Raw genomic sequence first — 55,035 nt, 5'->3', positions numbered from 1 at the left:
GCTCCTCGGCGGGCTGCTGGACCGGCGCGCGCTCGCGGTTGCGCTCGACCAGGACGAAGCCGACGACCTGGAACTGCACGGCCCGTACAACCTCGGCCGCGCGGGCGCCCCGCAGCCCCGTGGCGTGCACCTCATGCACCAGGGCCCGCTGCGCGGGCAGGAACATCCGCTCGGTCAGGCCGCGTTCGTGCACCATCGCGACGAGGTGCGGGTGGTCGCGCAGCTGTCGGCGCAGGGCGCGGGCCACCGACACGATGCGCTGCGCCGGCGTGCGCCCGGTGGGTCGGATCACGCCGAGGTCCGCGACGGTCCGCTCCACGAGTGCGTCGAGCAACGACTCGCGATTGCCGACATGCCAGTAGATCGAGGTCACCGCGGTGCCCAGCTCGGCGGCGAGCTTGCGCATCGTCAGGGCGTCCGGGCCGTGCTGCTTCACGAGCCCGGCGGCGGTCTCCAGGATCTCGTCGCGCGTGAGTGCCGGTCTTCCCATGGTGCTCCCAAGTCCGTGTCCGCACGCGTATTTACCCTTCGCGGAGTCTGCTGTAACTGTGTTACAGGCGCCAGTGACGGACCATCAGGAACCTTCGATGCCTTCGGTGAAGGGCGGTACGACATGGCACGAGTGAGGTACGGAGCACGGACCGAGGCGGAGATCGCCGCCGCACGCACCGCGAGCTCCAAGCTCCCCGACATCTGGTCCACCGGCGTGGTGGCCGTCTGGGAGAGCGATCCGGACGCGGTCGCGGCGGTCCTGCCGCCCCCGCTGAAACCCACCGGGCGGCCCCTGGTACGGGTGAACATCAGCAAGGTCGACCTGCCCGGATACCCGCTGGGCGCGGGCTCGTTCGCCGTCGCCGCCGCGCACGACGGCGTCGAGGGCTGGTACCCGCTCGTCATGCCGATGACCCACGAGCGGGCCCTCATCGGCGGCCGCGAGGTCTTCGGGGAGCCCAAGAAGCTCGGCGAGGTGACGGTCGAGCGCGACGGCCTCGTCGTCCGCGCTGCGCTCGCCCGGCACGGCATCGCGTTCGTCGAGGTGCGCGGCGCGGTCAGCGGTGACCTGCCGCTGCCCGAGCCCGCCCAGAAGACCGACTTCTACTTCAAATTCCTTCCCGCGGTGGACGGTTCGGGCTTCGACGCCGAGCCCGTCCTCGTGCACTGCCTGCGCAACGAGAAGGTGCGCAGGCTGGAGCGCGTCACCGGGGACGTCGTCCTGCGCGAGTCGATGTACGACCCGGTCGCCGATCTCGCCGTACGCGAACTCGTCGAGATCACCATCGGCGAGAAGACCACCGACCAGAAGGGCAAGGTCGTCGAACGGGTCAGTGCCCAGGCCCTGCTGCCGTACATCCACCAGCGCTACGACGATCCGCAGCAGATCCTCGACGGCCCGCCGGAGGGAAGCGTCTGATGGAGCTCGGAGAAGGACAGGTCGCCGTCGTCACCGGCGCGGCGAGCGGGATCGGGCTCGCGATGGCACGGCGGTTCGCGGCGGACGGTCTGAAGGTCGTCCTCGCGGACGTCGAGGAGGCCGCCCTGGAGAAGGCCGCCGCCGAGCTGCGGGAGGACGGCGCCGACGTGCACGCGCGCGTGGTGGACGTCGGGGAGCGCCCGGAGGTCGTCGCGCTCGCCGAGGACGCCTACGAGAAGTACGGCGCGGTGCACGTGCTGTGCAACAACGCCGGGGTCGGATCCGGAGCCGAGGGCCGCATGTGGGAGCACGACCCGAACGACTGGAAGTGGGCGTTCGCCGTCAACGTCTGGGGCGTCTTCCACGGCGTCCAGGCGTTCGTCCCGCGGATGATCGCCCAGGGCGAGCCGGGCCACGTCGTCAACACCTCCTCCGGCGACGGCGGGATCGCCCCGCTGCCCACCGCCTCCGTGTACGCCGTCACCAAGGCGGCCGTCGTGACCATGACCGAATCGCTGTACGCCCACCTGAAGGCGGAGCACGCGCGCGTGGGCGCGTCCGTGCTCTTCCCGGGGCCCCACATGCTCCGTACGGGCCTGTGGGAGTCGCACCGCAACCGGCCGACGCGGTACGCGAAGCGGCGGCCCAGGAAAACCCCGTACCGCAGCCTCGACCAGTGGGAGGCCGCGATGAAGGAGGCGGGCCACGAGGTGCGCTTCACGCCCGTCGAGGAGGTCGCCGACCTCGTCGCCGAAGGGATCCGACAGGACCGCTTCTGGCTGCTGCCCGAGAGCGAGCACAGCGACCGGCAGATCCGGGCGCGGTCGCAGTCGATGCTCGACCGCTCCGAACCGTCGTACCTAGAGAATTTCATTCTGGACTGAGGAGGCAGGCGATGGCCGGCCAGGACCCCTACCTGATCATCTCCTCCGACTGCCACGCCGGACTCCCCACCGAGGAGTACCGGCCCTATCTGGACCCCCGTTTCCACCGCGAATTCGACGAGTTCCTCGCGGGCCGCGACCGGCGCCGCGAGGAGATGACGCGGCTCGGGATCCGGAACGAGGCGTTCGCGAACAAGTGGTTCCAGGACAATGAGGAAGGCCTGCGCGGCGGCTGGGACACCGCGCAGCGCCTCAAGGAGCTGGACGGCGACGGCGTGGCCGCGGAGGTGGTCTTCCCGGACGCGGACGCCGTGGACAGCCAGACGGCCGCCCCCTTCGGTGTCGGCCTCGGCCTCTCCGGGGACCAGGACCCCGAACTCGGCATGGCGGGCGCGCAGGCGCACAACCGCTGGCTGGCGGACTTCGTGTCCGAGAACCCGGAACGGCACTGCGGAGTCGCCCTGTTGCCCATCACGGCGGAGGTGTCGCGCGTGGTGGAGGAGGTGTACCGCGCGAAGGAGTCGGGGCTCGGCGCCCTGATGATTCCCTCCATGTGGGTCGACAAGGAGCCGTACCACGACCGCCGTTACGACCCCGTGTGGGCGGCCGCCGCCGAGTGCGGGATGCCGGTGGTGACCCACTCCGGGGCGGCGCCGCGCCACGAGTACGGCGACCACCTCGGCATTTATGTCAGCGAGGTGACCTGGTGGCCCGCCCGCCCCCTCTGGTTCCTGCTGTGGTCGGGAGTCTTCGAGCGGTACCCGGGCCTCAAGTTCGGGGTCGCGGAGTCGGGTTGCTGGTGGCTGCCGAACCTCCTCTGGTTCATGGACCGCCTCTACCTGGGCGCGCACGGCGGCAAGAAGCTGTCGCCCTTCGCGGAGCTGAAGCGGCCCCCGCACGAGTACCTGGACCGGCAGCTCTTCATCTGCGCGACGAACACCAAGCGCCGCGAACTGGCCCAGCGGTACGAGATCGGCGTCGACAACATCCTCTGGGGTAGCGACTTCCCGCACCCCGAGGGCACCTGGCCCGACACGCGCGCGTGGCTGGCGAAAACCTTCCACGACATCCCGGTCGAGGAGACGCGCCGCATGCTCGGACTGGCGGCCGCGGACGTCTTCGGCTTCGACGTCGAGAAGCTGACGCCGCTCGCCCGGCGTATCGGCCCTACCCCCGCCGACCTCGGCCAGAGCGACGACCAGACGGCCGTGGAGGCGTCCTGGGCGCGCTCGCGCGAGGTGGGCCGCCACTGGCTGACCGACCACGACTTCCCGGTCCTGGGAGCCACGTCATGAGCGATCGGTACACGGTGATCTCCGCGGACTGTCACGCGGGCGCCGACCTTCTCGACTACAAGCCGTACTTGGCGAGGCGGCACCACGAGGCGTTCGACGCGTGGGCGGCCACGTACGTCAATCCGTACGAGGACCTGCTCGCCGACACGGCCGACAAGAACTGGAACTCCGAGCGGCGCCTCTCGGAGCTGGAGGACGACGGGATCGTCGCGGAGGTCGTCTTCCCCAACACCATCCCGCCGTTCTTCCCGTCGGCCTCCCTGATGGCGCCGGCCCCGACGGCGGAGGAGTTCGAGCAGCGGTGGGCCGGGCTGCGCGCCCACAACCGCTGGCTCGCGGACTTCTGCGCGGCCGCGCCGGGCCGTCGGGCGGGCGTGTTCCAGATCCTTCTGAACGACGTGGACGAGGCGGTGAAGGAGATCCGCTGGGCCGCGGGTGCGGGCCTCAGGGGCGGCCTCCTGCTGCCCGGCACACCGCCGGGTTCGGGCTTGCCCGAGCTGTACTCCGCGGCGTACGACCCGATCTGGGCGGTCTGCGCGGAACTGGGCGTGCCGGTGAACCACCACGCGGGCTCGGCGTCGCCGCCGCTGGGCGACGAACCTGCCGCCCGGGCGGTGTTCATGGTCGAGACGACCTGGTTCTCGCACCGCGCGCTGTGGCACCTGATCTTCGGCGGCGCGTTCCGTCGCCACCCGGACCTGAAGCTGGTGCTGACCGAGCAGGGCTCGGGGTGGATCCCCGGGGTGCTCGACATGCTGGACTACTACCACGGGCGGCTGGTGGCGGCCGCCACCAAGGCGTCCACGGCCGAGTCGAAGTTCGGCGCGGGACTGGCCGCGGCGATGGGCAGGGGCCCTTCGGAGGTCTGGCGGGACAACTGCTTCGTCGGCGCCAGCTTCATGCGCCCGCACGAGGTGCCGCTGCGCGACCGCATCGGCCTCGACAAGATCATGTGGGGCAGCGACTACCCGCACGACGAGGGCACCCACCCCTACTCCCGGGAGGGCCTGCGCATCTCCTACGCGGGCCTGCCCCGGGAGGAGATCGCGGCGATGGTCGGCGGCAACGCGGCCCGTGTCTACGGCTTCGACCTGGCCTACCTGGACGGGATCGCGGCGAAGGCCGGCCCGACGGTGGACGAAATCGCCGAGCCGCTGGGCACCCCGCCCGCGGACGCGACGAGCCCGGTGTTCGCGAGGGGAGGGTCGGTACGGGTGTGGTGACGGCCCCACAGGTCGGTGCGGGTGTGTAAGGGCCCCACAAGGCCGGTGCGGGTGTGGTGAGCGCCGGACGGGTCCGTGCGGGTGTGGTGAGCGTCGGACGGGTCCGTGCGGGTGTGGTGAGCGTCGGACGGGTCCGTGCGGGTGTGGTGAGCGCCGGACGGGTCCGTGCGGGTGTGGTGACGGCCCGACGGGTCGGTGCGTGGCTGGGGCGCCCGCAGTGCGATCCTCCCCGTGTGACGCAACCTTCGCACGACGAGGCCCACGGGGGCGCGCTCGGTTCGCGGCTGAACTGGCTGCGGGCCGCGGTCCTGGGCGCCAATGACGGCATCGTCTCCACCGCGGGCCTCGTCGTCGGCGTCGCGGGCGCCACGAGCGACCGCGCCGCGCTGCTCACGGCGGGGCTCGCGGGACTGCTGGCCGGGTCCATGTCGATGGCGGCGGGCGAGTACGTGTCCGTCTCCACCCAACGGGACTCGGAGTTGGCCGCCCTGGCGGAGGAGAAACGGGAGCTCAAGGAGCAGCCGGAGGCAGAGCTCCAGGAGCTGACGGAGCTGCTCGAGGAGCGGGGTCTGTCACAGGACGTGGCCCGGGAGGCTGCGGTCCAGCTGACCGAGCGGGACGCGTTGAAGGCCCACGCGCGCGTGGAACTCGGCATCGACCCCGAGAACCTCACCAACCCCTGGCACGCGGCGTGGGCGAGCTTCCTGTCGTTCACCGTGGGCGCGTTGCTGCCGCTGCTGGCGATCGTGCTCCCACCTGCGGACTGGCGGCTGGGGGTCACGGTCGTGTCCGTGCTGGCCGCGCTCGTCCTGACCGGCTGGAGCAGCGCGCGGCTGGGGTCGGCGGACGCGGGGCGAGCGGTGCTGCGGAACGCGGCCGGGGGCGCGCTGGCGATGGCCGTGACATACGCGGCGGGGGCGCTGTTGGGGGCGGTCGGCGTGTGAACGCATTGTCCGGTGCCGCACGACCATTGGCGGAGATCACCAAGAAGCAAGCGCGTACCGCCGGTAATACTTGTGGGTAACAACCCCTAGCCGCAGCGGACCAGCGGTTCTACGGTGCACCCATGCCGAACCTGCCCGATGTCGTGCTGTGGTCCATACCCGCCTTTGTGCTGCTCACCGTGATCGAGATGGTGAGCGTCCGGATCCATCCGGACGAGGACGCCGCGGGATACGAGGCGAAGGACGCCGCGACGAGTGTCGGCATGGGGCTCGGAAGCCTCGTCTTCGACTTCGTCTGGAAGATCCCGATCGTCGCGATCTACACGGCGATCTACGAGCTCACACCCCTCCGCGTGCCCGTCCTGTGGTGGACCGTGCCGCTGATGCTGCTGGCCCAGGACTTCTTCTACTACTGGTCCCACCGCGGGCATCACGTCATCCGCATCCTCTGGGCCTGCCACGTCGTCCACCACTCCAGCCGGAAGTTCAACCTCAGCACCGCCCTGCGCCAGCCATGGACCTCCCTCACCGTGTGGCCCTTCTACGTCCCGCTGATCGCCCTGGGCGTGCACCCGGCGGCGCTCGCGTTCTGCTCTTCGGCGAACCTCGTCTACCAGTTCTGGATCCACACCGAGCGCATCGACAAGCTGCCCCGCCCCTTCGAGTTCGTGTTCAACACGCCCTCCCACCACCGCGTCCACCACGCCTCCCAAGGCGGCTACCTGGACCGCAACTTCGGCGGGATCCTCATCGTGTGGGACCGGCTCTTCGGATCCTTCGTCGCCGAAACCGAGCGGCCCGTCTACGGGCTCACCAAGAACATCGCGACGTACAACCCCTTGCGCGTGGCCACGCATGAGTACGCCGCAATCGCCAGGGACCTGAAGGCGGCCGCGAGTTGGCGCGAGGGGGCGGGGCGGGTCTTCCGCGGGCCCGGCTGGCAGCCGGCCGGAGCGGTCACTCCGAAGAAGCCGGTCACGGAGCCCGTCGCGTGAACCCACGCCTCGCGCGCGTGCTGCTCGTCGCCTTCGTTCTCGCGGTGGTCGTCGACCTCGTCTCCCTGGCCGCCGGGTACGACCTCGGGCACACGATCGCCAAGCCGCTCCTGATGCCGCTGCTCGCCGCCCACGCGGGCGTACGCGGCGGCCCGCGGCTCCTGGTCGCCGCCCTGCTCTGCGGCTGGGGCGGCGACGTACTGCTGCTGTCCGACGCCGACCCGGCCTTCCTCGTGGGGATGGCCTCCTTCGCGGCGGGACACGTGTGTTACCTCGTCCTCTTCAAGCCTCATTTCGGAAAAGGCGCTCCACGCGCGCGTGGAGCCTGGCTCGCAGGGGGATACGCGGTCGCTCTCGTCGTCACCGTCACCCTCCTGTGGCCCGACCTGCCCGCCGGTCTCCGCATCCCCGTCGCGGGCTACAGCCTGCTGCTGACCGCGATGGCGTACGGGGCCGGCAGGCTCGGGCTCGTGGCGGGTCTCGGCGGCGCTCTCTTCATGCTCTCGGACACGCTCATCGCCACCGGAGTCGCCGACTGGCCGCAGCTCCCGAGGCCGGACTTCTGGATCATGCTCACGTACGCCGCTGGACAGTATCTGCTGGTCCGCGGGGTGCTGGGCACCCTCGGCGCGCGCCCCGCGCCGACGGCGGCGTACGGTGAGATGCGCTCAACCACCCCCTGAGCGCATCCACCGACGCCCCGCACGAGAAGGATCCTCGCCATGCGCGCCACCACCATCCATGCCCCGTACGACATGCGTGTGGAGGACGTGCCCGAGCCCATTGTTCAGCTGCCCACCGACGCGGTCGTTCGGGTGCTGCGCGCCTGCATCTGCGGCAGCGACCTGTGGGCGTACCGCGGCGAGGCGGCCCGGCAGCCGGGGCAGCGGATCGGGCACGAGTTCCTCGGCATCGTGGAGGAGACCGGCTCCGAGGTGACCGGCCTCCGGCGCGGTGACCTGGTCGTCGCGCCCTTCATGTGGTCCGACGGCGTGTGCGACTACTGCCGCGAGGGGCTCACCACGTCGTGCGAGCACGGCGGCTTCTGGGGTTCCGTGGGGTACGACGGCGGGCAGGGCGAGGCCGTGCGCGTGCCGTTCGCCGACGGCACCCTCGTACAGCTGCCCAAGGACGCGGCCTCCGACGACCACCTGCTGTCGGCCCTGCTGACGCTGTCCGACGTCATGGGCACCGGCCATCACGCGGCCCTCGGCGCCGGGGCCCGGAAGGGCGCCACCGTCGCCGTCGTCGGCGACGGGGCCGTCGGGCTGTGCGCCGTGCTGGCCGCCAAGCGGCTCGGTGCCGAGCGGATCATCGCGCTCGGACGCCACCAGGTGCGTACGGACATCGCGCGCCGCTTCGGTGCCACGGACGTCGTCGCCGAGCGCGGCGACGCGGCGGTCGAGGCCGTGCGGGAGCTGACCAGGGGCCAGGGCGCGCACTGTGTCGTCGAGGCGGTCGGCACCGAGCAGTCCATGAAGACGGCCGTGAACATCACCCGCGACGGCGGCGCCATCGGCTTCGTCGGCGTTCCGCACGGCAGCGGTACGGGCCTCGACCTGGGCGTCATGTTCGACCGGAACATCGCCCTGCGCGGTGGTGTCGCGCCCGTGCGCGCCTACATTCCGGAGCTGCTGCCCGACGTCCTCGACGGGACCGTCGATCCGTCGCCCGTCTTCGACATGACCGTCGGCATGGAGGGCGTGCCCGACGGCTACAAGGCGATGGACGAGCGGACCGCCCTCAAGGTGCTCGTGACCAACTGACGGTCACCACCTGATCGGCAGCGGCAGCGCCGTCAGCACGCCCGAGACGGCGACGACCGCGCCCAGTGCCAGGACCTCCGCACGCGCGGGGGAGCAGGCGCTGAGCGGGTCCGCCGCCCGGCGCAGCCGCAGTCGCGCCCATACGGCCAGGACGGCGACGGCCGTCACGACGAGCACCTTGGCGAGCAGGGTGTGGCCGTACGCCGTCGACGTCAGCTGGTCCAGGACCGTGCCGGACGGCATGCGGCGCAGCGCGCTCCAGATGCCCGTCGCGGTGATCGCCGCGAACAGGACGGCCGCTACGCGCGCGTAGCGGCCGAGCAGCGCGGCGCCTGCCTCCGGAGCCGTGACACGCCACTTCCGCAGCATCCGCAGGACGTGCAGCAGACCGCCCGCCCACAGCGCGGCGCACGTGACATGAATGAGTGTCAGACAGGAGCCGACCAGCGGACTGTGCTCCGGTGCGGGGTGGGCGCGCAGCGCCTCGGCGACCACCAGCGCGGCCAGCGGCCACACTTGGCTACCCGGTCGGCGCGAGCGGGCGCACAGCCATGCGCCCGCGAATGCGTTGACCTCCAGCAGCGCCAGCTTGCCGTCCCGGGTCCGGTAGAGCCCGCCGACGTCCATGTCGGAGAGGTGGTGCGGCAGCAGATTGCCGGTCGCCACGACGGAGGCGAGCCCCAACGCGGCGACGAATCCGGCGGCAGCGGTGTAGGGCGCCCAGCTGCGGGGCGCGTCCTCCAGGGGCGCCCCGGGCAGGCGGCGGGCCAGCCGGGCCGCGAACAGTTCGCCCGCGGGGACGCTCAGCGCCGCGAACAGCACCGTACGCAGCACGGCTATGCCGCCGACACCGGGCGCCGCGGCCTCGCCCGTACCGTGCAGTGCGGTACGCGGGCCGAGCAGCGGGATCAGGGCCGCGGCGGCCACCAGGGCGAGCACGGCGACGGCCCGGCCGGTGGCCCGGCGCCGCGCCGGCTCGCTCGCGTCCGCCGCGTCGGCTGATGGCCTTGTCAACGTCACCTCACGATCTTCAACAGTCGTTACAGATCAGGGCAAGTGGACGGAAAGAACTGGTGGAACGGCATTCCGCCCATAGGTACGTTTCTGATCGAGCGACGGCTCAGGTGTTCTCAGGCTGTGCGGCGTTCGAGGACGAGGCCGTTCGGGCCGATCGGGGGTCTGGGGGCGGAGCTCCCAGAGACCGGAAGGGCAGGGGGCGGCGGGGGCGAATCAAACACTCCACGACCCCACCGTGCCCGGCTCAGCCCCATCGCGCCGGATCCGTCCCCCAAGTCCCCGGCGGCCGGGCCCAGTCGACGGGCCCGCCCGCGAACGAGACCGGCGGCAGGGCGTACCGGAGCCGCCCTATGCCGCTCTCCCGCTCGGCGAGCCAGGCGTCCGGCCGGTCGTACGCCTCCTCCGCCGCGGAGTCTTCTGTCGCACCCGGCGCCTCACCCCGCTCGATCCCGTCCGTCAGCCACGCCGCGGTCCGCGCCAGCGCCAGCCGTACGACGCGGCCGTACCCATGCTCCGACTGTTCGGTCAGCGCGCGCAGCACGGCCGCCGCCAGCAGGTAGCCCGTCCCGTGGTCGAGTGCCTGCGCGGGCAGCGCACCCGGCTGCTCCGGTGAGCCCTCCGTCGCGGCGATCCCGGTGGCCACCTGCACCAGGCTGTCGAAACCCCGCCGCTCACCCCACGGCCCGTACGCTCCCCACGCCGACAACTGCGCCACGATCAGGCCGGGTTTGCGCTCGGCCAGTGCCTCGGGGGAGAGCCCGAACCGGTCCAGCGCGCCGGGCCGGTACCCGGTGACGACGACGTCCGCCGAAGCGAGCAGCTCCTCGAACGTGCTCCGGTCGGTCGACAGGTCCAGCGTCGTCGACCGCTTCCCGAAGCCGGTGTCCGCGTGCGCGTCGGGGTCTTCGGGAAGCCGCGGCGCGTCCACGCGCAGCACGTCCGCGCCCAGCAGGGCGAGAGTGCGGGTGGCGACCGGGCCCGCGATGACCCGGGTCAGGTCCAGGACGCGCACCCCGGCGGCGGGCAGCAGCGGATCGCCGTCGAGCGGGGAGAGCACACGCGCGCGTGCGGTGTCCACGCGTTCGTGCTCGATCAACGGCCGCCCGGCCACCGCGATCCCCTGCTCGTGCGCGGCCCACTCCTTGGCGCTGCGCAGTGCGACGGCGAGGCCCCCGGCGCCGTACACCGTCTCCTCCACCTCCGCCGCGGACCGCTCGGCGAGCAGGCCGGCGACGTCCGTCACCGTCGCGTCCTCCGCCAGCCCCAACGCGCCCAGCAGCCTTGCCCGGTGATGCGGATAGTTCGCGTGCGTCCGCACCCACCCGTCCGCCGTCCGCCAGAACCGCGACAACGGGGCGAAGTTGACCGGCGGCCGCCCGTCGATCAGCAGATGCCGCTCGCTGACGAACGCCGTGGCGACAGCCCCGTCGTCCACCCGTACCCGGGGCACCTCCGCGAGCCCGGCCCGCCGCGCCGCCAACTCGGCGGCCGCCAGCGCACACGCCCCCACACACCCCCGCCCCAACTCCCGCACGGGCAGCCGGGCCTCCAGCGCGCCCTCGCGCACAACGGTCGAAACCCGGGGAAGCAGCGCGGGATCTCCGCCCAGCCCCTCCCACACAGCAACCATCGGTGAATGAGTCATACAAGCACTATGCAGGGTGGACTCGATCAACATCAGAGGCGGCCGCCCACCACAGGCGCACCTCCTTGCGTACGTCCGTCGGGCGCAGCTCCCATCCCTGGGCGAGGGCGACCTCGGCGACGTAACTCCCGCCGACGCCCCGGTAGATGTGCAGCGGTATCTCACACTCGACCGGCGGCTTCGCCTTCTTCGGCTTGCGTGGCGCAGAGGCCGCCGCGGTCCACTCGGCGACCTCCTTGTCGACCCTCGCCCTGTAGTACTCGGTGTCGCCCTCGTGCCGCACCTCAGGCCACCACACGCACCAGTAGGCCAGGTCACCGAGCCGGTCCAGCGTCCGATCCATGAACTCTCCGAAGTCGTGCTCGGCGCGCTCACTGAACGCGGCGATCACCTCCACCAGGAGACCGATCGTGATGAAGGCGAGCGCCGTCGCCACCCACACCACACCCAGCACCGGGGCGTACACCACGGACGCGATGAAACGGAGCACCAACTGCCACCTGGGCCGGACCGGTTCAGGAGTCCAGTTCGCGGGATCTTCGTACACATGCATGCCCGAGATCCTGCCGTGCGAGAGGGCCGGGCCGGACGGATCGTCCGCCCGGCCCGAACCATCTGCACAAGAGCCCTACTTCGTCACCGCGTCCAGTGCGTCCGCCGTGCCCCAGCCGTAGAAGCCGTTGTAGTTCTTCGGCCCCTCGCACACCGCGTCGACCTTGCCGTCGCTGTCGATGTCGTACGGGTCGGTGCACGGCGTGGCGTCGGCCTCGGCGTACAGCAGGGCCTTCACCAGTGCGGCGGGGGCGTGCGGGTGCGTCGACTTGATGAGGGCGGCCACGCCCGCGACATGCGGGGTCGCCATCGACGTACCGGCCATGTAGCCCCACTTTCCGCCGGGCAGCGGCCCCAGGATCAGACCGCTCGTGGCGGGCGGGGCCGGCGTCTGGAAGCGCGTCGAGTCGCCGCCGGGTGCGGCGATGTCGATGACGCCCAGGCCGTAGTTGGAGAAGGACGACTTGATGCCCTTCGCGCCGGTCGCCGCGACCGTGACGACGCCCGGCAACTGGGTGGGAATGTCATAGCACTTGGACGGGTCGATCACCCGGTCCGACGGGGTCCCGTCGTTCGGGGAGACCGGGTCGGTGATCGAGTCGGCGGCCAGGTCGTAGCTCTCGTTGCCCGCCGCCGCGACGTTGACCGCGCCCTTCTTCTCCGCGTACCGCGAGGCACGGGTGATCGCGTCGACCAGGGCCTTCTGGTCCGGGTCGTCCTTGCAGTTGAAGTACCAGGGGTCGGTGTAATAGCTGTTGTTGGTGACGTCGACACCGTGCTCGGCCGCCCACACGAAGCCGCAGACCACGGCCTCCGTGTAGAAGTAGCCGGCGGTGGTGGCCACCTTGATGCCGGCGACCTTGACCCCCGGAGCGACACCGGTGATGCCGACGCCGTTCTTGGCACCCGCGATCTCACCCGCCACGTGCGTGCCGTGCGGGCTCTCCGCGGCGGTGGGCCGCCAGGCCCCGTCGGCCGTGTCCGGCTTGCCCGACACGCAGTTGACGGACGCGTCGCGGTCGAAGTTCGGCGCGATGTCGGGGTGCGTGTCGTCGACGCCGGTGTCGATCACGGCGACGGTGACCTTGCTGCTGCCGAGCGTCTTCTCGTGCGCCTTGTCCGCCTTGATGGCGGGCAGGTCCCACTGCAGCGGTTCCAACGGGTCCTGCCCGTCCACCGCTTCGGCGCTCGCGACCTGCTCCTGCTGGGCGGTGAGCGCCTTCGGCGTGCCCTCGTCGGTGGTCGACTGGGCCGGCAGCGGCGCGTTGCGCGTGTTCCCGGCCGATTCCACGCCGCGTACGCCACGGATCGTCTTGGCGAAGTCGGCGTTCGACGAGTGCACGACGATGACACCGATCTGGTCGTACGACGTCACGATGGTGCCGCCCGCCTCGGCGATGGCCTTCTCCACGGAGGCGGAAATGCCGTGTCCGGGGCGGACGTTGACGACATAGCTGAGCGAGGTCGCGTCGGCGGCGGCAACCTGCTGGGGTGCCTCCTGTGCCGACGCGGTGGCGTTCGGCAGGAAGGCGAGGGCCGTCGCCGTGGCCATCCCGAGCGGGATCGCTATGGCGCGACGGGAGCGCTTGTAGGGCGCTGTCATGGAGTCTCCAGTTCGATTCGCGGACGAGCTGTACGAGCCGTGAGCCGTGCGGAAGCTCAACCGGCGGTCGTTGGCGGTTACTTGATCCAACGATCGGCAACGGATTACTTGACGGCTCGCAGCGCGTTCACGATCCCGAATCCATAGAAGCCGTTCACGCGCTTGCCGCCCGCGCAGGTGGCGTCCACGACGCCGTCGCCGTTCCCGTCGTACGGGTCGGTCGGGCAACCCGGGTTGTCCGCCTCGGCCTTGAGGAGGGCCTGGAGCTGAGCCGGAGAGGCCCAGGGGTACTTGGACTTCAGCAGTGCCGCGACACCGGCCACGTGCGGCGTCGCCATTGACGTGCCCTGCAGGAAGCCGTATTGGTTGTTCGGCATGGTGGAGAGGATGCGGCCGTTCTGCGACGGCGTGTCGGGGATCTGGTATTTGTCGCCGCCCGGCGCCGCGACGTCGATGACGCCGTCGCCGTAGCTGGAGAAGTACGACTTGGCGCCCTTGACGCCGGTCGAGCTGACGGTGACGACGCCCGGCAGCTGGGTCGGCACGTCGAAGCACTCGTGCGGGTCGATCGTGCGGGTGACCGGCGTCGAGTCGTCGGGGCTGGAGTCGTCGACGATCGCGTCCGAGTCGAGGTCGTCGTTGGAGTTGCCCGCCGCGGCGACGTTGAGGGTGCCCTTCTTCTGGGCGTACAGCTGGGCCCTGTTGACCGCGTCAACAATTGCGCGTTGATCGGGGTCGTCCATGCAGTTGTACAGCCACGGGTCAACGTAGTAGCTGTTGTTGGTGATCTCGACGCCGTGGTCGGCGGCGAACACGAAGGCGCAGACGACGCTCTCCGGGAAGAAGAGCTGGCCCGCGTCCGGCTCGGCCACCGTGATGCCCGCGACCTTCACACCGGGCGCCACACCGGCGACACCGACGCCGTTGCGGGCCGAGGCGATCTCGCCCGCGACATGGGTGCCGTGGTAGTGGTCGGCGTCCACGGGACGCCAGGCGCCGTACGTGGTGTCCGGCTTGCCGCCCACGCAGTTCGCGGACTGCGAGGCGGAGAAGTTCGGGGCGATGTCCGGGTGGGTGTCGTCGACGCCGACGTCGATCACGGCGACCGTCACGTCCTTGCTGCCCGGGTTGATCTTCGCGGCCTTGTCGGCGCCTATCGCGCGCAGGTCCCACTGGTCGGCCTCGAGGGGCTCCGCGCCCGACGTGGCGCCCTGCGCGACCTTCGCGGCCTCGGCGGCCGACAGCACCTGCGCCGCGCCCTCGTCCGTCGTCCCTGCGGGCGCCAGCGGCGCCGTCCGCGTCGCGCCCGCCGACTGCACTCCGCGTACCGCCCGGATCTGCTTCCCGAAGTCCGGGTTGGCGGAATGGACGACGATCACACCGATCTTCTCGTACGCGATGACGACGGTGCCGTCGGCCGCCGCGATCGCCTTCTTCACCGACTCGATCGTGCGGTGGTCCGTCGTGGTGTTGACCACGTACGCCAGGTTGGGGCTGTCCGCGCTCGTCGCGGCGGACCCCGTGCGCGGGGCGGCCGACGCGGCGCCCGGCAGGAAGCCGAGCGAGGCGGTGAGCGACAGAACGACCGGCACGGCCAGGGCGAGGCGGCGTCTGGATCGCAGATGAGCCATGGGATCTCCACATCATCCGGAAAACGGAGCTGCCCGAACACAGGTGGTGCTCGGGCAGGTACATGACGGAGTGGTGCAGGCCGAAGCTATCCCTCGTCCGACCTGGCCAGCAATGACTTCCGTCGATGACTTCCGAAAGAAGTCGGGGGAGTTGAACCGGTCCACGCGTGGCGCCGTGACCTTGAGCAGGGAGCCCGAGGACGATCGAGCCCCCTACTGGATTACGCACAGGAGTCGAACCGTCGCTACTGGTTACGTGATCCGCGTCACTGTGAGGTCAGAACCGCATGTCCGTACCCGAGCCGTCCCCGTCCGCGAGCTCCGACTCGCCCCCGTCCACCGTCGCAACCGCACCCGTAACGCGAGGAGACACCGTGGCCACCGACGCACCGCCACCCTCGAAAGCCGGATACCCACTCCCCTCCACCGAGGAGTTCGTCGAGGTGCAGGAGAGCGCCGAGTTCGGTGAACTGCGCCGCTCGTACCGCTCCTTCGCCTTTCCGCTGACCGTCGCCTTCATCGCCTGGTACCTGCTGTATGTCCTGCTCTCGAACTACGCGGGCGACTTCATGGGCACCAAGCTGTTCGGCAACATCAACGTCGCCCTGGTGCTCGGCCTCGGCCAGTTCCTCACCACGTTCCTCATCGCCTGGTGGTACTCGCGGCACGCCGCCGCGAAGCTCGACCCCAAGGCCGAGGCCATCAAGTCCCGGATGGAGGGCGAGGCATGAGCCCCGCGATCACCCTGGCCGCCGGTGAGGCGAGCGAGCACCGGCCGCTGATCATCACCCTGTTCGCGGTGTTCGTCGCCGCGACCCTCGTCATCACCGTGTGGGCCGGCCGCCAGACCAAGAGCGCCGCCGACTTCTACGCGGGCGGCCGCCAGTTCACCGCCTTCCAGAACGGCCTCGCCGTCTCCGGCGACTACATGTCCGCCGCGTCCTTCCTCGGCATCGCGGGCGCGATCGCCCTCTTCGGGTACGACGGCTTCCTGTACTCCATCGGCTTCCTGGTCGCCTGGCTGGTGGCCCTGCTCCTGGTCGCCGAGCCGCTGCGCAACTCCGGCCGGTACACGATGGGCGACGTCCTCGCATACCGCATGCGCCAGCGCCCGGTCCGAACGGCCGCGGGCACCTCCACCATCGTCGTGTCGATCTTCTATCTGCTGGCCCAGATGGCGGGCGCGGGCGTCCTGGTCTCGCTGCTCCTCGGCATCACCAGCGACGGCGGCAAGATCGGCATCGTCGCCCTCGTCGGCGTCCTGATGATCGTGTACGTCACCATCGGCGGCATGAAGGGCACCACCTGGGTCCAGATGGTCAAGGCCGTGCTGCTGATCGTCGGAGCCCTGCTGCTCACCTTCCTGGTAATGCTGAAGTTCAACTTCAACATCTCCGACCTGCTCGGCAAGGCGGCCGACAACAGCGGCAAGGGCACGCCCTTCCTGGAGCCCGGCCTCAAGTACGGCGCCACGTCCACGACCAAGCTGGACTTCATCTCCCTGGGCATGGCACTGGTCCTGGGTACCGCGGGCCTGCCGCACATCCTGATCCGCTTCTACACCGTGCCCACGGCCAAGGCCGCGCGGAAGTCGGTGAACTGGGCGATCGGCCTCATCGGCGGCTTCTATCTGATGACACTCGCGCTCGGCTTCGGCGCCGCCGCGCTGATCAAACCGGAGGAGATCGTCGCCTCCAACAAGGCGGGCAATACGGCGGCACCCCTCCTGGCGCTGCACCTGGGAGGCGTCGACTCCACCTGGGGCGCCATCCTGCTCGCCTCCATCTCGGCCGTCGCCTTCGCCACGATCCTCGCGGTCGTCGCCGGTCTGACACTGGCCTCGTCCTCCTCGTTCGCGCACGACATCTACGCGAACGTCATCAAGAAGGGGCAGGCCACCGAGAAGCAGGAGGTCAGTGCCGCGCGCTACGCGACGATCGCCATCGGCGCCGTCTCCATCGGCCTGGGCGCCCTCGCCCGCGACCTGAACGTCGCCGGCCTGGTCGCGCTCGCCTTCGCGGTCGCCGCGTCCGCCAACCTGCCGACGATCCTCTACAGCCTCTTCTGGAAGCGGTTCACCACGCAGGGCGCACTCTGGTCGATCTACGGCGGTCTGGTCACCGCGGTCGGCCTGGTGCTCTTCTCGCCGGTGGTCTCGGGCAAGCCCACGTCGATGTTCCCGGACGTCGACTTCCACTGGTTCGCGCTGGAGAACCCGGGCATCATCTCGATCCCGGTCGGCTTCCTGCTGGGCTGGCTGGGCACGATCCTGTCCAAGGAGGAGCCGGACGCCGGCAAGTACGCCGAGCTGGAGGTTCGGTCCCTCACGGGCACGGGAGCGCACTGAGTCCGCACCGCCGACGGCCCCGTCGTAGACGCTGGTAGATCACTACTAGTAGGTCCCTACGACGGGGCCGAGCCGTACCTCGTGGGATCCGGCCGCTGTCGATGTCAGTTGCGTCACGTAGGCTCGCAGGTGTCTGAAAGATGTGATCCGGATCGAGGGAGGGGGCCCACGTGCTCATCGACACCTACGGCCGAGTGGCCACCGACCTGCGCGTCTCGCTGACCGACCGCTGCAATCTGCGGTGTACGTACTGCATGCCCGAAGAGGGCCTGCAGTGGCTGGCCAAGCCCGACCTGCTCACGGACGACGAGATCGTCCGTCTCATCGACATAGCCGTCACCAGCCTCGGCATCACCGAGGTCCGCTTCACCGGCGGCGAGCCCCTGCTGCGCCCCGGCATCGTGGGCATCGTCGAGCGGGTCGCCGCCCTGGAGCCGCGCCCCCAGATGTCCCTGACGACCAACGGCATCGGCCTCAAGCGCACCTCGACCGCCCTGAAGGCGGCGGGCCTGGACCGGGTGAACGTATCGCTGGACACCCTGCGCCCCGACGTCTTCAAGACCCTCACCCGCCGTGACCGCCACAAGGACGTGATCGAGGGCCTCGAAGCCGCCCGCGACGCCGGCCTGACCCCGGTCAAGGTCAACTCGGTACTGATGCCGGGGCTGAACGACGACGAGGCCCCGGACCTGCTCGCCTGGGCGGTGGAGCACGACTACGAGCTCCGCTTCATCGAGCAGATGCCTCTGGACGCCCAGCACGGCTGGAAGCGCGAGGGCATGGTCACCGCCGGTGACATCCTCGCCGCACTGCGCACGCGGTTCGACCTCACCGAGGAAGGCGCCGCCGAGCGCGGCTCCGCCCCCGCCGAGCGCTGGCTCGTCGACGGCGGTCCGCACCGCGTCGGCGTGATCGCCTCGGTCACCCGCCCGTTCTGCTCGGCCTGCGACCGTACCCGCCTGACGGCCGACGGCCAGGTCCGCACCTGCCTGTTCGCCACCGAGGAGACCGACCTGCGGGCCGCGCTGCGCTCGGACGCCCCCGACGAGGAGATCGCCCGCATATGGCGGGTCGCGATGTGGGGCAAGAAGGCGGGCTCGGGGCTGGACGACCCCGCGTTCCTGCAGCCGGAGCGCCCGATGTCGGCGATCGGCGGCTGAGCCGAACCGCACGGGACTCCGGCAGCCGAGCGAACCCCTCGGTGGACTCCGGCGGCTGAGCTAACCCTCGGTGGATTCCGGCGGCTGAGCGAACCCCCGGTGGATTCCGGCGGCTGAGCTAACCCCCGGTGGATTCCGGCGGCCGGGGCTCCTCCCACTCGTCGAGCTTCACGACGTCCTTCAGGAACCCGCGCACACCAAGGAACTTGGACAGGTGCTCGCGGTGCTCCTCACACGCGAGCCACGTCTTGCGACGCTCCGGCGTGTGCAGCTTCGGGTTGTTCCAGGCGAGCACCCACACGGCATCGGCACGGCAGCCCTTGGCCGAGCACCGCGGAGTCGCGGGGGAGGAATCGGGGAGCGGGAAAGTCACGGCTCAACCCTAGACGGCTCCGAAAAGGCGACGCCGAGCAGCCACGGGGGGAGCTGCCCGGCGTCGGTCCGTCGCTCCGACGGGGGATGCGGAGCGCGTACGAAGTATGTCACGGGTAACCCGTCGCCCGGCACCGGAACAACATGATTGATCTGAGCTTTTCTTGAGCTTGGTACGCGGCTGGGTTCCGCTTTCGGAGGATCCTCCGTGGTCAGGTCGGGGTCACGTCAGGTCGTGCGCCGTGTCCCGCAGGCGTGTCCCCTGGGTCGGCCGCGACATCTTCTGGGACGTCCTCCGGGACGGATTCCGCGAAGCCGTCCTCACGCGGCGGAGCGATCATCGGACGGGTGGGGACGTTGACGAATGTCGAGGGGAGCGACGGCGCGTTCTCCCGGCCCGCGTTGGCGATCACCACGGCGATGTAGGGGAGGAGCAGCCCGAGCACCAGCGCGACGATGGCGACATGCCGCTCGACGTTCCACAGCGTGGCGGCGAGGATCACGGCGACCGTGCGGACGGACATCGAGATGACATAGCGGCGCTGCCTGCCCCGTACGTCCTCGTCGAGCCCCTGCCTGGCCCCGGTGATCCGGAAGACCTGGACATTGCTCTGCTTCCGCATCACGTTCCACCACCCGCCTGTGTCGGACGTTCCCCGGTCCGGACCCGGTCCGAACCCGGTCAAGGAAGCAGGCCCGAACACGTCCCACGTTACGCCGCGGCTGCGTCGCATTCGAGACCGGGTCATGTCCTGACGGGGCGGACATGATGCGCCGTACCGCGTATGGCTGCGCCCGACATGCGCCGTATGGCGGGACAACCCGAGACTGGGCGTACTGCTCACGTAGAGCCGTACTAGGAGGCAGACATGGGCTGGTTGTGGGCGATCATCGTCGGGTTCGTGCTGGGCCTGATCGCCAAGGCGATCATTCCGGGAAAGCAGCACAGCCCGCTTTGGCTGACCACCATCTTCGGCATCCTCGGCGCGATCGTCGGCAACGCGATCGCCCGTGCGGTCGGCGTGGATGCCACCGCCGGCATCGACTGGATGCGGCATCTGTTCCAGCTCGTGGCCGCGATCATCATCGTGTTCCTGGGCGACATGCTCTACATGGCGGTTCGGGGCAACAAGGTGAAGGCCTGACGGCACGACCGGACGGCTCGGCGGTGCGACCGGCAGGCGTGGCGGTACGACGCAGGGGGCGGCCCGTGACGGAGCCGCCCCCTATGTACACGCTCGGGCTCAGCCGCCCGTGACCTCCACCGCGGCCAGGTTCTTCTTGCCCCGGCGCAGCACCAGCCAGCGCCCGTGCAGCAGGTCCTCCTTGGCGGGGGTCGCGTCCTCGGCGGCGACCTTCACGTTGTTCACGTACGCCCCGCCCTCCTTGACCGTGCGGCGCGCGGCGGACTTGCTCGCCACCAGGCCGACCTCCGCGAAGAGGTCCACGACGAGACCGAGCTCGGCGACCTGGATGTGCGGCACCTCGGAGAGGGCCGCTGCCAGCGTCTTCTCGTCGAGCTCGGCCAGCTCGCCCTGCCCGAAGAGGGCCTTGGACGCGGCGATCACGGCGGCCGTCTGGTCGGCGCCGTGCACCAGCGTCGTCAGCTCCTCGGCCAGCGCGCGCTGCGCGGCGCGGGCCTGGGGACGCTCCTCGGTCTGCTTCTCCAGCTCTTCGAGTTCCTCGCGGGACTTGAAGGACAGGATGCGCATGTACGTGGAGACGTCCCGGTCATCCACGTTCAGCCAGAACTGGTAGAACGCGTACGGCGTCGTCATCTCGGGGTCGAGCCAGATGGCGCCGCCCTCGGTCTTGCCGAACTTGGTGCCGTCCGCCTTGGTCATCAGCGGCGTCGCCAGCGCGTGCACATTGGCGTGCGGCTCCAGGCGATGGATCAGATCGAGGCCCGCGGTGAGGTTGCCCCACTGGTCGCTGCCGCCCTGCTGCAACGTGCAGCCGTAGCGCCGGTACAGCTCCAGGAAGTCCATGCCCTGCAGCAGCTGGTAGCTGAACTCCGTGTAGCTGATGCCTTCCTCGGACTCCAGGCGCCGGGCCACGGAGTCCTTCGTCAGCATCTTGTTGACGCGGAAGTGCTTGCCGATGTCCCGCAGGAACTCGATCGCCGACAGGCCGGCCGTCCAGTCGAGGTTGTTCACCATGACCGCGGCGTTCTCGCCCTCGAAGGACAGGAACGGCTCGATCTGTGAGCGCAGCCGGGTCACCCAGTTCGCGACCGTCTCCGGATCGTTCAGCGTGCGCTCCGCCGTCGGGCGCGGGTCACCGATCTGGCCCGTCGCGCCGCCGACCAGGGCGAGCGGGCGCAGGCCCGCCTGCTGAAGGCGGCGCATGGTCAGGACCTGCACCAGGTGGCCGACGTGCAGGCTGGCCGCGGTCGGGTCGAAGCCGCAATAGAACGTGACGGGACCGTCCGCGAGCGCCTTGCGCAAAGCACCTTCGTCAGTGGACAGGGCGAACAGGCCCCGCCACTTCAGCTCGTCGACGATGTCCGTCACGGTTCTCGTATCTCCTTCAGTGGTCTCGTAATCAGGTACGAGGTTATACGCCCTGACTGACAGAGCTCATATTGAAGTCCGGCACCCGCAGGGCGGGCATCGCAGCCCTAGTGAACCAGTCGCTCCACTCCCGCGGCAGCGTCTTTTCCGTCCGCCCCGCCTCGGTGGCCCGCCCCAGCAGGTCCACCGGAGACTCGTTGAACCGGAAGTTGTTCACCTCGCCGACGACCTGGCCGTTCTCGACGAGGTAGACGCCGTCCCGGGTCAGCCCGGTCAGCAGCAGCGTCGCCGGGTCGACCTCGCGGATGTACCAGAGACAGGTCAGCAGCAGGCCGCGCTCGGTGGCGGCGACCATCTCCTCCAGGGAGCGGTCCGCGCCGCCGTCCAGGACGAGGTTGCCGATCGACGGCGTCACCGGAAGCTTGGTCAGGCCCGCGGTGTGCCGGGTGGTCGACAGGTGCTTCAGCTCGCCCTCGCGGATCCACTCGGTGGCCGTGAGCGGCAGCCCGTTGTCGAACACGGACGCGTCGTCGCCCGAGGAGTGCGCGAGGACGAAGGGGGCGGTCTCCAGGCCCGGCTCGTTCGGGTCGCTGCGCAGCGTCAGCGGCAGCTCGGTGAGTTTCTCGCCGACACGGGTGCCGCCACCGGGCTTGCTGAAGACCGTCCGGCCCTCCGCCGCGTCCCGGGCCGCCGCCGACCACATCTGGTAGATCAGCAGGTCGGCAACGGCGGTCGGCGGCAGCAGCGTCTCGTAGCGCCCCGCGGGCAGGTCGATGCGCCGCTCGGCCCAGCCGAGCCGTACGGCCAGCTCCGCGTCCAGCGCCGCCGGGTCGACGTCCTTGAAGTCCCTGGTCGACCGCCCGGCCCATGCCGACCGTGTACGGTCCGGCGACTTCGCGTTGAGCTCCAGCGTGCCCTTGGGCTGGTCGTGCCGCAGGCGCAGCCCCGTCGACGTACCGAGATAGCTGGAGACGAGTTCGTGGTTGGCGAACCCGTAGAGCTCGCGGCTGCCCGCACGCGCGCGTGCGAACGATTCGCCGAGCGCCGGCGCGAAGTCCGCGAAGACGGTGGAGGAGGTCTCGGCGGGCGCGTCCGTGAAGTCGGGGGACTCCGGCACACCGGTGACCAGCGGCTGGGCGTCCTCGGCGGGACCGGCGCCGCGCGCGGCGGCCTCGGCGGCCCGCACCAGCGGCTCCAGCTCGTCGGCGGTCACCGCCGAGCGCGAGACGACCCCGGAGGCCGTGCCCTCGCGGCCGTCGACGGTGGCGATCACGGTCAGCGTGCGCCCGCGCGTGACCCCGTTCGTGGTCAGCGCGTTGCCGGCCCAGCGCAGGTTGGCGGTCGACTCCTCGTCGGCGATCACCACGCAGCCGTCGGCGCGGGAGAGTTCGAGGGCGCGCTCGACGACCTCATGCGGCTTGTTCGTACGGGCGCTCATCGACCGGCCTCCTGCGTGGTGTTGAGGATGTTCACGCCCTTGAAGAGGGCGGACGGGCAGCCGTGCGAGACCGCCGCGACCTGGCCCGGCTGGGCCTTGCCGCAGTTGAAGGCACCGCCCAGGACATAGGTCTGCGGACCGCCGACCGCGGCCATCGAACCCCAGAAGTCGGTGGTCGTCGCCTGGTACGCGACATCGCGCAGCTGACCGGTGATCCGGCCGTTCTCGATCTTGAAGAAGCGCTGCCCCGTGAACTGGAAGTTGTAGCGCTGCATGTCGATGGACCAGGACCGGTCGCCGACGACGTAGATGCCGCGGTCGACGCCCCCGATGAGGTCCTCCGTCGACATCCCGGCCGGATCCGGCTGCAGGGACACATTGGCCATGCGCTGCACGGGCACATGCCCGGGGGAGTCGGCGTATGCACACCCGTTGGACCGCTCGAAGCCGGTCAGCTTCGCGATGCGCCGGTCCAGCTGGTACCCGACGAGCGTCCCGTCCTTCACGAGGTCCCAGGACTGCCCTGCCACACCCTCGTCGTCGTACCCGATGGTCGCGAGGCCGTGCTCGGCGGTCCGGTCACCGGTGACGTTCATCAGCTCGGAGCCGTACTTCAGCTTGCCCAGCTGGTCGAAGGTGGCGAAGGAGGTCCCGGCGTACGCGGCCTCGTAGCCGAGCGCCCGGTCCAGCTCGGTGGCGTGGCCGATGGACTCGTGGATGGTCAGCCACAGGTTGGAGGGGTCGACGACGAGGTCGTACACGCCCGCCTCGACGCTCGGCGCCCGCATCTTCTCGGCCAGCAGCTCAGGAATCTGCCCGAGCTCGGACTCCCAGTCCCAGCCGGTGCCCATCAGGTACTCCCAGCCACGCCCGACCGGCGGCGCGAGGGTCCGCATCGAGTCGAACTCTCCGCTGGACTCGTCGACGGACACGGCGGTGAGCTGCGGGTGCAGCCGCACGCGCTGCTGTGTGGTCACCGTCCCGGCGGTGTCGGCGTAGAACTTGTTCTCGTGGACGGTCAGCAGCGAGGCGTCGACGTGATTGACGCCGTCGGCCGCCAGCAGCCGCGCGCTCCAGTCCGAGAGCAGCCCTGCCTTCTCCTCGTCCGGTACGGAGAACGGGTCGATGTCGTACGAGGAGATCCACGTCCTCTCTGCGTGTACCGGTTCGTCCACCAGCTCCACGCGCTCGTCGGACCCGGCCGCTTTGATCACCTGGGCCGACAGCTTCGCCATCGCCACGGCCTGCGACGCCACCTTCGCCGCGGCGTCCATCGTCAGATCGACGCCCGACGCGAACCCCCAGGTCCCGCCGTGCACCACCCGCACCGCGTACCCCAGATCCGTGGTGTCCGACGACCCGGCGGGCTTGGCGTCCCGCAGTCGCCAGGCCGCGCTGCGCACCCGCTCGAACCGGAAGTCCGCGTGCTCGGCGCCCAGCGCCCGCGCCCGCGCGAGCGCGGCATCGGCCAGGGCGCGCAGCGGTAGCGCCGTGAAGGCTTCGTCGATGGAATGAGGCACCGAGGTCTCCCTGCTGTCGTGGCCTGTCGGGTCCGATCATGTCGCGCGGGCGGGCCCGGCGGCCACGTCTTTCCCGGGCAGGTGACAACTTTCGGTCGGCCGACCACGGCTTTCTGTAGGGATCCGACAGTGAGTCACCGGTCCCACTGTCGGTGCCCGATTCTCCGCGGGGCGGATCGGACCGATAGGTTTTTGATGAAGGCGCCTGTCCTGCAGGGGTTCCATTCCGCTATCGAAAGGGTGATCCGTTGAGCCGCTCGGTTCTCGTCACCGGAGGCAACCGGGGCATCGGCCTCGCCATCGCCCGCGCGTTCGCCGATGCCGGCGACAAGGTCGCGATCACATACCGCTCCGGTGAGCCGCCGTCCGGCTTCCTCGCCGTCAAGTGCGACATCACCGACACCGAGCAGGTGGAGCAGGCCTACAAGGAGATCGAGGCCGAGCACGGGCCGGTCGAGGTCCTCGTCGCCAACGCCGGCGTCACCAAGGACCAGCTGCTGATGCGCATGTCCGAGGAGGACTTCACCTCGGTCATCGACACCAACCTCACCGGCGCCTTCCGCGTCGTCAAGCGCGCCAACCGCGGCATGCTGCGCGCCAAGAAGGGCCGCGTCGTCCTCATCTCGTCGGTCGTCGGGCTGCTCGGCTCGGCGGGGCAGGCGAACTACGCCGCCTCCAAGGCCGCCCTGGTCGGATTCGCGCGCTCGCTCGCCCGAGAGCTCGGCTCGCGCAACATCACGTTCAACGTCGTCGCGCCCGGTTTCGTCGACACGGACATGACCCAGGCGCTCACCGACGACCAGCGTGCGAACATCGTGTCGCAGGTGCCGCTGGGCCGGTACGCGCAGCCCGAGGAGATCGCCGCGACGGTGCGGTTCCTCGCCTCGGACGACGCCTCGTACATCACTGGAGCCGTCATCCCCGTTGACGGCGGACTGGGAATGGGTCACTGAACACCATGAGCGGAATTCTCGAGGGCAAGCGCGTCCTGATCACCGGTGTGCTGATGGAGTCCTCCATCGCCTTCCACACCGCCAAGCTGGCCCAGGAGCAGGGCGCCGAGATCATCCTGACCGCGTTCCCGCGGCCCACGCTGACCGAGCGCATCGCCAAGAAGCTCCCCAAGCCCACCAAGGTCATCGAGCTCGACGTCACCAACGACGAACACCTCGCCCGCCTGGCCGACATCGTCGGTGAGGAGCTGGGCGGCCTCGACGGCGTCGTCCACTCCATCGGCTTCGCGCCGCAGGACGCCCTCGGCGGCAACTTCCTGAACACGCCCTTCGAGTCGGTCGCCACGGCCATGCACGTCTCGGCGTTCTCCCTGAAGTCGCTGACCATGGCCTGCCTGCCGCTGATGCAGAACGGCGGCTCGGTCGTCGGCCTCACCTTCGACGCTCAGTACGCCTGGCCGCAGTACGACTGGATGGGCCCGGCCAAGGCCGCCCTGGAGGCCACCAACCGCTACATGGCGCGCGACCTGGGCAAGCAGAACATCCGCTGCAACCTCATCTCCGCGGGCCCCATCGGCTCCATGGCCGCCAAGTCCATCCCGGGCTTCAGCGAGCTCGCTGCCGTGTGGGACTCCCGCGCACCCCTGGAGTGGGACCTCAAGGACCCGGAGCCGGCCGGACGCGGTGTCGTCGCGATGCTGAGCGACTGGTTCCCGAAGACCACGGGCGAGATCATCCACGTGGACGGCGGTCTGCACGCCATCGGCGCCTGATTTCCTCTGCGAGGCCGACGCCCCGTTTCCCGCACTGTGCGGGGACCGGGGCATCGCCCATTTGGCCCATCCGGTCGGGCGGCCCGGGCCCCATACCGCGCACGCTGGGAGTACGCACCGCCCCGCAGCCGTACGGCCGAGGAGGTCCCCTTGTGCGCCTGTCCCGCCGCTTCGCCCCGGTGTTCGCCGCTGTCGCTCTGGTGATGGCTCTGCCGTACGACGCCACGCCCCACCCGCGCGTGGGGGCCGGAAAACCCGTTGGCCCGCAGCTCTTCGGCGCCGAGTGCCGCACCACCGTCACCGGCTCCCGGGTGGTCGCCTACTGCCACAACCCGTACCCGGAGACCGACCGGGTCAGCCTGCACATCGAGTGCGCCCGCTGGTGGGACCTCGACACCGACAGCACCCTCGTCGACACCGCGCCCGCCGCCACGGTGCGGCTCACCGGCCGGTGCTGGAAGGAGATCCGCTCGGTCTGGATCAGCCACCAGAGGTGAGGTCCGGGTCCTGCCCGCCGAGCCGTCCCGGACGGCACAGGAACGGATAGCCCGCGGCCTCGGTGGCGGCTGCCTGCGCGTCGCCCGCCCGGATCGCGTCGACGAGCCGGGCGTGGTCCATGTACGTCTCCGGCGTCAGCTCCTTGCCGACGTCCTCGCGCAGCCAGTCGCGCAGCACCTCGCCCAGGTCCGCGTACATCGCCGTCATGACGTCGTTGTGGGACGCGGCGACCACCGCCAGGTGGAACGTCGCGTCGGCGGTCACGAAGGCCTCCGCGTCGCCCGACTCCCACGCTTCCTCCCGGCGCGCGAGGAGCACGTCCAGCTGCTTCAGATCGCGTTCGGTGCGCCGCTCGGCGGCCAGCTTCGCCGCGCTCGACTCCAAGGTGGAGCGCAGCTCGGCGATGTGCCGCGGGTCGGCGTCCGCGAAGCGGCGGTGCATCACGCCCGCCAGCTCGCTGGTCGCTACCACGTAAGTGCCGGACCCCTGGCGGATGTCGAGCAGGCCGTTGTGGGCGAGGGCGCGGACGGCCTCGCGGACCGTGTTGCGGGCGACGCCGAGTTGCCCGACCAGCTCCGGCTCGGTGGGGATGCGGGAGCCCACCGGCCACTCGCCCGAGGTGATCTGGTTCCGCAGCTCGGCGATGACCTGCTCGGACAGCGCCGAACGGCGGGGGTGGCTCAGCGGCATGGCGGTCCTTCGTACGGGCGGTCCGGGGTGGTCGGTCGCGCGGGGCCGGAGGCTCCGGAGATTAACGCAAGGGGATTGGACAGCCAATCATCCCATGATTCTATGATGGGTGACATGACTGGCGAGGAGACCGGGACGATGACGTCCACACCGATACGCAGCTCCGCCGAGAGCGTGGAGTCCCCGTCGTCGTCCACGCGCGCGTGGACGACGCGACTCGTGGTCGCCGGCATCGTCCTCACCGCGCTCAATCTGCGCCCGGCCATCACCAGCCTGGGCGCCCTCCTCGAAGAGGTGCGCGACGGGCTCGGCATGAGCGGCAGCGTCGCCGGACTGCTCACCTCCGTACCGCCGCTGTGCTTCGCCGTCTTCGGAGTCATGGCACCGCGGCTCGCCCGCCGCTTCGGGCCCGGCGCGGTCGTCTGCGCGGGCATGGTCGCCATCACGGCGGGCCTGGCGATCCGGCCGTTCGCCGGGAACACCGCCGGCTTCCTGGCCGCCAGCGCCCTCGCGCTCATGGGCATCGCCGTCAGCAATGTCCTGATGCCGGTGATCGTCAAGCGCTTCTTCCCGGACCGGGTCGGCTCCATGACCGGCCTGTACTCGATGGCCCTCGCGCTCGGCACCTCGGCCGCCGCCGCGGTGACCGTGCCCATGACCGACGCCCTGGGCGGCAGCTGGAAGTCCGGGCTCGCGGTGTGGGCGGGGCTCGCGGCGGCGGCCGTGGTGCCGTGGATTCTGCTCGTTCGCGCGCGGGGTGCCGAATCCGAGGGCGGTGCCGCCGGTCGGCGTGCCGATAGCGGGACCGGTGCCGGCGGTCGGAGTCCCGCCACCGGGACCGGCACGTCCGCTCGACGGGAGCCCGACGGGCTGCGCATCACCCGCAGCCGTACCGCCTGGGCGCTTGCCGTCTTCTTCGGGCTGCAGGCCACCGCCGCGTACATCACGATGGGCTGGATGGCGCAGATCTTCCGCGATGCCGGAGTCGCGGCCGAGACCGCAGGACTGCTGCTCGCGGTCACGATGGTGATGGGCGTGCCGCTGGCCTTCGTCATCCCGCGCCTCGCCACGCGGCTGCCCCACCAGGGGCCGATCGTGGTCGCGCTCGGCGCCTGCGGACTGGCCGGATACGCGGGCCTGTACTTCGCCCCGGCGAGCGGCGCCTGGGCCTGGGCCGTGCTGCTCGGCGTCTCCAACTGCGCCTTCCCGCTGGCCCTCACCATGGTCGGCATGCGGGCCCGGACCGGCGCGGGCGTCGCCAAGCTCTCGGCGTTCGCCCAGAGCACCGGCTATCTCCTCTCGATCCCGGGCCCCCTGCTGGTGGGCGTGCTCTACCAGCACAGCGGCGGCTGGGGCCTGCCGCTCGCGCTCATGGCCGCGCTGATGGTTCCGCAGATCGGGGTGGGCATTCTGGCGGGCCGCAACCGCACGGTGGAGGACGAGGTCGCACGCCGACCCCACCCCTGAGGGGGTGGACGAAGGGTGCGAGACTGGTCGTATGCCAGTGCTCGAACCGAACCCCCAGAACGGCCAGAAGAAGATGCTGCTCGTCTTCGGCACGTTCCTCGCCATCACCGTGATCATCGGCATCATCGCGACGATCGCCTCGCCCTGACGCGCCCCCCTGATGGTGGGGCTAACCCCCCATCCCCTAGGGGGTGAGTGTCAGGGTCAACTGGGTGGATCACCGGATGGGTTGAGGGCCGCGGATTCCGTAACTTCGAGGTGTGGCCGCGAGGACGCGGACCACGGAGCACTCGAAGCCACGGAGGCGTCATGTCGGCCCGTACGCACACCAGGCCCCACCCGGCGACCTCGGGCCGCGTCGACATCCGGCTGCCCTGGTGGGCCCTGGCCCTGCCGACGCTCGCCTTCGTCACCCTGCTGCTCCTGATACTCAACCCGGCGGACGCGCACGCCGCGGGCGGCGACGCGGCGATCACCCAGGTCTTCGAGCACGTCCAGCACACGGTGCTGCTCCAGGCGCCCTGAGCGCCCCTTGACGGGCCGTGCCGGACTGCCCCGTCACCCCTGCCGGGGGAGCGCGTCAACTCCCTGCGCCGCATGGCCTGTTTCATGCGAAGCTGGGACGCATGAGCGTCGCAGAACCCCGCAGGATTGTTCTCTTCCGGCATGCGAAAGCCGACTGGCCACAGGTGCCCGACCACGAGCGGCCGCTCGCCGACCGGGGCCACATGGACGCCGCCGTCGCCGGACGCAAGCTGGCCGACACCGGCATCCCCGTCGATCTGGCCCTCTGCTCCACCGCGACCCGGACCCGCGAGACCTGGAAGCTCGCCGTCCATGAGCTCGCCCACCGGCCGAAAACGGTCTATGAGGAGCGGCTCTACGAGGCCTCGCCCGGCGAGCTGATCGCCGTACTGAACGAAACCCCCGACGACGCGCAGAATGTGGTCCTGATCGGCCATAACCCGGGCTTGCACGGACTCGCCGAGATCTTGGCCGGCCAGGCCGAGGGCGACACCCGCACCCGGATGAACAGCCGAGGATTCCCCACCGCCGCCTTCGCGGTGCTCTCCTTCGAGGGCTCCTGGAAGTCCCTGGAGCCCGCAGCGGCCACGCTGAGCGACTACTGGGCGCCGACCGAGTAACCCACGTCTACGCGATGGGGCCCGGCACCAAGGCGGTGCCGGGCCCCATCTGTGCATGTGCGCTCAGTGATCGTCCAGGTGCATGTCCGCCGCCTCGACCTCTTCGCGGGTGACGCCCAGCAGATACAGCACCGTGTCCAGGAAGGGGAAGTTCACCGCGGTGTGCGCGGCCTGGCGCACGACCGGCTTGGCGTTGAACGCGACGCCGAGACCCGCCGCGTTGAGCATGTCGAGGTCGTTGGCGCCGTCGCCGATCGCCACGGTCTGGGCGAGCGGCACGCCTGCCTCGGCGGCAAAGCGGCGCAGCAGCCGCGCCTTGCCTGCGCGGTCCACGATCTCGCCGATGACCCTGCCGGTCAGCTTCCCGTCGACGATCTCCAGCGTGTTGGCCTGCGCGAAGTCGAGCCCGAGCCGCTCCATGAGGTCATCGGTGACCTGAGTGAACCCGCCCGAGACGACACCGACTTGGAAGCCGAGCCGCTTCAGCGTACGGATCAGCGTCCGCGCTCCCGGCGTGAGCCGCACCTCCTCGCGCACCTTGTTCACCACCGAGGCGTCCAGCCCCTTCAGGAGGGCCACGCGCGCGTGCAGCGACTGCTCGAAGTCCAGCTCCCCGCGCATCGCGGCCGCCGTCACCTCGGCGACCTCGGCCTCGCAGCCGGCGTGCGCGGCGAAGAGCTCGATCACCTCGTCCTGGATGAGCGTCGAGTCCACATCCATCACCACGAGACGCTGGGCCCGCCGGTGCAGCCCCGCCGCGACCACCGCGATGTCGACACCGAGCGCCGAGGCCTCGGTCATCAGCGCGGTGCGCAGCGCCTCTGTCTCCGCACCGGACACGGCGAACTCGACCGCCGTCACCGGGTACTTGGCGAGCCGGAAGATACGGTCGATATTGCCGCCGGTCTTCGTGATCCGCGCGGCGATCGCCGCCGTCGACTCCGCAGTGAGCGGGTGCCCGAGCACGGTGACGAGCGAACGTCCGAGTCCGCGCGGCCGGTTGTCGCCCAGGCCGGAGATGATCTCCGCCTGCATCTTCATCGACTCCGCCCAGCTGTGGACGGTGGCCCGCAGATCACCCTCGATCCCGGCGGGCGGCTCGGTCACGAGCGCGCACAGCACGATCCGGCCACGGGTGACGACCTGCTCGATGTCGACCACGTCGACGGAGTAGGCGGCGAGGGTGTCGAAGAGTCCGGCCGTGATGCCGGGCCGGTCCTTGCCGAAGATCTTGACGAGGAGAGTGGGGACGTCAGAGGTCTGCGAAGCGCTCATGGTGCCTCCCACCGTATCCGGCGCCCAGTGCCCTCCGCCCGCGCGGTCCGCCTTGCGGACAGTGAACTCTGGGTGACGCCCGCCGACGCCGCCACCGTACGTCGGCAGGTGGCGTTGCCCGGTGGTGCGAATCCGAGTTCTTTCGCCTCCTCCGCCCCTACCCTTCCCGTCCCTGGGGGCTCCGCCCCCAGCCCCCCGTATCGGCCTCGACGGCCTCGTCCTCAAACGCCGGACGGGCTGATGGGTACCTGCGGGGCTCAAAGATCCACGCACCCGCAGCCCTCGACGTACGGAAGGGGGCGTGCCGTAAGCCCCACGCATCGGCAGCCGCGAACGCACGGGAGGGACCGTGCCGGTACATCGAATGCCCGTCGCTTACGTTCGGATCTGGAAACGGCTCCCCACAACCCAACGTCTGATCCACCGGCGACGGCGAATACCGGCACGGCCCCGACCCACCACCGGGTGGAGGCGTTTCACCGGCCCCCGAGTCACCGGCCCCCGAGTCACCGGCCCCCCCGAGGCCTCCGTGGCGCCGGTGTCCCTCCGTCCGGCGGTGGCGGCGGTGGCGGCGGCCCCTCCTGAGGCCGCGCCTGCCGTGGCTTCGGCTGAGGCCCGATCGGCCCCACCACCGTCGGCGCCCCGTACACGTCGTCGCGCGGCCGCGAAGCCGCCGGGGGCCGCGTACCTCCTGGCGGCCGCACACCTCCCGGCGGCCGCCCGTCCTCCGGCTCCCGCAGCTCGTCGGGCAGTCGCAGATACGGATTGGTGTCGGGATTCGGCGGACGGTACGAGGCCTGGGGGCTGTACGGTCCGGACTCCCCGGCGAGCACGGGGTACTCGGCCGCGGGCACCGAGCCCCCCGCGTCACCCAGTGCCAGCGGCGCCGCCCGCCGCCCCGCGGCCCCGCTCGCGCACGCGAGCAGCGCCCCCGCCGCCCCCGCCCCCGCACCCCACGCGGCGCCGAGCAGCAGCGCCATGCCCAGGTGCCCGTGCAACACGACCCCGGCACCGAACGCGTCGAAGCCCAGCACCGACAGCGAGGCGTCCGCGGACACCTCCGTCAGCCACGCGAGCAGCGGCAGTGCCAGCGCCGTCACGACGCCCAGACGAAGAGCGCAGCGCCCTGCGAAGCCGAGGGCACCCCCGCCCCGTACATCTGTGGCACCCGCGCCTCCCGCGGCAGTGGCACCCGGCCCCCGTACAAAAGGCGTACGCGCGGCGGCCAGGACACCCGCGCACAGCATCATGACCGCGGTCGCCACCCCCAACAGCCACACGCGGCCGTCGAGTTCGGCGAGTCGACCCAGCGTGACGGGCTGGTCGGAGTTGACGCTCAGCAGCCTGTCCAGGGGGTCGGGGAGCAGCTTGGCGAGCTCGCCGGTGGCCTTGCCGTCCCAGGGGACGAAGAGGCCGATGGGGATGCCGAGCCACACACCGTTGGGCGCGCCGAGCAGGGCCGCGCCCGCGATCCGCTTGGGATGGGCGTCGCCGATCGCCGCGTACGCGGCCGCCGCGAGCCCGGCCAGGACCGCGACCAGCAACACGCTGACGAGCGCGGAGGCGGCGGGGCGCACCACCCGGTGCACGGCCGCCCAGCCGCGCGGCAGCGGCGTACGTCGGGAGGCAAGCAGGGCGATCACCAGGATGCCGGCCGCCCAGGCCGCGCCCCCGAGCAGCGTGGGCACGGTGTCGACCGTGAACCCCACGGCGGCCTTCGCGTTCACCAGATCGCCGATTTTGTCGGGCAGCAGCCCGCCGAGGTCTCCGAGCCCGCCGGGGAGCTTGTCCGTGATGTCGCCGAGTCCTCCGCCGCCCGTGACCTTGTCGAGCCCGAGCTTGCTCCCGTCGATCGTGATGATGTCGTGACCGGCCCAGGCGAGTCCGCCCAGCGTCGCCACGAAGAGAAGAACCACCGCGCCCACGCGCGCGAGGAGTTCGGAGGGCGCGATCACAACTGCCGCCCCGCGCAGGGATCGTAGGAAGAACCAGGACATGAGGAGCGCGCCGACCAGCCCCACACCCAGTGGCGTGATCTGCAGGGCCGTGTGAGCCTCCGCTCCTTTCAGGCCGAAGGCCGACACATCGCCGGACGGCTTGACCGCACCATTGGCCCCAAGTGCCACCACCGCCGCGGTCATCGGCCCGAGCGAGCCCGCCGCGTCGGCCCCGAGCAGATGCAGCCCGAGCGCGGCCGTGCCGGCCATTCCGATCAACGCCCAGCTCACAGAGGCGATCGCGGACAGCAGTACGTCGCCCCAGGGCACACTCCTGGCACTCCCGCCGTGGTCCGCGGTCTCGATACTCATCGTCAGACCCCCCGATCCGCGCCGCGGCGATCCACCGCGGATGTCCCCCTCGCGTGGGATTACCACTCTCCGGGCCGGTTTCAACCCCGTCAACGGAAACGGGCAACCCGCCCGAACGCATCCTTCACAAGGCCCGACTTTCGGTCAGGGGGCTCGTACTGAAATAGTTCCCCACGATGTTCGACATCCCTAGACTCCCTGCGATGGGGGTAACTCGGGGGACAACTCAGTGGGGCATGGAGTGCCGGAACTCGTACTGGAATTGAATGGACGGACCTGGACGCTCGATGCGTCCAGGCCATACACCCTCGGACGTGATCCGCAGGGAGACATCGTGCTCGACGACGCCAGGGTCTCCTGGCGTCACGCCACGATCAGCTGGGGCGGCCGCAGTTGGGTCATCGAGGACCACGGCAGCACCAACGGCACGTTCGTGCAGGGGCAGCGGATCCACCAGATGGAGATCGGCCCCGGCTCGGCCGTGCACCTCGGCAACGCGACCGACGGACCGCGCCTGAACCTGTCGGGCGCCGCGGCCGCGGTCGCCCAGCCCCAGCAGCAGCCGTACGCGGCGCAGGGCGCGAGTCCCGGCTGGGCCCAGCAGGCGCCGCAGCAGCAGGCGCCGGAGCAGGGCTGGCAGCAGCCGCAACAGGCGGCGAATATCCCGCCGCAGCAGGGACCCGGTGGTGGCGCGGGGGCGCCGCCGGTCTACGGCGACCGCAGCCCCACCACGTTCCACCAGTTCTCGCTCGGCCGCGTGATGCGCATCGGTCGTGCGCTGGAGAACGAGCTGGTCGTCTCCGACCTTCAGGTCTCTCGGCACCACGCCGAGTTCCACGCGACACCCGACGGCCGCTTCGAGATCCGTGACCTCGGCTCGCACAACGGCACGTACGTCAACGGTATGCCGATCGCCAAGGGCGGCTCGGCGCTGCTCGGCCCGAACGACATCGTCGGCGTCGGTCACTCGACGTTCCGTCTGGTCGGCGACCGCCTCGAGGAGTTCGTCGACACCGGTGAGGTCTCCTTCTCGGCCCGCCATCTGACCGTCACGGTCGACGGCGGCAAGCAGATCCTGAAGGACGTCTCCTTCGGCGTGCCCGAGAAGTCGCTCATCGCGGTCATCGGCCCGTCCGGCTCCGGCAAGTCGACGCTCCTGAAGGCGCTCACGGGCTACCGCCCCGCCAACCAGGGTGACGTCCTCTACGACAACCGGAACCTGTACAAGCAGTTCGCCGAGCTGCGCCAGCGCATCGGTCTGGTCCCGCAGGACGACATCCTGCACAAGGAGCTGACCGTCAAGAAGGCCCTCAAGTACGCGGCCAAGCTGCGCTTCCCCGCGGACACCACGGGCGCGGAGCGCGAGGCCCGCATAGACGAGGTGCTGCGCGAGCTGAAACTGGACATCCACAAGGAGAAGAAGGTCACCTCCCTCTCCGGTGGCCAGCGCAAGCGCGTCTCCGTGGCCCTGGAGCTGCTCACCAAGCCGTCGCTGATCTTCCTGGACGAGCCGACCTCCGGCCTCGATCCGGGCATGGACCGCGACGTCATGCAGCTGCTGCGCGGCCTCGCCGACGACGGCCGTACGGTGCTCGTCGTCACGCACTCCGTGGCCGAGCTGGCGATCTGCGACAAGCTTCTGGTGATGGCGCCCGGCGGGTCCGTCGCCTACTTCGGCCCGCCGGAGGAGGCGCTGAACTTCTTCGGCTACGAGACCTGGGCCGACGTCTTCTCCGCCTTCGAGAACTACCGCGACTACGACTGGGCGGGCCGCTGGAAGGGCTCGCAGCACTACCAGATGTACGCCGCGGACATCGACGCGGTCGCCCCTCAGTCGACGCAGATGCCGCCGCCGCAGGCGATGAAGCCGCCCAAGCCGCAGAGCTGGGGCTCCCAGCTGATGACCCTGATCCGCCGCTATGTCTCGGTGATCGCCTCCGACAAGGGCTTCCTGGCGCTGACGGTGATCCTGCCCGCGGTGCTGGGCTCGGTGAGCCTGCTCATCGACTCGGACAAGACGCTGCTGGTCAACCCGATCATCACGAAGCAGGGCGTGCACGTCGCGAACGGCACGGCCACCACGGTGCTGCTGATCCTCGCGGTCGGCGCCTGCTTCGCGGGCGCCGCCAACTCCGTCCGTGAGCTGATCAAGGAACGGGTGATCTACGAGCGGGAACGAGCGACGGGTCTGTCCCGCTCCGCGTACCTGATGTCCAAGGTGATCGTCCTCGGCATGGTCACCCTGCTCCAAGGCGCGCTGGTCGGCGCCATCGGCTTCGGCAGCCGCACGGTCCCGGACGAGGGCCTGATCCTGACCAGCCTGCCCAAGGTCGAGCTCACCATCCCGATCATGGCCCTCGGCTTCGCGTCGATGATGTTCGGCCTGGTCATCTCCTCGCTGGTGAAGACCGCCGAGAAGACCATGCCGCTGCTGGTCATGTTCGCGATCGTCCAGGTCGTCTTCACCGGCTGCCTGTTCATCCTGAACGGCACCCCCGGCGTCAACCAGTTCTCGTACCTGATGCCGGCCCGCTGGGCGGTCGCCGCTTCCGGTACCACGCTGGACTTCAACAACATCTTCCCGAACCAGGACGACCCGAGCAGCACGGACCCGCTGTGGGACCACACGGCCGGGGCCTGGACCCTGGACATGGTCGCCCTGATCGTCCTCGGCGTGGTCTGCGGCTTCTTCGTGGCCCGCTTCCTGCGCCGCCACGAGCCCGAGGTCATGCGGAAGTAATTGCTCAGGCATGGAAAGGGCGGCACCCCAGCGGGGTGCCGCCCTTCGGCGTACGTGTCGGAGCTCCGCGCTCGGCCTCAGTACGCGCTGTTGACGTTGTCCATCGAGCCGTACTTGTCCGCCGCGTAGTTGGCGGCGGCCGTGATGTTGGCGACCGGGTCGTAGATGTTCCACGAGGTGCCGGCTACGTGATACGCGTTGAACGTCGGCGGGATGACCTGGAGCAGGCCCTTCGACGGGATGCCGTTGATGGCGTTGATGTCCCAGTTGTTGATGGCGTTCGGGTTGCCCGAGGACTCGCGCATGATGTTGCGGTGCAGGCCGTTGTACGAACCCGGGATGCCGTGCTTCGCCATGATGTCGAGGGACTGGCGGATCCAGCCGTCGAGGTTGTTGGCGTAGGTCTTCATGGCGACGGTCTGGACCGTGGGGCGCTGCGCGGAGCGGCTCGCGGCCTGCACCTTGGCGCGGGCCTCCTCGGCCTTCTTCTTCGCGGCGGCCTCGGCGGCGGCCTTCTTCTTGGCGGCCTCGTCGGCCTTCTTGGCGGCCTCGTCGGCCGCCTTCTTCTTCGCGGCGGCAGCGGCGTCGTCAGCGGCCTTCTTCTTCGCCGCGACGGCCTGGGCCTTCAGATCGGCGCCGGCCAGCTGGTCCGTGATGCGGGCCTTCACGTCCTTGATCGGCTGCTCGCTGTAGGCGACCTGGGCCGTGGAGGCCGCGTCGGTCGTGACGGTCTGCGAGTTGCCCGGGACCAGAGAGAAGGCGAGAGCGGCGGCACCGAGGGTCGCGACACCGGCGACCGAAAGCTTGTGGGCCTTGGTCAGCTTCGGACTATGACCAGGAGTGTTGACGTTCTTGGACATCACTGATGGACCTCTTCGAATAGCGCGGAGGTCGCTCTCGGTCCGGTGGGGACAGAGTGTTTCCGGAACAAGCGCCGTGGGACGGAACCCGAGGCGCTGAGCGACGGAGGCAATTCTTAGCGGCCGCAAAATGCTGTGGCAAAGGTGTGACGTACGAAGCCGGGTAGTGGACACGGAAAGGGCAAAACGGGGCAGACTGTCACGTCTGCCCCGCTCATACGGGATCCCTTTATCTCCTATGTACCTTCGTACGTGATGTGCGCCCTATGTGCGGGCTCACATCGGTCGTACATCAATCTCACCTGCAGTTGCGGGAGCAACGCTCAGAGTGAGGGGCCTCGCTCGGGAGGATGAGGTGCACGTCCCCGAACTCGTGCCAGAGGTAGAGCCCGCGCAGTGCCTCGTCGTAGCTGCGGTCGATCGCCGCCCGTCCCGCGATCGCCTCCAGCATCAGCAGATGCGAGGCCTCCGGCTCGTGCAGCCCGGTCAGCAGTCCGTCGACGACCCGCACCCCGCGCTCCGGGGTCACCACGAGATCGGTCCAGCCCTTCGCCGCCCGGACCATTCCGTCGGGGCCCGTCGCGGACTCGACGGCACGCACGGCCGTCGTACCGACCGCGATGATCCGGCCGCCGCCGGCCTTCGCCGCGTTGATCAGCCGCGCCGACGCTCCGGGCACCTCGTACCGCTCCGGATACGGCGGCTCATGGGCCTCCGCCGACGCGACTCCCGTGTGCAGCGTGATCGGCGCGAACTGCACACCCCGGCTCACCAGCTCCGCCACCACGCGCGCGGTGAAGGGGCGCGCCGCGCTCGGCATCTCCGCACTGCCCGCGCCGTCGGCGGACGGCAGCGCGAACACCGTCTGGTACACGGGCAGCGGCTGGTCCCTCTCTGTATAGGAGTAGCGAATGGGCCGCCCGTGCCGCCGCAGCAGCCCCAGGACGTCCGCGTCCGACACCCGCGCCCACCACAGCCGTGGGCTCCGCGAGGCAAGCGGCTCCTCCAGTACGAGTCGTACGTCCTCGGGGAGGCGGACCTCTGTTCCCGCGGGCCCGCCCGCACGCGCGCGCGTGGTTCCCCTTCCGTCGGGCTCCCGCAGCTCGACCGCCCACCGACCGTCATCGCCGCGCGTGGAGAAATGCACCACCACGCGCGCGTGCCCGATCCTTGCGTCGACGGCGGCCGCCAGGGTGGTGGAGGTGTTGACGACGAGCAGATCCCCGGCCTTTAACTGCCGCGGCAGTTCCACGAACTCGTGATGCGACACCTCGGTGCCACGCGACACCAGCAGCCGTACGGAGTCCCGGTCGCGCCCGGGCCCCCGCTGCTCGGCCGGCACCTGTGCCGACAGCTCCTCCGGAACCCTCCCCCACTCTCGATTGCCGCCCTCGAGCGGGGGGACCCCCATCGCGGTCGTCATCGCTCCTCCAGCAGAGCCGGGGCGCCGTAACGACCACTGACCGGCCGCTCGTCCAGCAGCCGCAGAAAGGCCGGAACCACACTGTCCGGCGTCGGCCGTGGATCGTCGTCGTCCGGTACGGCTGCCGTGTACAGGTCCGTGCCCATGTCCCCGGGGTCGACCGCCCAGACCCGAAGACCCGGCTCCTCCTCGCCGAGGACCGCGGAGAGGTGGTCGAGGGCCGCCTTCGACGCTCCGTAGCCGCCCCACGTCGGGTACGCCTCGGCGGCGGCGTCCGAGCTGATGTCGATGACCGTGCCCGTCCGCGCGGCCCGCAGCAGCGGCAGCGCCTCCTGGATCAGCCCCAGCGCGGCGACGACGTTGACCTCGAGGGCCTGCCGCAGTCCGTCCAGGGTCAGCTCCTCCAGGTGTACCAGCGGCTCGGCCCCCAGCGCGCTCGCGTTGTTTACCAGGAGGTCGACGCCACCGAGCTTCCGGGCCACCGCGACCAGCTCGGCGCGGTGCCCGGCGTCCGTGACGTCCCCGGGGAGCGCCTCCACACGCGTCCCGTACCCGGACAGTGCCACCGCCGTCTCCTCCAGAACCCCGGCCGTTCTGGCGTCGAGCACCAGATCCCAGCCGCGCTCCGCCAGGGCCGCACCGAGCGCCCGCCCCAGCCCCCTCGAAGCCCCCGTGATGATCGCTACCGGCATGACATGCGTCCCCTCGTCCCGTGACCGCCGCTCCCGGCGGGTGTCTTCAACGTAGGAACCCGGCCGCCCCACCGCCTCGTGCGCGGGCCGCAATGATCCAGGGCCCTTCGTCCTAGTCCTCCCGGCCCAGGCGACCGCCATCACAGGTCCGATACGCGTTGTCACACCCCGCCGGTACTTTGGGGTCATGAGCCAAGGACCCCGGTCGGGCCTGTACGCGGTGAGTTCCGCGCTGCTGGCCATGAGCAGGCATCTCGAGGTGCGCGACGTCCTCAAGACGATCGTCGCCTCGGCCCGAGAGCTGCTCGACGCGCAGTACGCGGCCCTCGGCGTGCCCGACGACCACGGCGGCTTCGCCCAGTTCGTCGTCGACGGCGTCAGTGACGCCCAGTGGAAGGCCATCGGCCCGCTCCCGCGCCAGCACGGCATCCTCGCCGCGATGCTGCACGAGGCCCGCCCCGAGCGCCTGGCCGACGTGCGCAAGGACCCGCGTTTCGAAGGCTGGCCCTCGGCCCACCCCGACATGTCCGACTTCCTGGGCCTGCCGATCCGCGACGGCGACGACGTGATCGGTGCACTGTTCCTCGCGAACAAGAACTGCCCCAAAGCGGACGGCAGTTGCGGCTTCACCGAGGACGACGAGGAGCTGCTCACGATCCTCGCCCAGCACGCCGCGATCGCCCTGACGAATGCCCGCCTGTATGAGCGCAGCCGAGAGCTCACCATCGCTGAGGAGCGCTCCCGGCTCGCCCATGAACTCCACGACGCGGTCAGCCAGAAGCTGTTCTCCCTACGCCTCACCGCGCAGGCCGCCGCCGCCCTCGTCGACCGCGACCCGTCGCGCGCCAAGGGCGAACTCCAGCAGGTGGCCGCGCTCGCCGCGCAGGCCGCCGACGAACTGCGCGCGGCCGTCGTCGAGTTGCGCCCCACCGCCCTCGACGAGGACGGCCTGGTCGCCACTCTGCGCACTCACATCCAGGTCCTCGACCGCGCCCACTCCGCGCGCGTGACCTTCGCCGGCCGCGGGGTACGGGCGCTGCCCGCCGCCCAGGAGGAGGCCATGCTGCGCGTCGCCCAGGAGGCCCTGCACAACGCGCTGCGGCACTCCGGCGCCGCCCAGGTCGACGTGACCCTGGAAAAGCGTGGACCGGGCGCCGTGCTGCGCGTCACCGACGACGGCAGCGGCTTCGAACCCACCGCGATACGCAGCGCGGGCCGCCACCTCGGGCTCGTGTCGATGCGCGACCGGGCGAGCGGAGTCGGCGGCACACTCACCGTGGAATCGGCGCCCGACAAGGGCACCACGATAGAGATGGAGGTCCCTGGTGGCTGACGCAATCAAGGTGCTGCTCGTCGACGACCACCAAGTGGTCCGCCGGGGCCTGCGCACTTTCCTCGAGGTGCAGGACGACATCGAGGTCGTGGGAGAGGCGTCCGACGGCGCCGAAGGAGTCGCCCGCGCCGAGGAGTTGAAGCCCGACGTCGTCCTCATGGACGTCAAGATGCCCGGCATGGACGGCATCGACGCGCTGCGCAAGCTCCGCGAACTCGCCAACCCCGCGCGCGTGCTGATCGTCACCAGTTTCACCGAGCAGCGCACGGTCGTCCCGGCCCTGCGCGCGGGCGCCGCCGGGTATGTGTACAAGGACGTGGACCCCGACGCCCTGGCCGGCGCCATCCGCTCCGTGCACGCCGGGCACATCCTGCTGCAGCCCGAGGTCGCGGGCGCGCTGCTGTCCCAGGAGGAGGCCAACTCGGGCCAGGGGAGGGGCGGTTCGCTCACCGAGCGGGAACGCGAGGTGCTCGGCCTGATCGCGGACGGTCGCTCCAACCGGGAAATCGCCCGTGCGCTCGTCCTCTCCGAGAAGACCGTCAAGACGCATGTTTCGAACATCCTGATGAAACTCGACCTCGCCGACCGGACCCAGGCCGCGCTCTGGGCCGTGCGGCATGGGGCGGCGGGCTGATCACCAGCGGATACTCGACGGATCCGCGCTCTGGCCCACTCCTCGGGGTACGTCGGCGAGCGGCAATTCGGAGGGTTCCACTCCGGGATGAGATTCATACCGTCGTGTGTATGTCCCCCGGATGGCGCATCCTCTGTGGATCTCGACCGTTCTCCAATGCGTGCTGCGGCGACTTGCCGCAGTGATCGCAAGGAGGGGTTTCGAAGTGAAGAACCTGAAGAAGGCCACTGCTGTCGCGATGGTGGCCGGTGGCCTGGTTGCCGCTGGTGCCGGCATGGCCTCCGCCACCGACGGTGCGTGGGCGGGCGGCAGCGCCGAGGGCTCCCCGGGCGTCGTCTCGGGCAACCTCATCCAGGCCCCGGTGCACGTCCCCGTGAACGTGGTCGGCAACAGCGTGAACGTCATCGGCCTGCTGAACCCGGCCTTCGGCAACCTCGGCGTCAACCGCTGAGTTCCGTACCGGAACCATTGTGACCACCGGCCTTCCAGGGATCCCCTGGGAGGCCGGTCAGGTTGTCGTCTCATCGCCCGACTGAACCGAACGGACCTTTCGAGACGGTATCCCGTGCCGTCGGCGTTCTCCCTGGCGTTGCTCAGCGTACGACCCGCGGCCGGGTCGGACCCGTACACGCAGGAGGAACGCTTCCCATGAACATCGCCAAGAAGGCCGCCCTGGCCGTCACCGTCGCCGGTATCGCCGCGGGCGCTTCCGCCGGTGCCGCCCTTGCCGACTCGGGTGCCGAGGGCGCGACCATGAATTCCCCGGGCGTCGGCTCGGGCAACGTCGTCCAGGCCCCGGTGCACGTCCCCGTGAACGTGGTCGGCAACAGCGTGAACGTCATCGGCCTGCTGAACCCGGCCTTCGGCAACGAGGCTGCCAACGGCTGACCCGCACCAGCTGCGAGAGGGCCCCGCGAAGGAAACACTTCGCGGGGCCTTTCCTCGTCGCCCGCACGGCGCCGCCGCGGTGGTCATACCTGTGGGCCTGTGCGCTGCAGGGGCGTGGGCCCCACCCGCTGGGGAAGGGCGGGCGCCGACTGCTGTCGCACCGGTCGTAGCTGCGGGCATGCGTGCCGCTAGGGCCGGTCCGGCGGATCGGGTCGGAGGGGAGCTGCGGCGCCTCATAAGCGCGGGTGAGCGGGTCCTGGTGCCTCCAGCTGCGAGGCGGAGGAGGGCGACGACGCGATGGGGGTCCCCTGTTCGAGCGAAGTCGAGAACTTGGGGGGAGTCGGCAACCGACGACAACGCCGCGGATGGGCGTGCCAGGACCCGCGTCTTTGACATGATCCGCCGGACAGTTCCTGGGGGCGCACCCCTCCCAGACACAGCGGCACCCGGTAAGCGCACTCACCGCGAGCTCAGCCCCCACCCGGGGCGACGGGAACCCCGCTCAGCGAACCCCCCGCTCCCGCTCCTCCACGAACGCGTTGTACGCGGCCACCTGCGCCCGCCGAGCCGTCCGCTCCACCGGCCGCAGGGCCTCCGCCCGAGCTGCCATCTCCGAGGCGCTCACCGCCCCACCGTGCCCGTTCTCGTACGCGACGGAGATCAGCAACCCCACCCGCTGAGCAAGCTCCAGCACCCGCACCGCCCGCGGCGGATACCCGGGAGCGAGAACCTCCCGCCCCCGCTCCGCCCGAGCCCGATACGCATCGATCGCCGCCTCGGCAACCGGCCCCGACCCCGCCACATCCAGCCGCGACAACACCTCCGTCGCCTCGCGCAACGCCTCCGCCAGCTCCCGCTCGGCCTCCCCGAGCGAGGGCACATCGGCGGGCGGCGCCTGCCGTACCGGCAGACAGTGCCAGACGACCTCCACGCGCACATCGCCGTCAGGCCCCGCCTCGTACACCTCCGGCACCAGGCCCAGCGCAGCGCCGTGACAGACGACGGCCTCCTCGGCATCGATGGCGCGCGCGTTGAAGTCCGGCGGTCCGCTCAGCCCGAGCGGATGCCCCGGCGCGGGCAGCGCGACCCGCAGCCCGGTCACCCCGAGCGCGCGCAGCCGGCCGAGGGCGAGCGTGAGCCCCACGGGCCCCGACTCGCCCGGCAGCCCCTCGACCCGGTGCACCGCGTCCTCGCCGACGATGGCGAGCACCGCGTCATCCGGCGAAATAAGTCCGGCCAAAAGGGCATTTCCCCATGCGGCCAACTGTCCAGAGCGTGGTTCCGAGAGCATGCCCCCACCCTAAGGACCGACCGATGGAATGGAGCGACCGACCGGTGGCGTAGGTTTTCCCTGGGGGCTGCGTCCACAGACGTAAGCGACGGCCGAGACTGCAATGGGAGACAACGCGCTCATGAGCGATGTACTGGAGCTGGAGGACGTATCCGTGGTCCGCGAGGGCCGGGCTCTGGTGGACCAGGTCTCCTGGTCGGTCAAGGAGGGGGAGCGCTGGGTCATCCTCGGCCCCAACGGTGCCGGAAAAACGACCCTTCTGAATGTCGCCTCCAGCTACCTCTTCCCCAGCCAGGGCACCGCCACCATCCTCGGCGAGACCCTCGGCAAGGTCGACGTCTTCGAGCTGCGCCCGCGCATCGGAATCGCCGGCATCGCCATGGCAGAGAAGCTCCCCAAGCGCCAGACCGTCCTGCAGACCGTGCTCACCGCCGCATACGGCATGACCGCCGGCTGGCACGAGGACTACGAGGACGTCGACGAGCAGCGCGCCCGCGCCTTCCTCGACCGCCTCGGCATGAGCGATTACCTGGACCGCAAGTTCGGCACCCTCTCCGAGGGCGAGCGCAAGCGCACCTTGATCGCCCGCGCCCTGATGACCGACCCCGAGCTGCTCCTGCTCGACGAGCCCGCCGCGGGCCTCGACCTCGGTGGGCGCGAGGACCTCGTACGCCGCCTCGGCCGCCTCGCCCGCGACCCGATCGCGCCCTCCATGATCATGGTCACGCACCACGTCGAGGAGATCGCCCCCGGCTTCACCCACGTCCTGATGATCCGTCAGGGCAAGGTGCTCGCCGCGGGCCCGCTGGAGCTCGAACTCACCTCGCGCAACCTCTCCCTCTGCTTCGGCCTCCCGCTCGTCGTCGCACAGAACGGCGAGCGCTGGACCGCGCAGGGCCTGCCGATGGCCTGAACGCCGGGACTCCCGGACCCGTTGTGAACTCCGGAGCGCGGAGTGCCCGGACCCGCGCCGCGGACCGGGCGTGTCCCAGTTGATCGCGCGCCCTGTCCGCCGGCGGAGCGCGGTCCTACCATGACCATGTGAACGACATCAACGCGTGGGTGTGGTGGCTGGTTGCGGCGGCCGGGCTCGGTATCCCGCTCGTCGTGACCGCGATGCCTGAGTTCGGCATGCTCGCCGTGGGCGCCGTCGCCGCCGCGGTCTCTGCGGGCCTCGGCGCTGGTGTCGTCATCCAAGTGCTCGTCTTCGCCGTCGTCTCGGTCGCCCTCATCGCCGTCGTACGACCCATCGCGGCCCGGCACCGCGCGCAGCGGCCCCAACTCGCCACGGGAGTGGAGGCGTTGAAGGGCAAGCAGGCCATCGTCCTGGAACGGGTGGACGGTTCGGGCGGTGGTCGGATCAAACTCGGCGGAGAGATCTGGTCGGCACGTGCCCTCGACGCCGGACAGGCCTACGAGGCAGGCCAAGAAGTGGACGTCGTGGACATCGACGGCGCCACGGCGATCGTCATGTGACCTCGTACGACGCAAGTGAACCGAACGCCCCACGTGGCAGACGACGGTCTGTCAGACTCGTCCAGCAAGATCTTCAACAACCATAAGATCTTCCGGAATTACCGAGCGGAGAAGGGTACGGGGAGCAACGATGGAACCGATCATCATCGTCCTGATCATTCTGGTGGTGTTGGTCTTCATCGCCCTGATCAAGACCATCCAGGTCATCCCACAGGCCAGCGCCGCCATCGTCGAGCGCTTCGGACGCTACACGCGCACCCTGAACGCCGGTCTGAACATCGTCGTCCCGTTCATCGACTCGATCCGCAACCGCATCGACCTGCGTGAACAGGTCGTGCCGTTCCCTCCGCAGCCGGTGATCACCCAGGACAACCTGGTCGTCAACATCGACACGGTCATCTACTACCAGGTGACCGACGCCCGGGCCGCCACGTACGAAGTCGCCAGCTACATCCAGGCGATCGAGCAGCTCACCGTCACCACACTGCGCAACATCATCGGCGGCATGGACCTGGAGCGCACCCTCACCTCTCGCGAGGAGATCAACGCGGCCCTGCGCGGCGTCCTCGACGAGGCCACCGGCAAGTGGGGCATCCGCGTCAACCGCGTCGAGCTCAAGGCGATCGAGCCGCCCACCTCCATCCAGGACTCGATGGAGAAGCAGATGCGCGCCGACCGCGACAAGCGCGCCGCGATCCTCACCGCCGAAGGTATCCGCCAGTCGCAGATCCTCACCGCCGAAGGTGAGAAGCAGTCCGCGATCCTGCGCGCCGAAGGTGAGGCCAAGGCAGCCGCTCTGCGCGCCGAGGGCGAGGCCCAGGCCATCCGTACGGTCTTCGAGTCCATCCACGCGGGCGACGCGGACCAGAAGCTCCTCGCTTACCAGTACCTCCAGATGCTCCCCAAGATCGCCGAGGGCGACGCCAACAAGCTCTGGATCGTGCCCAGCGAGATCGGCGACGCCCTCAAGGGCCTGAGCGGCGCCATGGGCAACTTCGGCCCCATGGGCGGCGGTTCGGGCAACGGCGGCAGCGAGCGCCGCGAAAAGCCCTCCGTCACCGACTGACGTCGTACGACGATGGGGCCCACCTCCCGGCGGAGGTGGGCCCCATCGTCGTACGAGCTAGGCCGCAGGCTGTGCCAGCCACTCCGGCAGCGAGTCGAAGTCGTCCTGGCCGAGCGCCAGCAGCATCGCGTCCGCCGGCGTCGGCTCGAAGGGCTGCCGCAGCAGCGGCATACCCGCCTGCTCCGGCGTACGGGCCGCCTTGCGGTGGTTGTCCTCCGCGCACGAGGCGACCGTGTTCAGCCAGGAGTCCTGGCCGCCCTGCGCCCGCGGTACCACGTGGTCCACGGTCGTGGCGCGCCGACCGCAGTACGCGCACCTGTGCCGGTCGCGTACCAGCACACCGCGTCGCGACCACGGTGCTTGTCTTCGGAACGGCACCCGGACATAGCGGCAGAGCCTGATCACCCGGGGCACGGGTATGTCGAGCGCCGCTCCGCGCATACGGAGTTCGGGGTGGGCCTGCTCCACGACGGCCTTGTCCTGCAGCACCAGAACGACGGCTCGGTTCAACGTCACCGTCGACAGCGGCTCAAAGCTCGCGTTCAGTACCAGCGTGTCCCGCATCCAGCCCACCTCCCGTGTGCACCGGCCCACCCCCTGGCGGACGGGCTTGGATCAACTCTGGCCGGGCGCGCCGAGATGGACAACGCAATAAAAAATGCCCGCCTCTGATCACTTCCAAGACCAGAGGCGGGCAAACGTTCAGTGAACGCTTGGCTGGCTGCTCAGCTTTCCGACGGATTCTCGTACTCGCCGATCAACTGGGCACGCGCCAGTGTGTGGAACCGCAGGTTGAAGCCCACGACGGCCGGTGACACCTCGGAGTCCGGCCCCAGCTTCTCGCTGTCGACGGCGTACACCGTGAAGACGTACCGGTGCGGTCCGTCCCCGGGCGGCGGCGCCGCCCCGCCGAAGTCCTTCGTCCCGTAGTCGTTGCGGACGTGCACGGCACCCTCGGGAAGCCCCTCGAACTTGCCGCTGCCCGCACCCGTCGGCAGTTCCGTGACGGACACCGGGATGTCGAAGAGCACCCAGTGCCAGAACCCGCTGCCCGTCGGGGCATCCGGATCGAAGCACGTCACGGCGAAGCTCTTCGTCCCGGCCGGGAAGCCTTCCCAGCGCAGTTGCGGCGATGTATTGCCCGCCGCGTACACCTGGGCGTCCGCCAGTACCGCACCCGGCGCGATGTCGTCGCTCACCACGGTGAACGACGGCACCGGCGGATGGAAGTCATGGGGAAGCGGGGCCCTCTTCGCCTCGGTCACGTCTCAACCTCCGATTCGGCCGACTGCCTGCGCTCGTAGCCTAGAACCAGCTGCGCTTGCTACCGACTTCCGACAGCCACTGATTCAGGTACGCGGCCCAGTCCGTGCCCTGGTAGTCGTGCAGCCCCACCTGGAAGGACCGGTACGAGTCGCTGCCCTCACTGAACAGGCCCGGCTTCTTGTCCATCTCCAGGACGACGTCCATCGCGCGGTCGTCCGCGACGAAGCTCAGCTCCACCTGGTTCAGCCCACGGTACTGGGACGGCGGGAAGAACTCGATCTCCTGGTAGAACGGCAGCTTCTGCCGCGTACCACGGATGTGACCGCGCTCCATGTCCGCGTTCTTGAAGCGGAAGCCCAGCTGAATGAAGGCGTCCAGGAGCGCCTTCTGCGCCGGCAGCGGGTGCACATTGATCGGGTCCAGGTCACCGGAGTCCACGGCCCGCGCGATCTCCAGCTCCGTGGTCACACCGATGTGCATCCCGCGCAGGCTCTGCCCGTCGATCATGGTGATCGGCGTCTCCCAAGGGATCTCCAGGCCGAACGGCACCGCGTGCACCGCGCCCGCCTGCAGCTCGAAGGCGCCACCGAGCCGAAGCTTGGTGAACTCGATGTCCTGCTTGTACTCCTGGTCGTCGTGGCCCTCGACCTCGACCTTGGCCTGCAGACCGACCGACAGACCCTCGATCGCCTGGGTCACCGACCCGCCCTGGATCCGCACCTCACCCTGGACGACACCGCCCGGAACGGTGTTGACCTCCGTCAGCACCGTCTCGACCGAAGCCCCACCGGCCCCCAGGCTCGCAAGCAGCCGCTTGAACCCCATGTCACTTCCTCCCCAGGCAACGCCTGTTCCATCTGCCGTGTCCGTCTGTATTCCTTGATCCCTACAAACGCGATCCGGCCGCGGACGGTTCCGCGCCCTCACCCTTCCAAGAGAGAGGAGCCCTGGCCACCCCATCGACAAGCATCCGTCCGGACTACTCAGGACTACTCCGGCTTGGTGGACTACGCTCGTACGCCATGATCGCGGCCCCTGACCGTACGCCCCTCACACGCGAGTTCTTCGACCGCCCCGTACTGGACATCGCGCCCGACCTCCTGGGTCGCATCCTCGTGCGCACCACCCCGGACGGTCCGATCGAGCTCCGCCTCACAGAGGTCGAGGCGTACGACGGCCCGAACGACCCCGGCTCCCACGCCTATCGCGGCCGCACAGCCCGCAACGACGTGATGTTCGGTCCGCCCGGCCACGTCTACTTCACCTACGGCATGTCAAGGCGGTCAGCATGAACGTCATGGATCTTGCTCACCCCGCTGAAGAAGTCGCCCCCAAGCTGCTCGGTGCCATCCTCACCCACGAGACCCCCGAGGGAACCGTGAGCATCACCATCACGGAGACCGAGGCGTACTCCGGTTCGGCCGACCCTGCCTCCCACGCCTACCGAGGCAGGACACCCCGAAACGCCGTCATGTTCGGACCCGCGGGACACCTGTACGTCTACCGGTCTCACGGACTCCACTGGTGCGCCAACGTCGTCACCGGGGCAGACGGCATCGCTACAGCTGTCCTCATCCGGGCAGGCAGGGTCATCGCAGGGGAAGACCTGGCACGCAAGCGGCGAGGGGGCAAGGTCGAGAGTCCACGTCTCGCGCGGGGGCCGGGGAACTTCTGCCAAGCGCTCGGCATCACGGCAGAGCACAACGGCACAGACCTACTGGCAGGCGCCTCCGTCACGCTGTCCGAGGGTGAGCCAGTACCCGCCGCAATCATCCGGGTTGGTCCTCGGGTAGGCGTGAGCAAAGCCCACGACTGGCAGCACCGCTTCTACCTCGTCGGTGATCCAACAGTCTCGGCGTACCGACTGAGCCCGAGAGCCAAGCCGTCCACCGGAGCCTGAGCCGCTGTGCGCCTCGCTCGCGGCTCGCCGGTGAGTCGGCGCGGAGTTGGTCCCGAAGATGCGTGATCGCTCGCGAGCGTGGCGCGTGACGCGTTCCTGGCCGGTCGAGTGACTGCCGACGTGCGCCGACCCGGACCGGAGGGGTGGGGCCCTTTCTTTGCTTCCGGCGCTGTGCTCCGGGTCACGTCACCTGCGGGAATCATCCCGCGCCATCGCCCGTTGGGCCGTACTGATCACTCCTGTACGCACGCCGAAAGAACGAGGCCACATGACCCCCGCTTGACGGGGACATCGGGCACGTAGCCGCGCCCCGCTTCGGCGTACAGGAAGGAGCCACCACAGGTGGCTATCTGGTTCCCCCGAAACAGCCCATGGGGTGCCGTGTCTCAGTACCACTTCCGAGACATGGCGAGCGACGCTCGACACTCGCTCGCGTACCGCGTGCACTTCGCCGCGATCGGCTGGGCCGACAGAGATGGGCACGCGGCATTCCAGCCGAGCGAGCTGGCTCATGTCCTAGTCGACGAGAACAGTGTGATCCCCAGCAGGCAGAGCGTTAGCGGCGCGGTGCGCCGAGCCAAGAAGCTGGACCTCATCGCCCCGGAGTCCAACGCCACCTGCCTCGTCCTCTCGCAGACAGCGTTTCCGCAAGGAGAAGGGCGCGCCCAAGCCGTGCCGCCCTCACCCGGACCGACGCTAGCCAGAGGTAAGCGCCACACGTGTACCGAGTACACCTCTCAGGCGTACCAACACCAGGCTTGACCTGCGGAAACGTTCGCTCCCTCTCTATCTATTTGGGCAGCGGCGAAAGAAGCAGGGGGTAAGTCAGCAAGCCTTATACGCAAGGCGTCTTCGTCAAGAGCCCGGCGCCCTGCGCCGGGACTTCCGCAAGCCGTCTTCGCCAGGGGCGGTGAGGCAACCTGACCAGGAGTCATGAGTGGGCGGCAAGCGCAAGCAGACTCAACGGATGACCAAGGAAGTGTGGCTGGCCCGGGAACTCTTGAAGGCCCCTATACGGAGCCAAGAGCACCGAAGGCACGTGGCCAAACTCTGGGGACGCGATCCCGACCTGCTCTCTCCCCATGAGGAATACGTAAAGGACTGCGAGGCACATAAGGTGCTGTACGCGGCGATTCTCAAGGCGTGGGAGGAAGAAGGGGTCGCCCTACACGATGCCATTGAGGAAGCAGGCCTAAACCGGACGTATCCCTAGCCTCCCACGGTCGATGATGTGACTTCTCGTACGCCGTCATCCTGTCCCCTTGACTTCGTCCCGGATCACCATCGCGAACGACGTGCAGATACGCCGGAAGCCCCGGTGATTGCTCCGGCCGGTGTGGCTCATGCACTCCACGTCGACCGCCGCACCGTCAGTCGACGGCTGCGCCGTCCACTTGCAGTGAAGGCACTCCGCCTCGAAGGTCACATCAGTGTCCGGGTGCCGCGTGATCCGGTGTCTGACGTACCGCAGCACAGCACGAGTCATCGATGCCCCCGTGTCCGGTGCGGGTGGCTGCGAATCTCCACATCAGCGTCCGTAGCCGCCGACAGCTCACCCCTGTCACGCGCTGCCTGTCGTTGCTTGACCAGTGCGGAGCAGATGTCGCAGCCCGGCGCGGGCTTGGGCGGCGGGAGCGGAAGCGTGAGGTTCACCGGTCCCTGCATCGTTGTCCGTGGCGTGCTCATCCTGTGCGACCTCCCCGACTGCGTCTGTGCCGAAGAGCATCGCGTGAGATCTGCATGGGATCGCGCTTCAGTCGCGTTGTGGACTGAACTTCATGCACGACAAGCAGCGGACCACTCGGCGAGCCTCGCTCGAAGTTCCTCGCCGAAGAGCGCGCGTTCCTCGTAGCCGGCGAACTCCGTCAAGTAGCTCTGAACGTCTCGGCCGTCGCGGAGTACGAGACTGCCCGCCGTGGTCTCGATGGTGACCAAGGCAGCGTCATAGACGGTGAAGGTGTTCAGCGGAGTTCGGGGCGTTGGCGCCCCTACGGGGATCACGCCGATTCGAACGTTCGGAAGGTAGGACAGAGAGGCCAAGCGGTCCATCTGCTCGGCCAACGCCAACCGCGAGACGACCGGCCAGCGAACCGCCTGCTCAGTCAGAACGAACGTGAACCGCTTCGAGGCGTCGTAGAGGACGGCTTGCCGTCCCAGCTTCCCCGCTACGGCCTTGCTCGTGTCGGCCGTCGAGTGGGCCAGGCTCGCTCGTACGTACTCCGGTGTTGCGAGCAGTCCGGTAACCATCGAGAGCAGGAAGTAGCGCATGCGCGTAGAGGACGCTTCGAGTGACTTCAACTCGGCCTGTCTCGTACCGAGCCCCTTGCGCCGAAGGTCTCGGAGGTTCCGCCACTCGGTGTTCGCCATCCTGGCGAGGGCGGAGACCTCGGCGACCAGTTCCGGCGGAGCGTCCAGCGCTCGCAAGATCTGCTCGACGTCGACCAGGGACGGCCGTGTCCGGCCGTTCTCGATGCGAGACACCTTCGACTGGGACATGTTGCAGCGCGCTGCGAGCCGGTCCCCTGAGAGGCCGACTCGCTTGCGCAAGTCCCGAAGCAGAGTGGCGAGTTCGGTACCAGACTCGCCAAGCTGCTCAGCTTCGAACGTCACCCGTTCACGTACTCCAGGAAGGGAACCGACTCGGCAACGGCGATGCTCTGCCACTCGATGAACGGCGCAGGGCCACCCTCGTACAGCTCTCGGCTGGTCTGCGTGCCTTCGCCCCCGTAGTGCATCAGGACGACCGTCGAGCGGTCGAACATCCAGAAGTCCGCGACATCCGGCAACGGGTTCTCCCGCTCGGTCACGTCAAGGATGCGGATGTCCTCCCCGGCGAGCACGTGCGGTGCGTAGTACCGGGAGAATTCGAAGCGCAGGTACTCGGAGAGCGGTCGAGTCAGGACGTGCACTCGACCCTTGCTCCTCCCCTCACCGCGCAACCGCCTCAGGTTTTCCGTGTACGCCGACGAGTAGGTGTCCGGGTCGACGCGCTTGCCTGCGCGGAAGGCTTCGAGTTCTTCCGCCTCCTGCGGTACGAGGTACTGGGGCAGGGTCTCCAGCCGCCACGCTTCCGACTGGAAGCCCCGGAGCATCGCCCGCCACTCGTCACCATCCAAGAGCACGAACGGCCTCCCGAAGAACGCTCTCGGGGATCTCCACGAGCCCTTCCCCCTGCGGGGGAGTGAAAGCGTCGGACACGTCGTCCTGAACCACGATGGAGCCGGAAGCGGTTCGGTAGACGTTCGGGCAGTCGTCCTCCCCACACGTGCCGTTGCCGTTGCCAGTGAGCCGAGTCAGTTCTTCGCGCATGCGGAACCCCCTTGACTTGGCGGCCCGGTCGGCTGCCTGAGGCGACCGTACGGGGGCCGTTCGCGACCATCTATGCATAGACGTGACTCATGCACGTTGTTGCATGAACTGGGGAGCGAGAGGGGCGCACAGAGGCTCTGAGGGATGTCCGATTCTTCCTCGCTGGGTATGACGACGGGCACCGCCCGACTCTCGTCAGACAGGGCCCGTGCTCACTGAGCGCCGACAGTCGGCTCGGCTCTCCGTGATCGGATCTCAGGAGTTCCGGAACGTGATCCGGCAGTGCTCGGCCTTGAAGCCTCGGACCCCTCGACCGCGCGGCATCAGCTCCACTCGCTCGCAGACCTGCATGACGACGGTCCGCACGTAGTCGATGCGATCGGGGTCCTCGTAGTCCAGCTCCTCCCACAGGTACTCGACGTCGCCCAGGTCGACGCGCACCCGCTTCGCTGCCAGGTCTGCCAGCTCGGCCCGGATTTTGGTCAGGTCGGCGTCACACCTGCCGATGCCCGTCCGCAGGGTCGACGCGTCGATGTCTCCTACAGCGAACATCTCCGCCAGGGCAGTGCGCCTCTCGGATGCGGCAGTCTCCTCGGCGAGCAATTTGGCCTCTCGCTCTTCGTCTCCGTTGTCCGTGGCCGGTGCCGCGTTCCACTCCTCGGCCTTGTCGATGACCTTCCGGACCACGAAGGAGTCGAGAGCGTCTGCCGGGCAGGTGATGCACCGGCCACCTGAACAGGTGTAGATGCGGTACCGCTCGCCCGCCGCGTTCTTCCTGCTCCAACCCTGAGTGACGACGGCCTGACACTTCGAGCAGCGGACCACGCCGGACAACAGGGCCTTGCGCTTGCCGCCGCCGCCCGTGTTGCGCTCGGGATCGCTCAGGTAGCGGACCAGGGCTCGGAACACGCCCTCGGAGACGATCGCTTCCCAGTTACCCGCACAGGTCTCCTCGGTCAGCCGCACGCGCTTCCCGTCCGGTTTCTCGACCCACTGCGAGTACGTCTGGATTCCTGCGTTCCTCGGCTTCAAGAGGACACCCCGAAGGTTCGAGCTGCGCCACTCCTTGCCGTGCGGCGAGAGCAGTCCACGAGTGTTCCAGTCCTTCGCGATGGACCAGAGGGAGGCACCGGTCAGGACATCCCGGTACGCCTGCCGTAGGGCTTCCGCCTCTGCCTCACGGTGCCTGCCGTCACGCTCGAAGCCGAACGGGCGCGTACTCCAGAGGGGCCTCCCCGACTCTCTACGGCGCTGGTGTCCGAGTACCTGACGCTCTACTCGCATCTCGGTCTCGTTGCGAGCAACCACAGCTCCGATGCGAGCAGCGAGCCGGCCGGACGGGGTGGAGAGGTCGAGTACTCCCTGAGCCTGTGCGGCGGCCAGCGTAACGCCGGTCGCCTCGGCCAGGTCCACCAGGTCCTCAAGATCCCAAGGGGTGCGATACATGCGGTCGTAGTGGCGAGACACGATGGCGTCTGCCTTGCCGTCCTCCACCAGGGCCTTGACGCGCTCCCACTCGTCGCTTCGCTTGGCTCCCCGCTTGGTCGAGGCTGAGGTGTCCTTCTCGACGATCACGGCTACGACGGACCAGCCGTTCCGGTCGCAGAGCGCCTGACTCAGCTCGACCTGTTGTGTCAGGTTCCCGCCCTTGGACTCCTCGCCCCTCGGGGTGGGGCTGAGCCTGGCGTAGATGATCGCTCGCACTGCCTGGCTCCTGCTTGTCGTTGCCGTGCCGATGATGCCCGACATGCATGCTTCGTGAGTCACCTATGGCATGTGGCACTGCATGAACCTGGTGTGCGGTCCGGAGGGCCGGGCCAGTGCGGTCCTGCTGCGGGCCGGCGAGGTCACCGAGGGCGCCGAACTGGCCCGCAAACGTCGACTCCCGGCCCGAAGTGACAAGGAACTGGCCAAAGGGCCCGCACGCCTCGCCACGGCACTCGGGGTGGGCCGGTCGCTCAACGGCACTGATGCCTGCGGTCCCGAGGGCTCCCCACTGACCCTCCTGACGGGCACCCCCATCCACTCCGACCAGGTACGCAGCGGTCCCCGCACGGGCGTGGCCGGCGACGGGGGCGTCCACCCATGGCGCTTCTGGATCGCCAACGACCCGACGGTGAGCCCGTATCGGTCCCATACGCCACGCCGCCGCTCAACTTGACGCGTCCCTGGGGGATCCGTAATGTAGCCCGAGCCGCTTGAACCGGTTACGGCGTTCAGCCAGCAGCCGAGAGTGGCCAACCCACTACCTACGACTTCCCCTCGGCGGGGGCGAATTCGGCGTGCCTGCATGCCCGAATTCAAACTCGCGGAACTCGATTATGAGTTGCGGAGGGAATCGGCTAACGTAGTGAATGTCGAAAGGCCGCGAGGCGAAAGCACTCAAAGCCCGAAAGACAACCCGCCGGCCGGGAAACAGACGCGAAAGAGTCTGATAGAGTCGGAAACGCAAGACCGAAGGGAAGCGCCCGGAGGAAAGCCTGAGAGAGTCTCTCGGGTGAGTACAAAGGAAGCGTCCGTTCCTTGAGAACTCAACAGCGTGCCAAAAATCAACGCCAGATATGTTGATACCCCGTCCATCGGATACTTCCGGTGGCGAGGTTCCTTTGAAAAAGTCCTGCCGGACAGTGTTCGGCAGGCGCACAGCGAGGACGCTGTGAACCGTCCGATTATTCCTCGGACGGTTCCGCTCTCGTGGTGTCGTCCCGATTACGGGAAAACATTCACGGAG

At 69.5% G+C, this 55,035-nt stretch carries 55 protein-coding genes and 2 pseudogenes (1 of these 57 only partly in view); 31 read left to right on the top strand and 26 right to left on the bottom strand.

The genetic code is table 11. The features are described 5' to 3' along the window. Positions 1–490, bottom strand: partial view of a TetR/AcrR family transcriptional regulator gene (locus tag ACZ4RZ_RS08060; protein WP_467743152.1) — the 5' portion only. The gene continues 128 nt to the left of window position 1, outside the view; 490 of the gene's 618 nt are visible here — the first part of the coding sequence; it begins with the start codon at positions 488–490; its stop codon lies off the left edge, out of view. Positions 491–613: 123 nt separating this feature from the next. On the opposite strand from ACZ4RZ_RS08060, the gene ACZ4RZ_RS08055 reads away from it, so the two are divergent. The 8 genes from ACZ4RZ_RS08055 (at position 614) to ACZ4RZ_RS08020 (ending at position 8,518) form a co-directional block, all read left to right on the top strand. Next, a complete protein-coding gene (locus ACZ4RZ_RS08055; RefSeq protein WP_467743151.1) occupies positions 614–1,411 on the top strand; it encodes an acetoacetate decarboxylase family protein in 798 nt (265 codons plus the stop codon). After that, the gene (locus ACZ4RZ_RS08050; RefSeq protein WP_467743150.1) at positions 1,411–2,295 is read left to right on the top strand and encodes an SDR family NAD(P)-dependent oxidoreductase; all 885 of its coding nucleotides are present in this window, start codon (positions 1,411–1,413) and stop codon (positions 2,293–2,295) included. Before ACZ4RZ_RS08055 ends, ACZ4RZ_RS08050 begins: the two co-directional genes overlap by 1 nt. Positions 2,296–2,306: 11 nt before the next feature. Beyond that, entirely contained in the window at positions 2,307–3,590 is a 1,284-nt protein-coding gene (locus ACZ4RZ_RS08045; RefSeq protein WP_467743149.1) for an amidohydrolase family protein, read from the top strand. Then, on the top strand, positions 3,587–4,813 hold the full coding sequence (locus ACZ4RZ_RS08040) for an amidohydrolase family protein (protein ID WP_467743148.1): 1,227 nt from the start codon (positions 3,587–3,589) through the stop codon (positions 4,811–4,813). Before ACZ4RZ_RS08045 ends, ACZ4RZ_RS08040 begins: the two co-directional genes overlap by 4 nt. A gap of 233 nt (positions 4,814–5,046) precedes the next feature. After that, positions 5,047–5,757, top strand: coding sequence for a VIT1/CCC1 transporter family protein (locus ACZ4RZ_RS08035; protein ID WP_467743147.1), 711 nt, complete (start codon positions 5,047–5,049; stop codon positions 5,755–5,757). A gap of 122 nt (positions 5,758–5,879) precedes the next feature. Further along, positions 5,880–6,752 (top strand): sterol desaturase family protein, encoded by an 873-nt coding sequence (locus ACZ4RZ_RS08030; RefSeq protein ID WP_467743146.1) that lies wholly within the window; start codon positions 5,880–5,882, stop codon positions 6,750–6,752. Then, positions 6,749–7,435 (top strand): lysoplasmalogenase, encoded by a 687-nt coding sequence (locus ACZ4RZ_RS08025; RefSeq protein ID WP_467743145.1) that lies wholly within the window; start codon positions 6,749–6,751, stop codon positions 7,433–7,435. The genes ACZ4RZ_RS08030 and ACZ4RZ_RS08025 overlap by 4 nt, the downstream gene beginning before the upstream one ends. A 39-nt stretch (positions 7,436–7,474) precedes the next feature. Continuing rightward, positions 7,475–8,518: a zinc-dependent alcohol dehydrogenase family protein gene (locus tag ACZ4RZ_RS08020; RefSeq protein WP_467743144.1), complete on the top strand. Its 1,044-nt coding sequence runs from the start codon at positions 7,475–7,477 to the stop codon at positions 8,516–8,518. A gap of 3 nt (positions 8,519–8,521) precedes the next feature. Here the strand turns inward: ACZ4RZ_RS08020 and ACZ4RZ_RS08015 are convergent, their stop codons facing one another. The 5 genes from ACZ4RZ_RS08015 to ACZ4RZ_RS07995 all read right to left on the bottom strand — a co-directional run bounded on the left by ACZ4RZ_RS08015 (position 8,522) and on the right by ACZ4RZ_RS07995 (position 14,966). Further along, on the bottom strand, positions 8,522–9,538 hold the full coding sequence (locus tag ACZ4RZ_RS08015) for a CopD family protein (RefSeq protein WP_467743143.1): 1,017 nt from the start codon (positions 9,536–9,538) through the stop codon (positions 8,522–8,524). A 241-nt stretch (positions 9,539–9,779) separates the two neighbouring features. Further along, complete coding sequence (locus ACZ4RZ_RS08010; RefSeq protein ID WP_467743142.1) at positions 9,780–11,180, bottom strand: CoA transferase; 1,401 nt, start codon at positions 11,178–11,180, stop codon at positions 9,780–9,782. A 7-nt stretch (positions 11,181–11,187) separates the two neighbouring features. Then, on the bottom strand, positions 11,188–11,733 hold the full coding sequence (locus ACZ4RZ_RS08005; RefSeq protein WP_467743141.1) for a hypothetical protein: 546 nt from the start codon (positions 11,731–11,733) through the stop codon (positions 11,188–11,190). A 75-nt stretch (positions 11,734–11,808) separates the two neighbouring features. Then, entirely contained in the window at positions 11,809–13,335 is a 1,527-nt protein-coding gene (locus ACZ4RZ_RS08000) for a S8 family peptidase (protein ID WP_467743140.1), read from the bottom strand. 104 nt (positions 13,336–13,439) lie between these two features. Continuing rightward, on the bottom strand, positions 13,440–14,966 hold the full coding sequence (locus ACZ4RZ_RS07995; RefSeq protein WP_467743139.1) for a S8 family serine peptidase: 1,527 nt from the start codon (positions 14,964–14,966) through the stop codon (positions 13,440–13,442). A 374-nt stretch (positions 14,967–15,340) separates the two neighbouring features. Here ACZ4RZ_RS07995 and ACZ4RZ_RS07990 point away from each other — a divergent pair, with 374 nt between their 5' ends. The 3 genes from ACZ4RZ_RS07990 (at position 15,341) to moaA (ending at position 18,473) form a co-directional block, all read left to right on the top strand. Further along, a complete protein-coding gene (locus tag ACZ4RZ_RS07990; protein ID WP_467743138.1) occupies positions 15,341–15,697 on the top strand; it encodes a DUF485 domain-containing protein in 357 nt (118 codons plus the stop codon). Then, a complete protein-coding gene (locus tag ACZ4RZ_RS07985; RefSeq protein ID WP_467743137.1) occupies positions 15,694–17,313 on the top strand; it encodes a solute symporter family protein in 1,620 nt (539 codons plus the stop codon). Before ACZ4RZ_RS07990 ends, ACZ4RZ_RS07985 begins: the two co-directional genes overlap by 4 nt. Before the next feature lie 170 nt (positions 17,314–17,483). Then, positions 17,484–18,473 carry a GTP 3',8-cyclase MoaA gene (moaA, locus tag ACZ4RZ_RS07980; RefSeq protein WP_467743136.1) on the top strand — a complete coding sequence of 330 codons (990 nt, stop codon included), beginning with the start codon at positions 17,484–17,486 and terminating at the stop codon, positions 18,471–18,473. A gap of 118 nt (positions 18,474–18,591) precedes the next feature. Here the strand turns inward: moaA and ACZ4RZ_RS07975 are convergent, their stop codons facing one another. Together ACZ4RZ_RS07975 and ACZ4RZ_RS07970 are read right to left on the bottom strand one after the other, a co-directional pair. Continuing rightward, entirely contained in the window at positions 18,592–18,846 is a 255-nt protein-coding gene (locus ACZ4RZ_RS07975) for a hypothetical protein (RefSeq protein ID WP_467743135.1), read from the bottom strand. Between the two features lie 211 nt (positions 18,847–19,057). Continuing rightward, positions 19,058–19,468 carry a DUF3099 domain-containing protein gene (locus ACZ4RZ_RS07970; RefSeq protein ID WP_467743134.1) on the bottom strand — a complete coding sequence of 137 codons (411 nt, stop codon included), beginning with the start codon at positions 19,466–19,468 and terminating at the stop codon, positions 19,058–19,060. Between the two features lie 246 nt (positions 19,469–19,714). On the opposite strand from ACZ4RZ_RS07970, the gene ACZ4RZ_RS07965 reads away from it, so the two are divergent. Then, a complete protein-coding gene (locus ACZ4RZ_RS07965; RefSeq protein WP_467743133.1) occupies positions 19,715–19,990 on the top strand; it encodes a GlsB/YeaQ/YmgE family stress response membrane protein in 276 nt (91 codons plus the stop codon). A 99-nt stretch (positions 19,991–20,089) separates the two neighbouring features. Here the strand turns inward: ACZ4RZ_RS07965 and tyrS are convergent, their stop codons facing one another. From tyrS to ACZ4RZ_RS07950, 3 genes are read right to left on the bottom strand one after another with little or no spacing between them, the layout of a single operon-like run. Beyond that, on the bottom strand, positions 20,090–21,358 hold the full coding sequence (gene tyrS / locus ACZ4RZ_RS07960) for a tyrosine--tRNA ligase (protein ID WP_467743132.1): 1,269 nt from the start codon (positions 21,356–21,358) through the stop codon (positions 20,090–20,092). Between the two features lie 43 nt (positions 21,359–21,401). Further along, entirely contained in the window at positions 21,402–22,796 is a 1,395-nt protein-coding gene (locus tag ACZ4RZ_RS07955; protein ID WP_467743131.1) for a metallopeptidase TldD-related protein, read from the bottom strand. After that, positions 22,793–24,316, bottom strand: coding sequence for a TldD/PmbA family protein (locus tag ACZ4RZ_RS07950; RefSeq protein WP_467743130.1), 1,524 nt, complete (start codon positions 24,314–24,316; stop codon positions 22,793–22,795). Before ACZ4RZ_RS07950 ends, ACZ4RZ_RS07955 begins: the two co-directional genes overlap by 4 nt. A 248-nt stretch (positions 24,317–24,564) precedes the next feature. Here ACZ4RZ_RS07950 and fabG point away from each other — a divergent pair, with 248 nt between their 5' ends. The 3 genes from fabG to ACZ4RZ_RS07935 all read left to right on the top strand — a co-directional run bounded on the left by fabG (position 24,565) and on the right by ACZ4RZ_RS07935 (position 26,539). Continuing rightward, complete coding sequence (gene fabG, locus ACZ4RZ_RS07945; protein ID WP_467743129.1) at positions 24,565–25,269, top strand: 3-oxoacyl-[acyl-carrier-protein] reductase; 705 nt, start codon at positions 24,565–24,567, stop codon at positions 25,267–25,269. Between the two features lie 5 nt (positions 25,270–25,274). Then, the gene (gene fabI / locus ACZ4RZ_RS07940) at positions 25,275–26,042 is read left to right on the top strand and encodes an enoyl-ACP reductase FabI (RefSeq protein WP_467743128.1); all 768 of its coding nucleotides are present in this window, start codon (positions 25,275–25,277) and stop codon (positions 26,040–26,042) included. A gap of 152 nt (positions 26,043–26,194) precedes the next feature. Further along, on the top strand, positions 26,195–26,539 hold the full coding sequence (locus ACZ4RZ_RS07935; protein ID WP_467743127.1) for a hypothetical protein: 345 nt from the start codon (positions 26,195–26,197) through the stop codon (positions 26,537–26,539). On the opposite strand, the gene ACZ4RZ_RS07930 is transcribed toward ACZ4RZ_RS07935, so the two are convergent. Next, positions 26,523–27,230, bottom strand: a complete 708-nt coding sequence (locus tag ACZ4RZ_RS07930) for a FadR/GntR family transcriptional regulator (RefSeq protein WP_467743126.1) — start codon at positions 27,228–27,230, stop codon at positions 26,523–26,525. The genes ACZ4RZ_RS07935 and ACZ4RZ_RS07930 overlap by 17 nt on opposite strands. Positions 27,231–27,344: 114 nt before the next feature. On the opposite strand from ACZ4RZ_RS07930, the gene ACZ4RZ_RS07925 reads away from it, so the two are divergent. The 4 genes from ACZ4RZ_RS07925 (at position 27,345) to ACZ4RZ_RS07910 (ending at position 29,842) form a co-directional block, all read left to right on the top strand. Beyond that, positions 27,345–28,697 carry a CynX/NimT family MFS transporter gene (locus tag ACZ4RZ_RS07925; RefSeq protein ID WP_467743125.1) on the top strand — a complete coding sequence of 451 codons (1,353 nt, stop codon included), beginning with the start codon at positions 27,345–27,347 and terminating at the stop codon, positions 28,695–28,697. Positions 28,698–28,728: 31 nt separating this feature from the next. Next, complete coding sequence (locus tag ACZ4RZ_RS07920; RefSeq protein WP_369245614.1) at positions 28,729–28,845, top strand: SGM_5486 family transporter-associated protein; 117 nt, start codon at positions 28,729–28,731, stop codon at positions 28,843–28,845. A 161-nt stretch (positions 28,846–29,006) separates the two neighbouring features. Continuing rightward, positions 29,007–29,222 carry a hypothetical protein gene (locus ACZ4RZ_RS07915; protein WP_467743124.1) on the top strand — a complete coding sequence of 72 codons (216 nt, stop codon included), beginning with the start codon at positions 29,007–29,009 and terminating at the stop codon, positions 29,220–29,222. Between the two features lie 101 nt (positions 29,223–29,323). After that, positions 29,324–29,842, top strand: a complete 519-nt coding sequence (locus tag ACZ4RZ_RS07910; RefSeq protein ID WP_467743123.1) for a SixA phosphatase family protein — start codon at positions 29,324–29,326, stop codon at positions 29,840–29,842. A 63-nt stretch (positions 29,843–29,905) separates the two neighbouring features. On the opposite strand, the gene serB is transcribed toward ACZ4RZ_RS07910, so the two are convergent. Continuing rightward, a complete protein-coding gene (serB, locus tag ACZ4RZ_RS07905; protein WP_467743122.1) occupies positions 29,906–31,117 on the bottom strand; it encodes a phosphoserine phosphatase SerB in 1,212 nt (403 codons plus the stop codon). A gap of 506 nt (positions 31,118–31,623) precedes the next feature. Beyond that, the gene (locus ACZ4RZ_RS07900; protein WP_467743121.1) at positions 31,624–33,426 is read right to left on the bottom strand and encodes a streptophobe family protein; all 1,803 of its coding nucleotides are present in this window, start codon (positions 33,424–33,426) and stop codon (positions 31,624–31,626) included. Positions 33,427–33,667: 241 nt separating this feature from the next. Between ACZ4RZ_RS07900 and ACZ4RZ_RS07895 the strand changes: the two genes are divergently transcribed. Further along, a complete protein-coding gene (locus tag ACZ4RZ_RS07895) occupies positions 33,668–36,166 on the top strand; it encodes an ABC transporter ATP-binding protein/permease (protein ID WP_467743120.1) in 2,499 nt (832 codons plus the stop codon). A 77-nt stretch (positions 36,167–36,243) separates the two neighbouring features. Here the strand turns inward: ACZ4RZ_RS07895 and ACZ4RZ_RS07890 are convergent, their stop codons facing one another. The 3 genes from ACZ4RZ_RS07890 to ACZ4RZ_RS07880 form a co-directional block, all read right to left on the bottom strand. Further along, the gene (locus ACZ4RZ_RS07890; RefSeq protein ID WP_467743119.1) at positions 36,244–37,026 is read right to left on the bottom strand and encodes a transglycosylase SLT domain-containing protein; all 783 of its coding nucleotides are present in this window, start codon (positions 37,024–37,026) and stop codon (positions 36,244–36,246) included. Between the two features lie 298 nt (positions 37,027–37,324). Then, positions 37,325–38,449 (bottom strand): S-adenosylmethionine:tRNA ribosyltransferase-isomerase, encoded by a 1,125-nt coding sequence (locus ACZ4RZ_RS07885; protein WP_467743118.1) that lies wholly within the window; start codon positions 38,447–38,449, stop codon positions 37,325–37,327. Beyond that, positions 38,446–39,141, bottom strand: a complete 696-nt coding sequence (locus ACZ4RZ_RS07880) for an SDR family NAD(P)-dependent oxidoreductase (RefSeq protein WP_467743117.1) — start codon at positions 39,139–39,141, stop codon at positions 38,446–38,448. The genes ACZ4RZ_RS07885 and ACZ4RZ_RS07880 overlap by 4 nt, the downstream gene beginning before the upstream one ends. Positions 39,142–39,328: 187 nt before the next feature. Between ACZ4RZ_RS07880 and ACZ4RZ_RS07875 the strand changes: the two genes are divergently transcribed. From ACZ4RZ_RS07875 to ACZ4RZ_RS07860, 4 genes are all read left to right on the top strand, one after another. Beyond that, complete coding sequence (locus ACZ4RZ_RS07875; protein WP_467743116.1) at positions 39,329–40,474, top strand: GAF domain-containing sensor histidine kinase; 1,146 nt, start codon at positions 39,329–39,331, stop codon at positions 40,472–40,474. Beyond that, positions 40,467–41,108, top strand: coding sequence for a response regulator (locus tag ACZ4RZ_RS07870; protein ID WP_467743115.1), 642 nt, complete (start codon positions 40,467–40,469; stop codon positions 41,106–41,108). Before ACZ4RZ_RS07875 ends, ACZ4RZ_RS07870 begins: the two co-directional genes overlap by 8 nt. 205 nt (positions 41,109–41,313) lie before the next feature. Next, entirely contained in the window at positions 41,314–41,559 is a 246-nt protein-coding gene (locus tag ACZ4RZ_RS07865) for a chaplin (RefSeq protein WP_467743114.1), read from the top strand. A 197-nt stretch (positions 41,560–41,756) separates the two neighbouring features. After that, complete coding sequence (locus ACZ4RZ_RS07860; protein ID WP_467743113.1) at positions 41,757–41,996, top strand: chaplin; 240 nt, start codon at positions 41,757–41,759, stop codon at positions 41,994–41,996. Between the two features lie 502 nt (positions 41,997–42,498). On the opposite strand, the gene ACZ4RZ_RS07855 is transcribed toward ACZ4RZ_RS07860, so the two are convergent. Continuing rightward, positions 42,499–43,287, bottom strand: a complete 789-nt coding sequence (locus tag ACZ4RZ_RS07855; protein WP_467743112.1) for a hypothetical protein — start codon at positions 43,285–43,287, stop codon at positions 42,499–42,501. Positions 43,288–43,408: 121 nt separating this feature from the next. Here ACZ4RZ_RS07855 and ACZ4RZ_RS07850 point away from each other — a divergent pair, with 121 nt between their 5' ends. From ACZ4RZ_RS07850 to ACZ4RZ_RS07840, 3 genes are all read left to right on the top strand, one after another. Beyond that, on the top strand, positions 43,409–44,200 hold the full coding sequence (locus ACZ4RZ_RS07850) for an ABC transporter ATP-binding protein (RefSeq protein WP_467743111.1): 792 nt from the start codon (positions 43,409–43,411) through the stop codon (positions 44,198–44,200). Between the two features lie 128 nt (positions 44,201–44,328). Further along, positions 44,329–44,763 carry an NfeD family protein gene (locus tag ACZ4RZ_RS07845; RefSeq protein WP_467743110.1) on the top strand — a complete coding sequence of 145 codons (435 nt, stop codon included), beginning with the start codon at positions 44,329–44,331 and terminating at the stop codon, positions 44,761–44,763. Positions 44,764–44,893: 130 nt separating this feature from the next. Further along, entirely contained in the window at positions 44,894–45,829 is a 936-nt protein-coding gene (locus ACZ4RZ_RS07840; RefSeq protein WP_467743109.1) for an SPFH domain-containing protein, read from the top strand. Positions 45,830–45,886: 57 nt separating this feature from the next. On the opposite strand, the gene ACZ4RZ_RS07835 is transcribed toward ACZ4RZ_RS07840, so the two are convergent. The 3 genes from ACZ4RZ_RS07835 to ACZ4RZ_RS07825 all read right to left on the bottom strand — a co-directional run bounded on the left by ACZ4RZ_RS07835 (position 45,887) and on the right by ACZ4RZ_RS07825 (position 47,920). After that, positions 45,887–46,393: an HNH endonuclease gene (locus ACZ4RZ_RS07835; RefSeq protein WP_399097457.1), complete on the bottom strand. Its 507-nt coding sequence runs from the start codon at positions 46,391–46,393 to the stop codon at positions 45,887–45,889. Positions 46,394–46,554: 161 nt separating this feature from the next. Further along, positions 46,555–47,094, bottom strand: a complete 540-nt coding sequence (locus ACZ4RZ_RS07830; RefSeq protein ID WP_467743108.1) for a YbhB/YbcL family Raf kinase inhibitor-like protein — start codon at positions 47,092–47,094, stop codon at positions 46,555–46,557. 40 nt (positions 47,095–47,134) lie between these two features. Further along, positions 47,135–47,920: a sporulation protein gene (locus tag ACZ4RZ_RS07825; protein ID WP_467743107.1), complete on the bottom strand. Its 786-nt coding sequence runs from the start codon at positions 47,918–47,920 to the stop codon at positions 47,135–47,137. A 197-nt stretch (positions 47,921–48,117) separates the two neighbouring features. Between ACZ4RZ_RS07825 and ACZ4RZ_RS07820 the strand changes: the two are divergent. The 3 genes and pseudogenes from ACZ4RZ_RS07820 to ACZ4RZ_RS07810 all read left to right on the top strand — a co-directional run. Next, positions 48,118–48,369: pseudogene (locus ACZ4RZ_RS07820) on the top strand (DNA-3-methyladenine glycosylase); the annotation flags it as partial. Positions 48,370–48,383: 14 nt separating this feature from the next. After that, on the top strand, positions 48,384–48,995 hold the full coding sequence (locus ACZ4RZ_RS07815) for a DNA-3-methyladenine glycosylase (RefSeq protein ID WP_467743106.1): 612 nt from the start codon (positions 48,384–48,386) through the stop codon (positions 48,993–48,995). Positions 48,996–49,962: 967 nt separating this feature from the next. Further along, a complete protein-coding gene (locus ACZ4RZ_RS07810) occupies positions 49,963–50,208 on the top strand; it encodes a hypothetical protein (protein ID WP_467743105.1) in 246 nt (81 codons plus the stop codon). A 36-nt stretch (positions 50,209–50,244) separates the two neighbouring features. On the opposite strand, the gene ACZ4RZ_RS07805 is transcribed toward ACZ4RZ_RS07810, so the two are convergent. The 5 genes from ACZ4RZ_RS07805 to ACZ4RZ_RS07785 form a co-directional block, all read right to left on the bottom strand. Beyond that, positions 50,245–50,481 carry a DUF7848 domain-containing protein gene (locus ACZ4RZ_RS07805; protein ID WP_467743104.1) on the bottom strand — a complete coding sequence of 79 codons (237 nt, stop codon included), beginning with the start codon at positions 50,479–50,481 and terminating at the stop codon, positions 50,245–50,247. Between the two features lie 290 nt (positions 50,482–50,771). Further along, positions 50,772–51,605, bottom strand: coding sequence for a helix-turn-helix domain-containing protein (locus ACZ4RZ_RS07800; RefSeq protein ID WP_467743103.1), 834 nt, complete (start codon positions 51,603–51,605; stop codon positions 50,772–50,774). Next, entirely contained in the window at positions 51,602–52,117 is a 516-nt protein-coding gene (locus ACZ4RZ_RS07795) for a DUF6879 family protein (protein WP_467743102.1), read from the bottom strand. The genes ACZ4RZ_RS07800 and ACZ4RZ_RS07795 overlap by 4 nt, the downstream gene beginning before the upstream one ends. Beyond that, positions 52,101–52,304, bottom strand: a complete 204-nt coding sequence (locus ACZ4RZ_RS07790; protein WP_467743101.1) for a hypothetical protein — start codon at positions 52,302–52,304, stop codon at positions 52,101–52,103. Before ACZ4RZ_RS07790 ends, ACZ4RZ_RS07795 begins: the two co-directional genes overlap by 17 nt. A gap of 255 nt (positions 52,305–52,559) precedes the next feature. Then, a complete protein-coding gene (locus ACZ4RZ_RS07785; protein ID WP_467743100.1) occupies positions 52,560–54,008 on the bottom strand; it encodes a recombinase family protein in 1,449 nt (482 codons plus the stop codon). A 61-nt stretch (positions 54,009–54,069) separates the two neighbouring features. On the opposite strand from ACZ4RZ_RS07785, the pseudogene ACZ4RZ_RS07780 reads away from it, so the two are divergent. Then, positions 54,070–54,465 (top strand): annotated as a pseudogene (locus tag ACZ4RZ_RS07780) (DNA-3-methyladenine glycosylase); the annotation flags it as partial. Positions 54,466–55,035: the final 570 nt, after the last annotated feature.

The organism is Streptomyces sp. NPDC027189 (assembly GCF_055566975.1).
The sequence above is the reverse complement of the archived record's forward strand: the minus strand, read 5'-3'. Positions and strand labels throughout refer to the sequence as shown.

Bases quoted from the DNA above. Each gene is read 5' to 3' on its own strand.
- ACZ4RZ_RS08055 (WP_467743151.1), top strand. From the start codon at position 614: ATGGCACGAGTGAGGTACGGAGCACGGACCGAGGCGGAGATCGCCGCC.
- ACZ4RZ_RS08050 (WP_467743150.1), top strand. From the start codon at position 1,411: ATGGAGCTCGGAGAAGGACAGGTCGCCGTCGTCACCGGCGCGGCGAGC.
- ACZ4RZ_RS08045 (WP_467743149.1), top strand. From the start codon at position 2,307: ATGGCCGGCCAGGACCCCTACCTGATCATCTCCTCCGACTGCCACGCC.
- ACZ4RZ_RS08040 (WP_467743148.1), top strand. From the start codon at position 3,587: ATGAGCGATCGGTACACGGTGATCTCCGCGGACTGTCACGCGGGCGCC.
- ACZ4RZ_RS08030 (WP_467743146.1), top strand. From the start codon at position 5,880: ATGCCGAACCTGCCCGATGTCGTGCTGTGGTCCATACCCGCCTTTGTG.
- ACZ4RZ_RS08020 (WP_467743144.1), top strand. From the start codon at position 7,475: ATGCGCGCCACCACCATCCATGCCCCGTACGACATGCGTGTGGAGGAC.
- ACZ4RZ_RS08010 (WP_467743142.1), bottom strand. From the start codon at position 11,180: ATGACTCATTCACCGATGGTTGCTGTGTGGGAGGGGCTGGGCGGAGAT.
- ACZ4RZ_RS08005 (WP_467743141.1), bottom strand. From the start codon at position 11,733: ATGCATGTGTACGAAGATCCCGCGAACTGGACTCCTGAACCGGTCCGG.
- ACZ4RZ_RS08000 (WP_467743140.1), bottom strand. From the start codon at position 13,335: ATGACAGCGCCCTACAAGCGCTCCCGTCGCGCCATAGCGATCCCGCTC.
- ACZ4RZ_RS07995 (WP_467743139.1), bottom strand. From the start codon at position 14,966: ATGGCTCATCTGCGATCCAGACGCCGCCTCGCCCTGGCCGTGCCGGTC.
- ACZ4RZ_RS07985 (WP_467743137.1), top strand. From the start codon at position 15,694: ATGAGCCCCGCGATCACCCTGGCCGCCGGTGAGGCGAGCGAGCACCGG.
- ACZ4RZ_RS07970 (WP_467743134.1), bottom strand. From the start codon at position 19,468: ATGCGGAAGCAGAGCAATGTCCAGGTCTTCCGGATCACCGGGGCCAGG.
- ACZ4RZ_RS07965 (WP_467743133.1), top strand. From the start codon at position 19,715: ATGGGCTGGTTGTGGGCGATCATCGTCGGGTTCGTGCTGGGCCTGATC.
- ACZ4RZ_RS07955 (WP_467743131.1), bottom strand. From the start codon at position 22,796: ATGAGCGCCCGTACGAACAAGCCGCATGAGGTCGTCGAGCGCGCCCTC.
- fabI (WP_467743128.1), top strand. From the start codon at position 25,275: ATGAGCGGAATTCTCGAGGGCAAGCGCGTCCTGATCACCGGTGTGCTG.
- ACZ4RZ_RS07930 (WP_467743126.1), bottom strand. From the start codon at position 27,230: ATGCCGCTGAGCCACCCCCGCCGTTCGGCGCTGTCCGAGCAGGTCATC.
- ACZ4RZ_RS07925 (WP_467743125.1), top strand. From the start codon at position 27,345: ATGACTGGCGAGGAGACCGGGACGATGACGTCCACACCGATACGCAGC.
- ACZ4RZ_RS07920 (WP_369245614.1), top strand. From the start codon at position 28,729: ATGCCAGTGCTCGAACCGAACCCCCAGAACGGCCAGAAGAAGATGCTG.
- ACZ4RZ_RS07915 (WP_467743124.1), top strand. From the start codon at position 29,007: ATGTCGGCCCGTACGCACACCAGGCCCCACCCGGCGACCTCGGGCCGC.
- ACZ4RZ_RS07910 (WP_467743123.1), top strand. From the start codon at position 29,324: ATGAGCGTCGCAGAACCCCGCAGGATTGTTCTCTTCCGGCATGCGAAA.
- serB (WP_467743122.1), bottom strand. From the start codon at position 31,117: ATGAGCGCTTCGCAGACCTCTGACGTCCCCACTCTCCTCGTCAAGATC.
- ACZ4RZ_RS07900 (WP_467743121.1), bottom strand. From the start codon at position 33,426: ATGAGTATCGAGACCGCGGACCACGGCGGGAGTGCCAGGAGTGTGCCC.
- ACZ4RZ_RS07890 (WP_467743119.1), bottom strand. From the start codon at position 37,026: ATGTCCAAGAACGTCAACACTCCTGGTCATAGTCCGAAGCTGACCAAG.
- ACZ4RZ_RS07885 (WP_467743118.1), bottom strand. From the start codon at position 38,449: ATGACGACCGCGATGGGGGTCCCCCCGCTCGAGGGCGGCAATCGAGAG.
- ACZ4RZ_RS07880 (WP_467743117.1), bottom strand. From the start codon at position 39,141: ATGCCGGTAGCGATCATCACGGGGGCTTCGAGGGGGCTGGGGCGGGCG.
- ACZ4RZ_RS07875 (WP_467743116.1), top strand. From the start codon at position 39,329: ATGAGCCAAGGACCCCGGTCGGGCCTGTACGCGGTGAGTTCCGCGCTG.
- ACZ4RZ_RS07860 (WP_467743113.1), top strand. From the start codon at position 41,757: ATGAACATCGCCAAGAAGGCCGCCCTGGCCGTCACCGTCGCCGGTATC.
- ACZ4RZ_RS07855 (WP_467743112.1), bottom strand. From the start codon at position 43,287: ATGCTCTCGGAACCACGCTCTGGACAGTTGGCCGCATGGGGAAATGCC.
- ACZ4RZ_RS07850 (WP_467743111.1), top strand. From the start codon at position 43,409: ATGAGCGATGTACTGGAGCTGGAGGACGTATCCGTGGTCCGCGAGGGC.
- ACZ4RZ_RS07840 (WP_467743109.1), top strand. From the start codon at position 44,894: ATGGAACCGATCATCATCGTCCTGATCATTCTGGTGGTGTTGGTCTTC.
- ACZ4RZ_RS07835 (WP_399097457.1), bottom strand. From the start codon at position 46,393: ATGCGGGACACGCTGGTACTGAACGCGAGCTTTGAGCCGCTGTCGACG.
- ACZ4RZ_RS07825 (WP_467743107.1), bottom strand. From the start codon at position 47,920: ATGGGGTTCAAGCGGCTGCTTGCGAGCCTGGGGGCCGGTGGGGCTTCG.
- ACZ4RZ_RS07815 (WP_467743106.1), top strand. From the start codon at position 48,384: ATGAACGTCATGGATCTTGCTCACCCCGCTGAAGAAGTCGCCCCCAAG.
- ACZ4RZ_RS07810 (WP_467743105.1), top strand. From the start codon at position 49,963: ATGACCAAGGAAGTGTGGCTGGCCCGGGAACTCTTGAAGGCCCCTATA.
- ACZ4RZ_RS07805 (WP_467743104.1), bottom strand. From the start codon at position 50,481: ATGACTCGTGCTGTGCTGCGGTACGTCAGACACCGGATCACGCGGCAC.
- ACZ4RZ_RS07790 (WP_467743101.1), bottom strand. From the start codon at position 52,304: ATGCGCGAAGAACTGACTCGGCTCACTGGCAACGGCAACGGCACGTGT.